Annotated in this window: 56 protein-coding genes and 1 pseudogene (2 of these 57 running past the window's edge); 37 read left to right on the forward strand and 20 right to left on the reverse strand. The window is 63.9% G+C overall.

What is annotated here, in order from left to right:
• The 3 genes from MTR72_RS30215 to MTR72_RS30225 form a co-directional block, all read right to left on the reverse strand.
• A protein-coding gene (locus MTR72_RS30215; protein WP_280966707.1) for a hypothetical protein crosses the window boundary here: on the reverse strand, nt 1–38 show its 5' portion. Its footprint begins 142 nt before the window's first position; 38 of the gene's 180 nt are visible here — the first part of the coding sequence; it begins with the start codon at nt 36–38; its stop codon lies beyond the left edge, outside the window.
• A gap of 177 nt (nt 39–215) precedes the next feature.
• Nucleotides 216–653, reverse strand: a complete 438-nt coding sequence (locus tag MTR72_RS30220; RefSeq protein WP_445819647.1) for a hypothetical protein — start codon at nt 651–653, stop codon at nt 216–218.
• Between the two features lie 111 nt (nt 654–764).
• A complete protein-coding gene (locus tag MTR72_RS30225; protein WP_280966706.1) occupies nt 765–1,553 on the reverse strand; it encodes an SDR family NAD(P)-dependent oxidoreductase in 789 nt (262 codons plus the stop codon).
• Between the two features lie 359 nt (nt 1,554–1,912).
• Between MTR72_RS30225 and MTR72_RS30230 the strand changes: the two are divergent.
• From MTR72_RS30230 to MTR72_RS30245, 4 genes and pseudogenes are all read left to right on the forward strand, one after another.
• Nucleotides 1,913–2,305 (forward strand): annotated as a pseudogene (locus tag MTR72_RS30230) (YciI family protein); the annotation flags it as partial.
• Nucleotides 2,306–2,363: 58 nt separating this feature from the next.
• Nucleotides 2,364–2,726, forward strand: a complete 363-nt coding sequence (locus tag MTR72_RS30235) for a YciI family protein (protein ID WP_341511653.1) — start codon at nt 2,364–2,366, stop codon at nt 2,724–2,726.
• 206 nt (nt 2,727–2,932) lie between these two features.
• Nucleotides 2,933–3,664, forward strand: coding sequence for a TetR/AcrR family transcriptional regulator (locus tag MTR72_RS30240; RefSeq protein ID WP_280966704.1), 732 nt, complete (start codon nt 2,933–2,935; stop codon nt 3,662–3,664).
• Nucleotides 3,665–3,785: 121 nt separating this feature from the next.
• Entirely contained in the window at nt 3,786–4,274 is a 489-nt protein-coding gene (locus MTR72_RS30245; RefSeq protein ID WP_280966703.1) for a DUF2852 domain-containing protein, read from the forward strand.
• Nucleotides 4,275–4,403: 129 nt separating this feature from the next.
• Here the strand turns inward: MTR72_RS30245 and MTR72_RS30250 are convergent, their stop codons facing one another.
• On the reverse strand, nt 4,404–4,922 hold the full coding sequence (locus MTR72_RS30250; RefSeq protein WP_280966702.1) for a DUF2231 domain-containing protein: 519 nt from the start codon (nt 4,920–4,922) through the stop codon (nt 4,404–4,406).
• A 610-nt stretch (nt 4,923–5,532) separates the two neighbouring features.
• On the opposite strand from MTR72_RS30250, the gene tolQ reads away from it, so the two are divergent.
• The 13 genes from tolQ to MTR72_RS30315 all read left to right on the forward strand — a co-directional run bounded on the left by tolQ (nt 5,533) and on the right by MTR72_RS30315 (nt 21,959).
• Nucleotides 5,533–6,249, forward strand: coding sequence for a protein TolQ (gene tolQ, locus MTR72_RS30255; RefSeq protein ID WP_027553212.1), 717 nt, complete (start codon nt 5,533–5,535; stop codon nt 6,247–6,249).
• A gap of 39 nt (nt 6,250–6,288) precedes the next feature.
• On the forward strand, nt 6,289–6,741 hold the full coding sequence (gene tolR / locus MTR72_RS30260) for a protein TolR (protein ID WP_279372978.1): 453 nt from the start codon (nt 6,289–6,291) through the stop codon (nt 6,739–6,741).
• 10 nt (nt 6,742–6,751) lie between these two features.
• Entirely contained in the window at nt 6,752–7,702 is a 951-nt protein-coding gene (locus tag MTR72_RS30265) for a protein TolA (RefSeq protein ID WP_280971126.1), read from the forward strand.
• 16 nt (nt 7,703–7,718) lie between these two features.
• On the forward strand, nt 7,719–9,095 hold the full coding sequence (gene tolB / locus MTR72_RS30270; protein WP_280966701.1) for a Tol-Pal system beta propeller repeat protein TolB: 1,377 nt from the start codon (nt 7,719–7,721) through the stop codon (nt 9,093–9,095).
• A gap of 249 nt (nt 9,096–9,344) precedes the next feature.
• Nucleotides 9,345–11,684, forward strand: coding sequence for a putative bifunctional diguanylate cyclase/phosphodiesterase (locus tag MTR72_RS30275; protein ID WP_280966700.1), 2,340 nt, complete (start codon nt 9,345–9,347; stop codon nt 11,682–11,684).
• Between the two features lie 170 nt (nt 11,685–11,854).
• Nucleotides 11,855–12,616: an N-acyl amino acid synthase FeeM domain-containing protein gene (locus MTR72_RS30280; protein WP_280966699.1), complete on the forward strand. Its 762-nt coding sequence runs from the start codon at nt 11,855–11,857 to the stop codon at nt 12,614–12,616.
• A 256-nt stretch (nt 12,617–12,872) separates the two neighbouring features.
• A complete protein-coding gene (gene pal / locus MTR72_RS30285; RefSeq protein ID WP_279372974.1) occupies nt 12,873–13,361 on the forward strand; it encodes a peptidoglycan-associated lipoprotein Pal in 489 nt (162 codons plus the stop codon).
• A gap of 187 nt (nt 13,362–13,548) precedes the next feature.
• Nucleotides 13,549–14,565, forward strand: coding sequence for a tol-pal system protein YbgF (ybgF, locus tag MTR72_RS30290; protein WP_280966698.1), 1,017 nt, complete (start codon nt 13,549–13,551; stop codon nt 14,563–14,565).
• An 84-nt stretch (nt 14,566–14,649) separates the two neighbouring features.
• On the forward strand, nt 14,650–15,726 hold the full coding sequence (gene tilS / locus MTR72_RS30295; protein WP_341511654.1) for a tRNA lysidine(34) synthetase TilS: 1,077 nt from the start codon (nt 14,650–14,652) through the stop codon (nt 15,724–15,726).
• 267 nt (nt 15,727–15,993) lie between these two features.
• Nucleotides 15,994–17,916 (forward strand): ATP-dependent zinc metalloprotease FtsH, encoded by a 1,923-nt coding sequence (gene ftsH / locus MTR72_RS30300; RefSeq protein WP_279372971.1) that lies wholly within the window; start codon nt 15,994–15,996, stop codon nt 17,914–17,916.
• Nucleotides 17,917–18,098: 182 nt separating this feature from the next.
• Nucleotides 18,099–19,319 (forward strand): ABC transporter substrate-binding protein, encoded by a 1,221-nt coding sequence (locus MTR72_RS30305; RefSeq protein ID WP_280966696.1) that lies wholly within the window; start codon nt 18,099–18,101, stop codon nt 19,317–19,319.
• Nucleotides 19,320–19,683: 364 nt separating this feature from the next.
• Entirely contained in the window at nt 19,684–20,595 is a 912-nt protein-coding gene (locus MTR72_RS30310) for an SDR family NAD(P)-dependent oxidoreductase (RefSeq protein ID WP_280966695.1), read from the forward strand.
• 350 nt (nt 20,596–20,945) lie between these two features.
• A complete protein-coding gene (locus tag MTR72_RS30315; RefSeq protein WP_280966694.1) occupies nt 20,946–21,959 on the forward strand; it encodes an MBL fold metallo-hydrolase in 1,014 nt (337 codons plus the stop codon).
• Between the two features lie 78 nt (nt 21,960–22,037).
• On the opposite strand, the gene MTR72_RS30320 is transcribed toward MTR72_RS30315, so the two are convergent.
• Nucleotides 22,038–23,081: a methyltransferase gene (locus MTR72_RS30320; protein ID WP_280966693.1), complete on the reverse strand. Its 1,044-nt coding sequence runs from the start codon at nt 23,079–23,081 to the stop codon at nt 22,038–22,040.
• Between MTR72_RS30320 and MTR72_RS30325 the strand changes: the two genes are divergently transcribed.
• Together MTR72_RS30325 and MTR72_RS30330 are read left to right on the forward strand one after the other, a co-directional pair.
• A complete protein-coding gene (locus tag MTR72_RS30325) occupies nt 23,080–24,813 on the forward strand; it encodes a winged helix-turn-helix domain-containing tetratricopeptide repeat protein (protein ID WP_280966692.1) in 1,734 nt (577 codons plus the stop codon). The genes MTR72_RS30320 and MTR72_RS30325 overlap by 2 nt on opposite strands.
• A gap of 256 nt (nt 24,814–25,069) precedes the next feature.
• A complete protein-coding gene (locus MTR72_RS30330; RefSeq protein WP_280966691.1) occupies nt 25,070–25,540 on the forward strand; it encodes a hypothetical protein in 471 nt (156 codons plus the stop codon).
• 233 nt (nt 25,541–25,773) lie between these two features.
• Here MTR72_RS30330 and MTR72_RS30335 read toward each other — a convergent pair whose 3' ends face one another.
• Entirely contained in the window at nt 25,774–27,264 is a 1,491-nt protein-coding gene (locus MTR72_RS30335) for a hypothetical protein (RefSeq protein ID WP_280966690.1), read from the reverse strand.
• Between the two features lie 293 nt (nt 27,265–27,557).
• Between MTR72_RS30335 and MTR72_RS30340 the strand changes: the two genes are divergently transcribed.
• The gene (locus MTR72_RS30340; RefSeq protein WP_280966689.1) at nt 27,558–27,722 is read left to right on the forward strand and encodes a Flp family type IVb pilin; all 165 of its coding nucleotides are present in this window, start codon (nt 27,558–27,560) and stop codon (nt 27,720–27,722) included.
• Nucleotides 27,723–27,833: 111 nt separating this feature from the next.
• Here the strand turns inward: MTR72_RS30340 and MTR72_RS30345 are convergent, their stop codons facing one another.
• On the reverse strand, nt 27,834–28,817 hold the full coding sequence (locus MTR72_RS30345) for a phosphatase PAP2 family protein (RefSeq protein WP_280966688.1): 984 nt from the start codon (nt 28,815–28,817) through the stop codon (nt 27,834–27,836).
• Nucleotides 28,818–29,076: 259 nt separating this feature from the next.
• On the opposite strand from MTR72_RS30345, the gene MTR72_RS30350 reads away from it, so the two are divergent.
• Nucleotides 29,077–29,757 (forward strand): TetR/AcrR family transcriptional regulator, encoded by a 681-nt coding sequence (locus MTR72_RS30350; protein ID WP_280966687.1) that lies wholly within the window; start codon nt 29,077–29,079, stop codon nt 29,755–29,757.
• Between the two features lie 243 nt (nt 29,758–30,000).
• Here the strand turns inward: MTR72_RS30350 and pyk are convergent, their stop codons facing one another.
• Nucleotides 30,001–31,437 carry a pyruvate kinase gene (pyk, locus tag MTR72_RS30355; protein ID WP_280966686.1) on the reverse strand — a complete coding sequence of 479 codons (1,437 nt, stop codon included), beginning with the start codon at nt 31,435–31,437 and terminating at the stop codon, nt 30,001–30,003.
• Nucleotides 31,434–32,030 (reverse strand): DUF1036 domain-containing protein, encoded by a 597-nt coding sequence (locus tag MTR72_RS30360; protein ID WP_280966685.1) that lies wholly within the window; start codon nt 32,028–32,030, stop codon nt 31,434–31,436. Before MTR72_RS30360 ends, pyk begins: the two co-directional genes overlap by 4 nt.
• 173 nt (nt 32,031–32,203) lie before the next feature.
• On the opposite strand from MTR72_RS30360, the gene MTR72_RS30365 reads away from it, so the two are divergent.
• Together MTR72_RS30365 and MTR72_RS30370 are read left to right on the forward strand one after the other, a co-directional pair.
• On the forward strand, nt 32,204–32,506 hold the full coding sequence (locus tag MTR72_RS30365) for a DUF1244 domain-containing protein (protein WP_280966684.1): 303 nt from the start codon (nt 32,204–32,206) through the stop codon (nt 32,504–32,506).
• Between the two features lie 185 nt (nt 32,507–32,691).
• Nucleotides 32,692–32,964, forward strand: a complete 273-nt coding sequence (locus MTR72_RS30370; RefSeq protein WP_280966683.1) for a DUF2312 domain-containing protein — start codon at nt 32,692–32,694, stop codon at nt 32,962–32,964.
• 105 nt (nt 32,965–33,069) lie between these two features.
• Here the strand turns inward: MTR72_RS30370 and MTR72_RS30375 are convergent, their stop codons facing one another.
• The 3 genes from MTR72_RS30375 to MTR72_RS30385 form a co-directional block, all read right to left on the reverse strand.
• On the reverse strand, nt 33,070–34,689 hold the full coding sequence (locus MTR72_RS30375) for a DUF882 domain-containing protein (protein WP_341511655.1): 1,620 nt from the start codon (nt 34,687–34,689) through the stop codon (nt 33,070–33,072).
• A gap of 273 nt (nt 34,690–34,962) precedes the next feature.
• Nucleotides 34,963–37,218, reverse strand: coding sequence for a L,D-transpeptidase family protein (locus tag MTR72_RS30380; protein WP_341511656.1), 2,256 nt, complete (start codon nt 37,216–37,218; stop codon nt 34,963–34,965).
• A 345-nt stretch (nt 37,219–37,563) separates the two neighbouring features.
• Nucleotides 37,564–39,060, reverse strand: a complete 1,497-nt coding sequence (locus MTR72_RS30385; protein ID WP_280966680.1) for a sigma-54-dependent transcriptional regulator — start codon at nt 39,058–39,060, stop codon at nt 37,564–37,566.
• A gap of 118 nt (nt 39,061–39,178) precedes the next feature.
• On the opposite strand from MTR72_RS30385, the gene MTR72_RS30390 reads away from it, so the two are divergent.
• From MTR72_RS30390 to MTR72_RS30440, 11 genes are all read left to right on the forward strand, one after another.
• Nucleotides 39,179–41,074 carry a M3 family oligoendopeptidase gene (locus MTR72_RS30390; protein WP_280966679.1) on the forward strand — a complete coding sequence of 632 codons (1,896 nt, stop codon included), beginning with the start codon at nt 39,179–39,181 and terminating at the stop codon, nt 41,072–41,074.
• Between the two features lie 110 nt (nt 41,075–41,184).
• On the forward strand, nt 41,185–41,409 hold the full coding sequence (locus MTR72_RS30395) for an AbrB/MazE/SpoVT family DNA-binding domain-containing protein (protein ID WP_280966678.1): 225 nt from the start codon (nt 41,185–41,187) through the stop codon (nt 41,407–41,409).
• A gap of 13 nt (nt 41,410–41,422) precedes the next feature.
• Entirely contained in the window at nt 41,423–41,818 is a 396-nt protein-coding gene (locus MTR72_RS30400) for a type II toxin-antitoxin system death-on-curing family toxin (protein ID WP_280966677.1), read from the forward strand.
• Nucleotides 41,819–41,914: 96 nt separating this feature from the next.
• Complete coding sequence (locus MTR72_RS30405; protein WP_280966676.1) at nt 41,915–42,067, forward strand: aa3-type cytochrome c oxidase subunit IV; 153 nt, start codon at nt 41,915–41,917, stop codon at nt 42,065–42,067.
• 143 nt (nt 42,068–42,210) lie between these two features.
• Nucleotides 42,211–43,338 carry a Re/Si-specific NAD(P)(+) transhydrogenase subunit alpha gene (locus MTR72_RS30410; protein ID WP_341511657.1) on the forward strand — a complete coding sequence of 376 codons (1,128 nt, stop codon included), beginning with the start codon at nt 42,211–42,213 and terminating at the stop codon, nt 43,336–43,338.
• A gap of 11 nt (nt 43,339–43,349) precedes the next feature.
• The gene (locus tag MTR72_RS30415; protein WP_280966674.1) at nt 43,350–43,667 is read left to right on the forward strand and encodes a proton-translocating transhydrogenase family protein; all 318 of its coding nucleotides are present in this window, start codon (nt 43,350–43,352) and stop codon (nt 43,665–43,667) included.
• A gap of 38 nt (nt 43,668–43,705) precedes the next feature.
• Entirely contained in the window at nt 43,706–45,103 is a 1,398-nt protein-coding gene (locus MTR72_RS30420; protein ID WP_280966673.1) for an NAD(P)(+) transhydrogenase (Re/Si-specific) subunit beta, read from the forward strand.
• Nucleotides 45,104–45,377: 274 nt separating this feature from the next.
• Nucleotides 45,378–46,178, forward strand: a complete 801-nt coding sequence (locus MTR72_RS30425; RefSeq protein ID WP_280966672.1) for an alpha/beta hydrolase — start codon at nt 45,378–45,380, stop codon at nt 46,176–46,178.
• Nucleotides 46,179–46,240: 62 nt separating this feature from the next.
• Nucleotides 46,241–47,338 carry a calcium:proton antiporter gene (locus MTR72_RS30430; RefSeq protein WP_341511658.1) on the forward strand — a complete coding sequence of 366 codons (1,098 nt, stop codon included), beginning with the start codon at nt 46,241–46,243 and terminating at the stop codon, nt 47,336–47,338.
• Between the two features lie 134 nt (nt 47,339–47,472).
• A complete protein-coding gene (locus MTR72_RS30435; RefSeq protein WP_280966670.1) occupies nt 47,473–47,757 on the forward strand; it encodes a cupin domain-containing protein in 285 nt (94 codons plus the stop codon).
• A gap of 91 nt (nt 47,758–47,848) precedes the next feature.
• On the forward strand, nt 47,849–48,799 hold the full coding sequence (locus MTR72_RS30440) for a hypothetical protein (RefSeq protein ID WP_280966669.1): 951 nt from the start codon (nt 47,849–47,851) through the stop codon (nt 48,797–48,799).
• Between the two features lie 24 nt (nt 48,800–48,823).
• Here MTR72_RS30440 and MTR72_RS30445 read toward each other — a convergent pair whose 3' ends face one another.
• Together MTR72_RS30445 and rpsU are read right to left on the reverse strand one after the other, a co-directional pair.
• A complete protein-coding gene (locus MTR72_RS30445; protein WP_341511659.1) occupies nt 48,824–49,471 on the reverse strand; it encodes a tetratricopeptide repeat protein in 648 nt (215 codons plus the stop codon).
• Between the two features lie 124 nt (nt 49,472–49,595).
• Entirely contained in the window at nt 49,596–49,895 is a 300-nt protein-coding gene (gene rpsU, locus MTR72_RS30450; protein ID WP_279372941.1) for a 30S ribosomal protein S21, read from the reverse strand.
• A gap of 263 nt (nt 49,896–50,158) precedes the next feature.
• On the opposite strand from rpsU, the gene aqpZ reads away from it, so the two are divergent.
• On the forward strand, nt 50,159–50,881 hold the full coding sequence (aqpZ, locus tag MTR72_RS30455; protein WP_280966667.1) for an aquaporin Z: 723 nt from the start codon (nt 50,159–50,161) through the stop codon (nt 50,879–50,881).
• Nucleotides 50,882–50,905: 24 nt separating this feature from the next.
• Here the strand turns inward: aqpZ and MTR72_RS30460 are convergent, their stop codons facing one another.
• Complete coding sequence (locus MTR72_RS30460) at nt 50,906–52,012, reverse strand: 5-(carboxyamino)imidazole ribonucleotide synthase (RefSeq protein ID WP_280966666.1); 1,107 nt, start codon at nt 52,010–52,012, stop codon at nt 50,906–50,908.
• Nucleotides 52,009–52,497, reverse strand: coding sequence for a 5-(carboxyamino)imidazole ribonucleotide mutase (gene purE, locus MTR72_RS30465; protein ID WP_280966665.1), 489 nt, complete (start codon nt 52,495–52,497; stop codon nt 52,009–52,011). The genes MTR72_RS30460 and purE overlap by 4 nt, the downstream gene beginning before the upstream one ends.
• A 142-nt stretch (nt 52,498–52,639) precedes the next feature.
• On the opposite strand from purE, the gene MTR72_RS30470 reads away from it, so the two are divergent.
• The gene (locus tag MTR72_RS30470) at nt 52,640–53,362 is read left to right on the forward strand and encodes a GGDEF domain-containing protein (protein ID WP_341511660.1); all 723 of its coding nucleotides are present in this window, start codon (nt 52,640–52,642) and stop codon (nt 53,360–53,362) included.
• On the opposite strand, the gene MTR72_RS30475 is transcribed toward MTR72_RS30470, so the two are convergent.
• The 3 genes from MTR72_RS30475 to MTR72_RS30485 form a co-directional block, all read right to left on the reverse strand.
• Nucleotides 53,359–53,610, reverse strand: coding sequence for a hypothetical protein (locus MTR72_RS30475; RefSeq protein WP_280966663.1), 252 nt, complete (start codon nt 53,608–53,610; stop codon nt 53,359–53,361). The two genes, MTR72_RS30470 and MTR72_RS30475, sit on opposite strands and share 4 nt — an antisense overlap.
• Nucleotides 53,611–53,632: 22 nt before the next feature.
• The gene (locus tag MTR72_RS30480; RefSeq protein WP_280966662.1) at nt 53,633–53,848 is read right to left on the reverse strand and encodes a hypothetical protein; all 216 of its coding nucleotides are present in this window, start codon (nt 53,846–53,848) and stop codon (nt 53,633–53,635) included.
• 159 nt (nt 53,849–54,007) lie between these two features.
• The gene (locus tag MTR72_RS30485) at nt 54,008–54,214 is read right to left on the reverse strand and encodes a YdcH family protein (protein ID WP_280966661.1); all 207 of its coding nucleotides are present in this window, start codon (nt 54,212–54,214) and stop codon (nt 54,008–54,010) included.
• Nucleotides 54,215–54,544: 330 nt separating this feature from the next.
• Between MTR72_RS30485 and MTR72_RS30490 the strand changes: the two genes are divergently transcribed.
• Complete coding sequence (locus MTR72_RS30490; protein WP_063701369.1) at nt 54,545–54,730, forward strand: YdcH family protein; 186 nt, start codon at nt 54,545–54,547, stop codon at nt 54,728–54,730.
• A 109-nt stretch (nt 54,731–54,839) separates the two neighbouring features.
• Here MTR72_RS30490 and MTR72_RS30495 read toward each other — a convergent pair whose 3' ends face one another.
• Nucleotides 54,840–55,298, reverse strand: partial view of an NAD(P)/FAD-dependent oxidoreductase gene (locus tag MTR72_RS30495; protein WP_280966660.1) — the 3' portion only. The gene runs 645 nt beyond the window's last position; only the last 459 of its 1,104 coding nucleotides appear in the window; its start codon lies beyond the right edge, outside the window; the stop codon is at nt 54,840–54,842.

Consider the following 55,298-nt stretch of genomic DNA (forward strand, 5'->3'; position numbering starts at 1 on the left):
TGTTTACTGGGATGTCCGTCGGTGCTGATGCTGGTCATGACTATCTCCGAAGACATCCGTGTCGTGTGGTTTCAGGTATGCCAATCCAACTTGGCGTTAGTGTGACGCAGTTCACAGTTGTGACGCATTCTGCCGGCGCGGCGCGCTAAAACCTACGCAGAGGTTCCGACAAATAACGAGCGCGATCTGCAGCCGGTGGAGCGGTCGCCAAAACGCTATCGACAGCGCGGATAGATCGCCGCGAGCTCGCGCCCCTTCAACAGCAACAGTCGCGAGCTCAGTCCGCCGTGACGGCTGATCCAGTCGCGCACCGGGCCGGGATAGGCTTGCAGCACGGCTTCTGATGCTTCTGGCTCGGCATAGAAACGCCCGCGCTGATCCACCGAACGCGCCGCATGGAAGCCGAACACCGCGCGGCGGGTGACGCAGATGCGCTCGCCCGGCACGATGCTCAGCACCAGCGTGCAGGCTGACAGGCAGGGGCCGTCGATCACCACGCGGTCGCCGCTTTCGCGTACCTTCTCGAACAGATCGAGGAACGGGCCGACCTGTCCGCCGGGACTTTGCATGATGCGGACTTCTGCCGAGGCAGGCGCGGCGGCGAGCAGGGCTGCAGCGAGCATCGCAGTCCCGACAAAGCCAGCGTGTTGCATGAAGCCTCCACGAGCTCGATTCGTAGGGCGGGTTAGCGAAGCGTAACCCACCACTTTTGCATCCGCGGCGTCAGAACCGGTGGGTTACGCTGCGCTAACCCCCTACAAGTCTCATCCGTTGCGGCGCTGCCCGCGCAACGTCGGCAGACCGATGCCGGCCGCATCGAAGCCGCCATCAACGGCCAAAATTTGGCCGGTGATGTAACTCGCGCGGTCCGAGCAGAGGAAGAAGATCGCTTCGGCGAGTTCCTCCTCCAGGCCGTAACGGTTGAGCGGAATGGCATCGTGATAGTCGGCGCGGATCTCCGCCGTGTGCACCTGCTTGGCCATCGCGGTGTCGACGGGACCCGGCGCCACCGCATTGACGCGGATATTGAGGGAGGCGAGCTCGACGGCGAGCTGCTTCGTCAAATGCGCGAGCCCCGCCTTGCTGGTGCCGTAGGCCGAACGCAGCGTCGAGGCGCGCACCGCCGAGATCGAGGTGATGTTGACGATGGCGCCGCCGTTACCATCGCGCATCAAGGGCACCGCCGCCTTGGTGCAGAGGAAGGGGCCGGTGAGGTTGACCTCGAGCACGCGGCCCCAATCGGCATCCGACGTCTCCATCAAGGGCGAGAACACCGCAATCCCGGCATTGTTGACGAGCGCATCGAGGCGGCCAAAACCCTGCTCGATCGCCTTCATCGCCGCGCTGAGGCCGGCAGCGCTGGAGACGTCGCAGGTCAGCGCCAGTGTCGCATCGTACCTGCCGATCTCGGCCGCGGCGCGGCCGAGCAGCTCGCCCTCGATGTCGAGCAGCGCCACGCGCCAGCCCTCGGCCAGGAATTTCTTCGCGGTCGCAAGCCCGATGCCGCGCGCGGCTCCGGTGACGAGGGCGACTTTTTGTGGGGCTTGCGGCATTTGCTGATCTGTCCTGTGTTCGAAAGGTTGGTCGCGCGCGGGCGCTTGGCCCCTTCTACTTCGCTTTCATCCCGCGGAGAAAGGTTTCAGGGCATGCCGATCGGTCCCGGTGCGGCGCCGATCCTGAAGTCGCTGCCGGAGGGGCGCTATGCGAGTGCTCAGGATGATAGGGACAGACTTTCCGCTGCCGCGCCGATGGCCGGCCATGACCGCCGAAATAATTTTCGTTCCCCTGTCGGTTCGGTAGAACGGCGTTCGTCTTATTGGGGAGCGCGGGTCAGGCCGGCCTGTCGATGAATGGATTTCCGGGCCTGCGCCTTGCGGCGCATCCCGGAATGACCACGCAAAAGGATATCTCCATGCGATTCATGATGCTGATGATCCCTCTCGGCTACGAGACCGCACCGCCGGACGTGCAGCTCGATCCCGAACGCGTCGCCGCGATGATGCGCTACAACGAGGCGCTGAAGGACGCGGGCGTTCTGATCACGCTGGATGGCCTGCATCCACCGTCGATGGGTGCGCGCGTGTCGTTTGCGACCGGCGAGCCGATCGTGACCGACGGCCCGTTCACTGAGGCCAAGGAAGTCCTGGGCGGCTACTGGATGATCGAGGTCGCCTCGCGCGAGGAAGCGATCGCCTGGGCCAAGAAGTGTCCGGCTTCGCCGAACGAGGTTATCGAGATCCGCCAGGTCCAGGAGATGAGCGACTTCCCGCCGGACGTGCAGGAGGCCGCCGCTGGCTTTGACGACCCGCCGCGGCCGACGCCGCGGCTTCCGTCATCATCACCACCCAAGGGAGAAGCAACCGATGAGCACCGACACCTATCTCGCCGTTTTCCTCGGCAGCAAGAACAGCCCGAAATGGGCCGCATGGAATGCGATGTCAGAAGCCGAGCGCAAGGCGAAAGAGCAGGAAGGCATGGCGGCCTGGAAGGCTTGGGTCGAGAAGCACCAGGGCGCAATCCAGGCGATGGGCGGCCCGCTCGGCAAGACCAAGAAGGTCGATGGGACGGGCGTCGCCGACATCGCCAATGAGATGGGCGCTTTTACCGTGGTCCGTGCCGCGTCCCACGAAGCGGCGGCGAAGATGTTCGAAAACCATCCGCACTTCGCGATCTTCCCGGGCGAGCGCGTCGAGATCATGCCGGTGCTGCCGATCCCGGGCGGCTAGCAATCGAAAGTCATTCCGGGGCGGCTCGACAGAGCCGAACCCGGAATCTCGAGATTCCACAATTCGCAATTGCGGATTGGGGTTCGTGCTCTGGGCCGCTTCGCGGGCCCATCGCGTCGGCTCGGAATGACCGTGCAAATACGGGGTTAATCACACCCCGTTCCCGCTAGTGACCTTCGCGCGCGGCTCATGTAAAAGCCGTTCACATGAGCTGGCGCAAGGAGCAGCGCCGCGCCGAGCGCGGCTATCACCACGGCAATCTGAAGGAAGCCTTGTTGCAGGCTGCGCTCGGGCTGATCGCCGAGAAGGGCGCGGCCGGCTTCACCTTCGCCGATGCGGCACGCATGGCCGGCGTCAGTGCGGCCGCCCCATACCGGCATTTTCGCGATCGCGACGAACTGTTGTCCTCGATCGCGCAGCGCGGCTTCGAGCAGTTCGAGGCGCGGCTGTCCGCGGCCTGGGACGACGGACGGCCCGATACGATCACCGCGTTCGAGCGCGTCGGCAAGGCCTATCTCGCCTTTGCGCGCGAGGAGCCGGCCTTCTATGCCGCGATGTTCGAATCAGGCCTTCCCACGGATGCCAATCCGGCGCTGATGGCCGCAGGCGAACGCGCGTTCGGCGTCATCCGTGCCGCCGCCGAGCGCCTCGCTGCACTGACGCCGCCCGGCGCGCCGCGCCCGCCGGCGATGATGATGGCGCTGCATATCTGGTCGATGTCGCATGGCGTTGCTTCGCTGTTCTCGCGCGGCGATGCCGCGCGGCGGAAGCTGCCGATGTCGCCCGATGAACTGCTCGAAGCCGAAGTGCTGATCTATCTGCGCGGTCTCGGCTTCCCGACCGACCGCCGTTCCGCGGCGAAAGGCGCCGAGCCGCCGCCCATTCCACCGGAGGCCCCCTCCGGTACACCCTCGGGTCCCTGGGGCAAGCCGAAATAAAGTTGCTCAAATAAATCGGCGTGCCTATCGGGCGGCCGGCTTGACAAAAACGCGGGATGGTCTAGCTATGTAAATGTTATTTACATTCACAACGGCGCTGGTGCCGTGATGGAGATGGGAAATGGCCTACACCGCTGATGTCAATCGATGGCGCGGCCCCTCGGAACAACCCTACGACCGCCCCCACATGCTCGACACGCCCTGGCATCCCGGCTGGATCGCCGTGACCATCCTGGGCTTCATCATCTGGTGGCCGATCGGCCTTGCCCTTCTCTTTTTCACACTCGGGAGCAGAAGAATGTCGTGCTGGAGCCACCAAGATCGCTGGCAGAACAAGATGGAGCGGATGCAGTACAAGATGGATCGCATGCGCGACCGCATGGAGCGCCGCGGCTTTGGCTTCGGCTTCGGCCCGCCGTCCTCCGGCAACCGCGCCTTCGACGAGTACCGCGCCGAAACGCTGCAGCGGCTCGAGGAGGAGCAGCGCGAGTTCAAGGATTTCCTGACCCGTCTGCGTCACGCCAAGGACAAGGAAGAGTTCGACCAGTTCATGGCGCAGCACCGGACCCGTCCGACGCCGCCACCGACGGATCAGCCGCCGCAGGGCTGATCCGACCTCTCAAAGCCTTCAGGCGCATGCCCCCAAAGTCCTGATGGCCCCAAGCCGCCCGCCTGCATGTCGCAGGCGGGCGGTTTGGTTTTCATGAGACGCTCGTTGCGTGCGTCCGAGCCGTCCCATTCAGGCGGCGTGCCGGTGGCTCTCGCCACCATGCTGCGGCGTGACCGGTTCTGAACTCGTCTGGCCCGGCGCGTCGACCACCGCGACGTGGTGACGGTACACCATCCCCCAGCCCTTCCATCCCGTGAACAGGAGGATGCCGACGACGATCAGGGACAGCACCACGCCCCACGGCTTGATCGCGGCTTCGGCGCCTTGCGCATAGCGGAGATAGAAGTTGATCAGCGCCAGCACGACCGCCGCAAGGTTGCCGACCATGTGGTACCAGGCATCGTTCAGGCTGCGGATCCGGGACTCGCTCAAGAAGTCCGTAAAGCCGGCTATGGCGGCGACCAGCGCCATGACAATGCCGGCGCCGACCAGCCACATCGCGGCGCGGGCCCAGAAACCGTCGCCGGTTGCAATAAAGACCAGATCGGCGATTGGCGCGCCGACCAGGAACGCCACAGGAAACGGGATGATCATCGGATGGATCGGGTGCTCGCCGATCGCAGCAGTCGTCTTCGGGTTGATGCTCATGGCAAAACCTCATCGAAAATGACTTTCCGGAACAATTTTCGGCCCGAGCGCTGGTTCCTCCGTTTCTGCCGCAAAGAGGCAGCCTGGCTGACCGGCGCGGCCGGTCGGCGGTGCAGCTAAAAGAGCGTGCCGAGGAACATCGCGGCATGCTCCGAGAGGCCGACGATCTTGCTGGTCGCCTGACGATAGAATTTGAAATTGAGCTCGGTCTCCGTGTGGCACCCCTCTCCCTGGCCCTCCCCCGCAAGGGCCCGCAGGGGTAGGGAACCGACCTCGCTCCGCGTCTGGCAGCGCCGCCCCACCTTCCTCGTCCAACCGCTTGCCCGGCCTCTCTTTCCCGCAGCCAAATTCGTCCGCGGTAACCCCGCATTAACCATCGCCGGGGTCTGGTAAAAGTCGGTAGGTCGCGCCCAAAGGCTTAGTCGAGGCCCTTAGTTTTGACATCTTGGCAGGGAAAGCAGACGGCCGGCTTTGGACGGGCCGCTGCAATCCAAAAAGACAAGGCTTTGCGCAGGCTTGTGAGCTGCGCGTGACCCGCGCGGCGTTGGGGAACCGGCAGCCATTTTGCTCCCGGAGGATATGGAACGATCGCCTTGAGAGGATACTGCTTATGAATCCGGCCGACGTGGCTCAGTCAGCCCTTCCGGTTGCCGCTTCCGCCGACGTGTCGCTGATCGCGCTGTTCTGGCAGGCTCACTGGATCGTGAAAGGGGTCATGCTGGGGCTTTTGTCTTGCTCGGTGTGGGTCTGGGCGATCGCCATCGACAAGATATTCCTCTACGCGCGCACCCGCCGCTCGATGGACCGCTTCGAGCAGGCGTTCTGGTCCGGCGAGTCGATCGAGGAGCTCTATCGTACGCTGTCGGCCAAGCCGACGCATTCAATGGCGGCCTGCTTCGTGGCGGCAATGCGCGAGTGGAAGCGCTCGTTCGAGAGCCATGCGCGTTCGGTCGCCGGCCTGCAGATGCGCATCGACAAGGTGATGAACGTCTCGATCGCGCGCGAGGTCGAGCGGCTGGAGCGCAGGCTGCTGGTGCTCGCCACCGTCGGCTCCGCCGGCCCCTTTGTCGGCCTGTTCGGCACGGTCTGGGGCATTATGTCGAGCTTCCAATCGATCGCGGCGTCGAAAAACACCTCGCTGGCGGTGGTGGCACCGGGCATCGCCGAGGCGCTGTTTGCGACCGCAATCGGCCTTATCGCCGCCATTCCTGCCACTATTTTCTACAATAAATTCACCTCCGAAGTGAACCGGCAGGCCCAGCGGCTCGAGGGTTTTGCGGATGAATTCTCGGCCATCCTGTCGCGTCAGATCGACGAGCGAGGCTAGTGGACGGTATAGTGTGGGCCAGAGCGTGAGCACCAGACGATGGGCATGAACGTTGCAAGTTCGTCCGGGGGCGGCGGCCGCCGCAGCCGGCGCAAGCCGGTCATGGCCGAAATCAACGTCACGCCGATGGTCGACGTGATGCTGGTGCTGCTCATCATCTTCATGGTGTCGGCGCCGCTGCTCACGGTCGGCGTGCCGCTCGACCTGCCGCAGACCCAGGCCAAGAGCCTCGAGCAGAACGACCAGAAGCCGATCCAGCTCTCGGTCGACATCAAGGGCAAGGTGTTCATCAATGACGCCGAGATCGACATCAACGAGCTGGTGCCGAAGTTGAAGGCGATCACGGATGCGCGCGGGGGCTTGGACGAGCGCATCTACATGCGGGCCGACAAGAAGGCGGACTACGGAACAGTGGCCAGGGTGATGGGCCTGTTGTCCGGTGCGGGCTTCAAGAAGCTGGCGCTCGTCACCGAGGCGGATCAGGGGTCGTAAGATCGTGAAGGTGAAGGTCGACAAGACACTCGTTGCGTCGATTGCCCTCCATGTCCTCGTGCTTGGGTGGGGGATGGTCACCTTTTCGTCGCGCTCGATGGAAGCGCCGCCGCCGGAATCGCTGCCGGTCGACATCATCTCCGCCGATCAACTGTCCAAGATCACGCAAGGCATCAAGACCGGCGACAAGAACAACCCGAAGCCGATGGTCGAGAAGGTCGCCGAGCCCAAGCCCGTCGAGGATGCCATCGGCAAGGTGACCGAAAAGAAAGAGATCATCACCTCGTCCGCGCCCGAGCCGCCGCCGAAGCCGGTGGAGAAGCCGGTCGAGAAGAAGCCCGATCCGCCGAAGCCCGTCGCCGAGAACAAGCCGAAGGAAGAGCAGAAGCCCGCTGAGAAGAAGCCCGATCAGGCCAAGGAAGATCCGATCGCCGAAGCGATCAAGAAGCAGGAGGCCAAGAAGCCAACGCCGAAGCAGGAGACCAAGCCCGCACAGGCGCAGCCGCAGCCTCCGAAGCCGAAGCAGGAGCGAACCTTCGACCAGACCAAGATCGCGGCGCTGCTCGACAAGCGCGATCCGACCCGGCAGTCGATCACAGGCGCGTCGCTGAACGCCTCGGCCTCGCTCGGTACGACGCGCGGCACGGCCGCGACGCTGTCGCAGTCCGAGCTCGACGCGATGCGCGCGCGGCTCGCGAGCCTGTGGAACGTGCAGCCCGGCATCGAGCATCCCGAAGAGCTGTTCGTGACCGTGCGCATTCACCTCGGACCGGATCGACGACTGACGCAGCCGCCGCAGGTGGTCTCGACCGGCTCCTCGCCGCGCTATCAGGCGGCGGCTGACGCTGCCGTTCGCGCCGTGTTGCAGGGCCAGCCCTACACAATGTTGCGCCAGGAAACCTACGATCAGTGGAAATACATGGATATCGATTTCGATCCGAAGACGATGTTCCGCAGCTAATGTCTGAGAGCCCGCAATGTCCGTGAAGTCTTTGCCGTTGTCGCCTTTGCCGATCGATCGCCGTCAGCTTCTCATCGGTGGCGCCGGTGCCGCCGCCGGGCTGCTGCTTCCCTCGCAGTTGGTCGCGCAGACCAAGCTGCAGATCACCGAAGGCAACGTCGCACCGATGCCGATCGCGATCACCAACTTCGTGGCGGGCTCTCCGTCCGATGGTGAGGTCGGCAACGGCGTCACCCAGGTCATCACCAACAATCTGAAGCGCTCGGGGCTGTTCAATCCGATCGACCAGGCCGCCTTCATCGAGCGCATCAGCAATATCGACGTCGCGCCCCAGTTCCAGAACTGGAAGACGATCAACGCGCAGGCCCTCGTCACCGGCCGCATGACGCGTCAGCCGGACGGCCGGCTCAAGGCTGAATTCCGCCTATGGGACGTGGCCTCGGGCCAGCAGCTCACCGGCCAGCAATATTTCACCTCTCCGGAATATTGGCGCCGCATCGCCCACATCATCTCCGACCAGATCTACGAGCGTCTCACCGGCGACAAGGGCTATTTCGACAGCCGCGTGGTGTTCGTGGACGAGACCGGCGCCAAGGAGCGGCGCGTCAAGCGGCTCGCGATCATGGACCAGGACGGCGCCAATGTGCGCTATCTGACCCGCGGCTCGGACCTCGTGCTGACGCCGCGCTTCTCGCCGAACTCGCAAGAGATCACCTACATGGAGTTCGGCCAGGGCGATCCGAGGGTCTATCTCTACAACATCGAGACCGGGCAGCGCGAAATCGTCGGCAACTTCCCCGGCATGACCTTTGCACCGCGCTTCTCGCCGGACGGCCAGCGCGTCATCATGAGCCTGCAACAGGGCGGCAACTCCAACCTGTTCGCGATGGATCTGCGTTCGCGCTCGACCACGCGGCTCACCGATACGCCCGCGATCGACACCTCGCCGTCCTATTCGCCCGACGGCACCCGCATCTGCTTCGAGTCCGACCGCGGCGGCAAGCCGCAGATCTACGTGATGTCGGCGAGCGGCGGACCGGCGCAGCGCATCTCATTCTCGAAAGACGACACCAACGGCAGCTATTCGACGCCGGTGTGGTCGCCGCGCGGCGACTACATCGCGTTTACCAAGCAGGGCGGTGGCCAGTTCGCGATCGGCATCATGAAGCCCGACGGCTCCGGCGAGCGCATCCTCACCTCCGGCTATCACAATGAGGGCCCGACCTTCGCGCCGAACGGCCGAGTCGTGATGTTCTTCCGCGATCCCGGCGGCAACTCCGGCCCGTCGCTGTTCACGGTCGACATTTCCGGCCGCAACGAGCTGAAGGTGCCGACGCCGGGCTTCGCGTCCGATCCGGCGTGGTCGCCGCTGTTGTCTTCGACCTCAGGCTAGCGGTCTGGGCTCCGTCTTGGCGCGCGATTCCGAATGCGCGCCTTTTTCGCAAAGATTTGCGAGATGTTTGCCCGCATCAATCTTTCGTTTAGGCTGTGCTCGGTAAAATTTTCCCAGTTGCTTGATCTGATTGATGTATTTCAATCGCCTGAGGTTCAGAAACACTCGACTTTAACGATGTTCCCTCAGAAAGACTTCACTCCGGCTCAGTAAAACTGCGCTCCAAACAGGACGCGCGTACAGGGCCAGATGCAGCTTGCAGATCAGAGCGGAGAGCCGGACCAGCGGCAGCCCTCGCCGACCATCTCGGCAGCGCTGATCGATTCGTTGTACGAGGCTCCTGGCACGGTGCTGACCGGCATCGTCTTCTCTGCCTTCGCTGCAACCTTGACCGCGCTGAAGACGGGACAGACCTTGATCTGGGGATTCGTCCCTCTCCTCATCCTGGCGGGAGCTGTGCGGGCATTCGATCTACATCGATACCAAGCCCGCGAATCGAACGTTACCGCCGAACAGGCCGCGTACTGGCAGAGGCGCTATCAGGTCGGGGCGCTGATCCAGGCTGCTGCAATCGGCCTGTGGTGCTCCACCACGCTGTTGAGCAGCAGCGACGCCGTCGCCCACATGATCGCTGTTTCCGTGACCACCGGAATCGTCGCGGGCGGCGCGGGCAGGGCCTACGGACGGCAAACGATATTTCGTCTGCAAGCCCTGCTGATATTCGGTCCAGCAGTGGTGGCGTTGGCGCTGCACGGCACACCTTACTACATTGCAATGTCGGTCATATCCGCCGCCTTTCTTCTAGCGGTGGTGCAGCTATCGGCCAATCTGCACAGGATATTCCTGCGAGCGGTGGTGGCGCGCGAGCGCGAGGCGGCGCTTGCCAGCCAGTTCGACACGGCATTGAACAACATGCCGCACGGTCTGTGCATGTTCCGCGCCGACGGGCAGCTCGCGGTGATGAATCATCGGTTCGGTGAAATGACCGATCTGTCCGGCGACCTCGCGCAGAGCGGCGCCGGCGTGGCCGACATCATCACGGCGTGTGTGAACTCTGCCTCGATCTCGGCGGAAAGCGGCAACCTGATCCTCAACGAGATCTCTGATGCGCGGATGAAAGAGATCGTCACCAACGATCCCGATCTCGCGCGGGGGCGGACGCTGTCATGGACGCTCCAGCCGATGGCGGATGGCGGCACGGTCGTGCTGCTCGAGGACATCACCGAGCGCAAGAACGCGGAGGCGAGGATCAGCCATCTCGCCCGCTATGACGAACTCACGGCGCTGCCCAACCGGGTCAGCTTTCGCGACGAGATCGAGCGGCTCCTGGCCATTGCGCACAATGCCGAGTGCCTCTCCGCGCTGCTCTTCGTCGACCTCGACCAGTTCAAGCAGGTCAACGACACGCTCGGCCATCCCTGCGGCGATCAGCTCCTCTGCGCGGTCGCCAACCGTCTGCGCGAGATGCTGCGGCCCGAGGATTTCGTCGCCCGCTTCGGCGGCGACGAATTCGTCGTTTTCCAGCAGAACATCCACTCGGCCGAAGATGCCGCGGCGCTCGCCCGCCGCATCGTCGAGCGGCTGAGCGAGCGCTACCGCATCGACAATCACCTGGTCGAGATCGGCGCCAGCGTCGGCATCGCACTGACCTCGCCGGAAGGCGATGTCAGCGCCGACACATTGCTCAAGAACGCCGACATGGCGCTCTATCGCGCCAAGGCCGACGGCCGCGGCACCTTCTGCTTCTTCCGCGACGAGATGGCGGCGACCGTCGAAGCCCGCCGCATCCTCGAGCTCGACCTGCGCAAGGCGCTCGCCAACGAGGAGTTCGAGCTGTTCTACCAGCCGCTGGTCAATCTGAAGACCGGCAGGATCACCACCTGCGAGGCGCTGCTGCGCTGGAATCATCCGGTGCGAGGCACGGTTTCGCCGGTCGACATCATTCCCGTCGCCGAGGACATGGGCCTGATCGTCGATCTTGGCCGCTGGATCCTGCGCCGGGCCTGCATGGAATGCATGAAGTGGCCCGAAAGCGTCAGCGTCGCGGTCAACTTCTCGCCGCAGCAATTCCACCAGCGCGACGTGCTGAGTGAAATCCGCTACGCGCTCGAGGTCTCGGGCCTGCCGGCCCATCGCCTGGAGATCGAGATCACCGAATCCTCGCTGTTGCGCAATACGCAGCTCACCCACGACATCCTGTCACAGCTACATGCGCTCGGCGTGCGCATTTCGCTCGACGATTTCGGCACCGGCTATTCCAGCCTCAGCTACCTGCACAACTTCCCGATGCAGAAAGTGAAGATCGATCGCTCCTTCCTCGAGGGCATCGACACCGACCGCCCGCTGACGCTGCTGCGCGGCGTGGCGCGACTGTCCGCCGACCTCGGCATGTCGGTCGTGGTCGAGGGCATCGAGACCAACGAGCAACTCGCGCTGATCAACGCCGATGGTACGGTGAGCGAAGGGCAGGGCTATCTGTTCAGCCGACCGATCCCGGCGGTGCGGATCCGCCAATTGCTCAACGCCTCGCACGGTCGCCGTGTTGCCGAGGATCAGATCGCCCTGGTCTCATCGCGATCCATCGCCTGATCTTTCTCCGATAGGACTGGAGCGTCATCAGAGCTCTCGCCTGCGCTCTCTCCGCGATTCTACGGAGCCGCAAAGGTTAACCCTAACACTTCGAAGCCTTTGCAATTCTATTAAGGAACTATTAATGTTCCCGCACTCGCGGAAGTTGCCTGGAGTTGTAGGGGTAAGAGATGAAGTCCGGAGCCGAACCGCATACGGCGCTCCTTCCGCGGGGAGCCGCACTGTTTGACCGCATCGACTACCGGCTCATCGAGACGCCGGAGGACAGAGATCGCCTCTACTTGATGCGCTACCGGGCCTATCTGCGGGCTGGACTGATCTTGCCGGCAGAATCGCAGCGCGTGACCGACCGCTTCGACGATGCGCCCAATGTCTGGAATTTCGGGGTCTATGTTGACGACGAACTCTGCAGCGCCGTCCGCATTCACGTTCTGACGTCCGAATGGCGGATGTCCTACACGACCGAGGTGTTCGGCGATGTCCTGCATCCTCGCCTCGATCGCGGCGAGCTTTTCGTCGATCCGTGCCGGTTTGTTGCCGATCCCGAAATGCAGCAGCGCTTCCCAGAACTGCCTTATCTGACTGTGCGGCTGCCTTTCGTGGCATGCGAACATTTCAACGCCGACGTCGGACTTTCGATGGTGCGTGTCGATCACCAGGCCTTCTATCGCCGCGTCTTCCTGTCGGAGACCCTGACCGAACCGCGTGGGTTTCCGGGCTGGCCTACGAAGAAGGCGGTCTTGATGGCATCGGATTTCCCGAGGACGCGCGAAAGGATTTTGACGCGCTTTCCCATCATGCGCTCCAGCGCCTTCGAACGACGCATGCTGTTCGAGCGCTCCAGCTCGCGCCAGGCTGCGCCCCGGCCCGTGCTGCTGGCCACCTCTCGGAACCCGGACGCAGCAGCGTCATGGGTCGGTTCCGCCCGCTAGGCACGGCACCGGGGTTCCCCGGCCTGTTGCTTAAGGGCCAGACTCCCGGCAAAACCGACGCTTCTGCCGGCCGAGACGCCTTGCCTTCACCCTCGCGCCACATTTACAACTCATTAACCATCGCGGTTGCTTTTCGCCGATTGGGGGCATTTGACCGGCTTTAGCAACGTCCCATCAAGGTTGACGGAACGTTCGCTTAACCAACCCCCTGTAGACCGGACAGCAGTGGACTAAACGCGAGCGTGGAGGCTCCGGAATGAAACATCCTATGCGTATCCTCCAGGGATTGAAGCTGGCTGCAGTGCTTGCGGTCGCGCTGTCGATGGGCGCCTGCGCCAACAAGAACCTTGCTTCGGATGCGATGGCCAACGCCGCGACGCCCGGCAGCCAGCAGGATTTCGTCGTGAACGTGGGCGATCGCGTGTTCTTCGAAAGCGACCAGACCGATCTGACCCCGCAGGCGATCGTGACGCTGGAGAAGCAGGCGCAGTGGCTGCAGACCTATCCGCGCTACACCTTCACCATCGAAGGTCATGCCGACGAGCGCGGCACCCGCGAGTATAACATCGCGCTCGGCGCCCGCCGCGCCCAGTCGGTGCGCTCGTTCCTGGCCTCTCGCGGCATCGATCCGAACCGCATGCGCACCATCTCCTACGGCAAGGAGCGGCCGGTCGCGGTCTGTAACGACATCTCGTGCTGGTCGCAGAACCGCCGCGCCGTCACCGTGCTGAACGCGAGCTCCTGACGGTCAGTCACGCGCTGTTCAGCTTCCGACATGGATTATGCCGGCGCCCCCTCGGGCGCCGGTTTCGTTTCACGGGGCGCATAGAAACCCCTTGGTAGCAGTCACAGTTTTGGCGTACTCCCTCTCTCAATGTGTGGCGCGGCGAGTGATCCGCCGCGCGCCACGTCGCTTTCGTCGTCAGGGCAAGATGTCATCCAGATTTCAGGTCATTACCGGCACCGTGGCGATCGCCGCGCTGCTCTCTTTGTGCTCGCCCGTCCTCGCGCAGTCGGAGGATGCCGACCCCGAGATGCGGATCGAGCGGCTGGAAAACCAGCTTCGCCAGCTCACCGGCCAGAACGAGGAACTGCAATATCGCAACCGCCAGCTCGAAGAGCGCATCCGGCAGCTCGAGGGCGGTGCGCAAGGCGCGCCCGGACATGCGCCGGCCCAGCCCAGCGTGGCGGCCGTGCCGCCCGCTCAGTCCGCGCCGGTCTATCGCCAGCAGCAGGCTGCCCAGCCCGCTTATGAGCCGCAGGGCGCGGCGCCCGCTCCGATCGTTCAGGAGGCGCCGCCCCCGGGAGCACCCGGCGTCCGCCGCCGCGGCGATGCATTTGACCCGAACCAGAACCCGAATGCCCCGGGCGCGCCGCGCGCGCTCGGCGGCGGCCAGCAGCCGATGGCGACGGCTCCAGTCGGCGCGCCCGGCGGCCGCGGCGCGGGCGAGCCTCTCGACCTCGCCAACACCGGCGGCCGCTACCCGCAGCAGGGCTATTCGGCCCCGGCGCAGCAGGGCTATCCGGCACCGGCCGGCGGCGGCCTCACCACGCAGCCGCCCTCACAGTCGCCGCGCGACGAGTTCGACCTCGGCATAGGCTACATGCAGCGCAAGGACTACGCGCTCGCCGAGCAGACCATGAAGAATTTTGCGCAGAAATATCCGAGCGACCCACTGCTCGGGGATGCCCAGTATTGGCTTGGCGAGAGCTATTTCCAGCGTCAGCAATATCGCGACGCGGCGGAATCTTTCCTCGCCGTCACCACCAAATACGAAAAGTCCGGCAAAGCCCCGGATGCGCTGTTGCGGCTCGGTCAGTCGCTTGCCGCGCTGAAGGAGAAGGAGGCCGCCTGCGCCGCCTTCGGCGAGGTCGGTCGCAAATATCCGCGCGCCTCCGCCGGCGTCAAAGCCGCCGTCGACCGCGAACAGAAGCGGGTGAAGTGCTGACGTGCGGCGTTGAAGCGCTGACAAGGCGGATGGTGCTGCGCTAGACAGTCTCTGGCCATCCGCCGACGATTGCTGGGCAGCGTCATGTCAGACGACGACAATTTGCCGATCTCGGCCCGTGCGGCGAAGCTGCTCTTCGCCGATCTGAAGAACGCGCCCGCGCTCGTGCTCGCGGTTTCGGGCGGGCCGGATTCGGTCGCGCTGATGTGGCTTGCGGCGCGCTGGCAACGCAGCCTCGCGCACGGCCCGCGCCTCGTCGCCGTCACTGTCGATCACGGTTTGCGGCCGGAGGCGGCGCGCGAGGCGCGCGAGGTCAAGCGGCTGGCGACGGCGCTTGCATTGACGCACCGGACCATGCGCTGGACCGGCCCGAAACCGAAGACGGGTCTGCCCGCCGCCGCGCGCGAAGCTCGCTATCGCCTGCTTGCGCGGGCCGCGCGTGCGGCCGGCGCAAGCCATGTGCTGACTGCGCACACCCGCGATGATCAGGCGGAGACGCTTCTCATGCGCCTGTTGCGCGGGAGCGGAATCGCCGGACTGTCTGCGATGGGGCGCGTCACCGAGCGCGACGGAATCATCCTGGCGCGCCCGCTGCTCGACGTTCCGAAGTCGCGGCTCGTCGCGACACTGAAGCGGGCCAAGATTAGTTTCGCGGACGATCCCACCAATCGCGACACCACCTTCACACGTCCGCGGCTGCGCGCACTTCTCCCGCAGCTCGCGGCCGAAGGCGGCGATGCCCGAGGTCTGGCGCGGCTCGCAGCGCGGCTGGCCCGGGCCAATGCTGCAGTGGAGGTGTTGACCGATGGTGCCGAGCGTTTCCTCAAGTTACGGGATCGCGGCGTTGCGCCGCATGACCCGGCCGCGCAAAGCTTCGAGGCGTCAGCCTTCGCCGCGCTGCCGGAGGAGGTCCGGCTGCGGCTCTTGCTGCGCGCCATCAACGCGCTCGGGCATGAGGGGCCGGCGGAACTCGGCAAGGTCGAAACCCTCATGGCCGCGCTTGATCAATCGATCGCGGGGGCTGCCCATGCACGCGCCAACGGCCGACCGCTCCTGAAGCAGACGCTTGCGGGAGCCCTGATCAGCCTTGCCTGGGGACGAATCCACATCGTGCCGGCACCCGCCCGGCGCCCAAAGAACGCATCAACGGGCGGATCATGACACCGGTCGATCGAGCCACCATCGTCAGCGCACCTTAACCAGGCAGGAAAAACCCCCGATCTGGTGCCATTATTTCAGCAGGAATCGGGCTAAGATGGGATAAATAGTCCCATCTCGTTCCCTTGGCAGCGACCGGGGCGGCACCTAAATTGTATGCATCTAACCGAGAGGATTCCTTGGGGATTTCCTCGTATTGCCCAAAGTAGCTGGGCCAAGTAACTCCCGAAGGATCAGGGCCGCGATCCGCGCGACCACGAAGGAAGATCGATGAACGCCAATCTGCGCAATTTCGCCCTCTGGGTCATCATTGTTTTGCTGCTGTTGGCGTTGTTCACGCTCTTCCAGAATCCGGGCCAGCGCGCGGCCTCACAGGACATCGCCTTCTCGCAGCTCCTGACCGAAGTCGACCGGGGCAATGTGCGCGACGTCGTGATCCAGGGCCCCGAGATTCACGGCACCTTCACCAACGGCTCGAGCTTCCAGACCTATGCGCCGAACGATCCGACGCTGGTCAAGCGCCTCTATGACAGCAAGGTCCAGATCACGGCGAAGCCGCCGGGCGACAACGTGCCGTGGTTCGTCTCGCTGCTGGTCTCCTGGCTGCCGTTCATCGCCCTGATCGGCGTGTGGATCTTCCTGTCGCGGCAGATGCAGGGCGGCGCCGGCAAGGCGATGGGCTTTGGCAAGTCGCGCGCCAAGATGCTCACCGAGGCGCATGGCCGCGTCACCTTCGAGGACGTCGCCGGCGTCGACGAGGCCAAGCAGGACCTGCAGGAGATCGTCGAATTCCTGCGTGACCCCGGCAAATTCCAGCGGCTCGGCGGCCGGATTCCGCGCGGCGTCCTGCTGGTCGGCCCTCCCGGCACCGGCAAGACGCTGATCGCGCGCGCGGTCGCGGGTGAAGCCAACGTGCCGTTCTTCACCATTTCAGGCTCCGACTTCGTCGAGATGTTCGTCGGCGTCGGCGCATCCCGCGTCCGTGACATGTTCGAGCAGGCGAAGAAGAACGCGCCCTGCATCATCTTCATCGACGAAATCGACGCCGTCGGTCGTCACCGCGGCGCCGGTCTCGGCGGCGGCAATGACGAGCGCGAGCAGACGCTGAACCAGTTGCTGGTCGAGATGGACGGCTTCGAGGCGAACGAAGGCGTGATCCTGATCGCCGCGACCAACCGCCCCGACGTGCTCGATCCCGCGCTGCTGCGTCCGGGCCGCTTCGACCGCCAGGTCGTGGTGCCCAATCCGGACGTCGTCGGCCGCGAGCAGATCCTGAAGGTTCATGTGCGCAAGGTGCCGCTCGCGCCCGATATCAACCTCAAGACCATCGCGCGCGGCACGCCCGGCTTCTCCGGCGCCGACCTGATGAACCTCGTCAACGAGGCGGCGCTGACCGCCGCCCGCCGCAACAAGCGGATGGTGACGCAGGCCGAGTTCGAAGAGGCCAAGGACAAGGTGATGATGGGCGCCGAGCGCAAGTCGCTCGTCATGACCGAGGAAGAGAAGCTGCTCACGGCCTATCACGAAGGCGGCCACGCCATCGTCGGCCTGAACGTGCCGGCGACCGATCCGATCCACAAGGCGACCATCATTCCGCGCGGCCGCGCGCTCGGCATGGTCATGCAGCTACCCGAGCGCGACAAGCTCTCGATGTCGCTGGAGCAGATGACCTCGCGCCTCGCTATCATGATGGGCGGCCGTGTCGCCGAAGAGCTGATCTTCGGCCGCGAGAAGGTGACCTCGGGTGCAGCCTCCGACATCGAGCAGGCGACGCGCCTTGCCCGCATGATGGTGACGCGCTGGGGCCTGTCGGAAGAGCTCGGCACGGTCTCCTATGGCGAGAACCAGGACGAGGTCTTCCTGGGCATGTCGGTGTCGCGGACGCAGAACGCTTCTGAAGCCACCGTCCAGAAGATCGACTCCGAAATCAAGCGCCTGGTCGAGGAAGGCTACAAGGAAGCCACCCGCATCCTCACCGAGAAGCATGCCGACCTCGAGACGCTCGCCAAGGGCTTGCTCGAGTTCGAGACGCTGACCGGCGAGGAGATCGTCGACCTCCTCAAGGGCAAGAAGCCGAATCGTGAGTCCGTGCTCGAGCCGACCACGCCGCGCGCTTCCGCCGTGCCGCCGGCCGGCAAGTCGCGCCCGCGGCCCGATCCGGATCCCGGCCTGGAGCCGCAGCCGCAGGCGTAACCGCGAACGGCCAGAGCAAATGGAAAAACGCGGCGGCAACGCCGCGTTTTTTGTTGTCTCGCGGTGCGTCCTGTCGGCTTGCGGCGCGCGGAATTGGCAATGGCGCCCGAGCGGCCGTCATGGCATGCTTCTCTCCAATAAGGTGCGGCCCGACCGCGCCAGACAAAGGGGAGGGGAAGCCGATGCGCTTTGCGACGGCATGGGGCGCGCTTGGCGCCGTTTCGTTCCTGACATTTTCATTTCCGACATGGACGACCCCGTCGATCGCCGCCGAAATGCGCGGCGTCACCCCAACCGAAATCAGGATAGGCCAGACCATGCCCTATAGCGGGCCGGTCTCGGCGTTCGGTGCGCTCGGCAAGGGCGAGGTCGGCTATTTCAAGATGCTGAACGAGAAGGGCGGCATCAACGGCCGCAAGGTCAATCTCATCTCGCTGGACGACAGCTACGCGCCGCCGAAATCGGTCGAGCAGACGCGCAAGCTGGTGGAGAGCGATGAGGTCGCCTTGATCTTCTCCTCGATCGGCACCGCCCACAACACGGCGATCGCGAAGTATCTCCAGGCCAAGAACGTGCCGCAGCTCTTCATCGGCTCCGGGGCCTCGAAATTCGCCGACGTCAGCCAATATCCGCAGGCGACGATGGGCGTGCAGGCGCCGTTCCGCTACGAGGCGCGCCTCTATGCGCGCTATGCGCTGGCCAAGAATCCCAACGCGAAATTCGCGGTGATCTCGCAGAACGACGACTACGGCCGCGACTATCTCGCCGGTCTCAAGGACGTGCTCGGCGAGAAATACGACGCCATCGTCACCAGCGCCACTTACGAGATCCAGGACCCGACCATCGATTCCCAGATCGTGAAGCTGAAGGCGTCAGGCGCGGACGTGTTCGTGATCGCGGCGACGCCAAAATTCGCAGCGCAAGCGATCCGCAAATCCTTCGAGATCGGCTGGCGGCCGATGACGTTCCTGTCCAATGTCGCGGTATGGGTCTCAACCGTCATGGAGCCTGCGGGACTGGAAGCCGGCACCGGCATTCTATCGACCGCCTATGTGAAGGATCCCGACGATCCCGCCTGGAAGGACGATCCGGGCGTCAAAGGTTGGCGCGAATTCATGACCAGGTACGTGCCGGAGGCCGACCAGCACGACACCAACTATGTCAACTCCTACAACAGCGCGATGGCGCTCGAGGCGGTGTTGAAAGCCTGCGGCGACGATCTGTCGACCGAGAACATCCTGAAGCAGGCGTTCGCGATCCATGACCTCGAACTGCCGATGCTCCTGCCCGGCATCAAGGTCAACACCAGTCCGACCGATCACGTCCCCGTCGACCAGATGCAGTTCATGCGCTTCAACGGCAGGAGCTGGGAGCGCTTCGGCGAATTGCAGACCGGGAATTGATGGCCAATGCGGGATCGGCTTTGGTTGAATCAGTGTACGCCCGGAACTCGGATCGCCTTACTCTCTCATTGGGACGTTGAACTAGACAGCCTGAACTCAGTTCGACGCGCTCGGGCGTGTACTCATAAGTCCGATCGGCCCGCGAACGCATGTCACGTCCGCTGCGGCCCCAGGAGCGAAGCAGGTCAACTCGCCCTCGCGTGTCCAGGGCCATAAGCGGACATCAGCGAACTTCCCGAAAACGGACGCATTGTCGATTGCGGGGGACGTGAATCTGGCTTTGCCAAAGGGACATAGCGCCCCGGCAGTTGGTGTCACGGTTGCGCGCAGACGCATTCAATCTTGCCGGAAGGAGGATAGCGAGATGACAGAACGAATTTCGTTGGAGGGAAAGGTCGCGGTTGTGACTGGCGCAGGTCGCGGGCTTGGGCGGGCATACGTCGAACTTCTCGCCGAGCGCGGCGCCCGGGTGGTTGTGAATGACCTGGGGACCGACGTATCGGGGTTCGGGAAGGATTCCACGATCGCGGAACAGGTGGCCGATTTCATTCGATCCCGTGGAGGCGAGGCAATCGCGAATGACAGCAACGTTTCCACCCCTGAAGGTGGCAGTGACCTGATCGCGACGACCATCGAGCATTTCGGGAGAATAGACCTCCTCGTGAACAACGCTGGTATCTGCAGAAGCCAGCTATTCGAGGCCGCCACCCTTGACGATTTCGATCACTATTGGCGGGTGCACCTCGGCGGGCCGGTTAACACGGTGAAGGCTGCCTGGCCGTATATGGCCGCACAGCGCCACGGGAAGATCATCTTCACGACGTCAGTCAGCGGCCTGTTTGGGTTACGTGGCCAAGCCACCTACGCTGCGGCCAAGTGCGCAGTAGTTGGATTGATGCGCATTCTTGCAATTGAAGGTGCTGAGCATGGGATTCTCGTGAACACCATTTCGCCAGCCGGGTACACGAGGATGCACCCAGCAGCGGTTGCGGATCCCGCTTGGCTGAAGCAGAGCGAAGCCACAATGCCGGTTGCGGCTGTTGCGCCAGCGATCGTCTGGCTCGCGAGCGATAGTTGTTCGGAGACGAACAGGATCTACAACGTGGAAGCTGGAGTAATCCAACGTATCGCTATCGTCATGGGACCTGGCTTCTACGATCCACATCTGACACCCGAGAGCATCGCCGAGAACTACGCAAAGGTCGAATCGATCGAGGGCTTCTTCGAGCCGGGTCCATTCGAGCCCGGTCAGATGCCCGCAACAGCGAAGTCTTGAGGAACGAGGTTACGCCATGGCGACGTTCGACTGTGGCAGACAGCGTTACTCTATGAACTTCTGCGCAAGTCATCAGCGGCCGCGCCGCGGCGGAGCTACACTGGCCGCCGAAAAGCAGACCTGCTGAAGGTCAGCTAATGGTCATTCTCGACTGAGCCAGCCAGTCCTGCCCGCCGTCCGATGTCCGTTTTGACCTGAAAACGACCTAGTTGTGTACGCACGAGAAATGACTGCAGTGCCAAGAGCGGGCGTCAAACAATTGTGCGGTCATCGAACAGTCGATAGCATGCCCCTTCAGCTACATTAGGCGACAGCGGACCATGGACATTGGGAACCGGGAGGACAAGGCCATGCAAGACACACCATCGCTGTCCGCCCTCTCACGTCGCAGCCTCCTGACCGGCCTTTTGGCCGCGCCGGCGCTCGCCGCCACAGTCCAGCCAGGCACCGCGCAAGCCAACGGGGCCCACTGGTCCCCGCAACAAGCGCAAGCCGCCCTGAAGGATAAGGGCACTAAGCTGGTGCTACTCGGCACCGCCGCTGGTCCAGTGCCGGGCCGCTCGCGAGAAATGACTTCACACGTGATGCTGAGCAACGGCGCGGCCTATGAGCTCGATTGCGGGATGGGTGTTACCAACCAGTTTGCCCGCACTGGGATTCCCTTTCACGCGCTGAAATCGATCTTCATCACGCACCATCACCCCGATCATAACATTGAATACGGTCCGCTGCTGATCGTCGGCTGGATACAGGGATTGCCGCTCGACGTGCGCGCTTTTGGTCCGCCACCGCTGAAGCAAATGACCGAGGATTTCATGCGCGCCTATAAGCAAACCGTCGATTTTTGGGCTGAGGATTTTCGGATGAAGCCGCTGACGTCAGTCAACGTCCAGGAGGTCTCCGCCGCTGGTCCGGTAACGCAGGATGACAACGTCAAGGTGTCGGCCATCCTTGTAGAGCACCCGCCAGTGAAGCCAGCGCTGGGCTATCGCTTCGACTTCAAGGACCGCTCGATTGCATTTTCCGGCGACACAGCACCACTCGAAGCCGTGGCGAAAATGGCGAAAGGCGCCGACGTACTGGTTCACGAAATTATGTACGTGCCAGCCGTCGAGACAGCCATAAGGGCACGGATTGCTCAGGGTTGGCCGGTGACGTTCGACGCATTCATGGCGCATATGAAGGCGGACCACACACCCTCCGAAGATGTCGGCCGCATTGCCCAGGACGCAGGTGTCAAAACACTCGTGCTATCGCACCTTACTCCGGCCAGCGACAGCATCGACGATGAGACCTGGCGTGCCCCAGTGGCGAAGTACTTCAAGGGCGAGATCATTGTCGGCAAGGACCTGATGGTGGTGTAACGCGGTGAAGGCGGCATGTCGCCTTCGGGGCCATGAGCTGCCGTGAGCAGTCGCAGCATAAGCCGCCGCAAGTCTCTCTCACTTGACGCCAGTCACCATCGAGTCTGGGCCGCCCAGCGGTTCGACGCGTATCTCTGTAAAGCCTGCCTCCTTGAACCAATCCACGCACTCTGCGCCTGTGAAGTCAAAGCCCTCGCGGGTCTCAATCAGCATGTTCAGGCTCATCAGTAATCCAAAGGCATTGCGCCGACGGTCATCGTCGATGATCGGATCGTAGACGATCAGCGCACCACCGAACGGCAGGGCATCGTAGGCTTTGCGGATCAGCGTCCGTTTTTTCTCGAGGCTCCAGTCGTGCAGGATATGCCCCATGATCAGCACATCCGCAGCGGGCATCGCCTCTGCGAAGAAGTCACCGGCGTGGAACGAAAGCCGAGCCGAGAGACCGTGCTGCGCCGCGTAGGCGTCGAAATGCGGCCTCACCACCGGCAGATCGAAGCCTATGCCAGAGAGATGGGGATGTGCCCGAGCAAGCTCGACTGCAAGGCCGCCCTCTGCGGTGCCGATGTCGGCGAAGCTCTTGTAGTCAGCCCAAGGAAATTTCTCTGCAATGGCGTGCGCGGCGCCGAGGCTCAATCCCGTCATCGCCTTGAGGAAGTCTGAGAGGATCGCTGGGTTGCGGTATATCTCATCGAACAGGTCGCGGCCCTGCTTCGCCTCGTTCTGCGGTTCCCCGGTACGCAACGCATCGGTCAACGCACTCCAGAATGGATAGAGCCGCGCGTTCGCCATTTCGAGGATTCCGCCGACATAGGTTGGTTTGCGTCGATCGAGAAATTGCGCGCCGGCCGGCGTGTTGGAGTAGAGGCCATCGTTACGTTCGAGCTGTCCGAGCGACACCAGCGCATCGAGGAAATCGCGTACGCTGCGTGGATGAAGCTTCAGCCGGGTTGTCAAGGCGTCCGCGCTGAGCGGCCCGTCGGCGAGCAAAGTGAACAGCCCGAGTTCGACTGCGCTCAGCAGCGTCTTTGAACCCCAAAAGGCGAAGCCGAGCTGCATGATAGCGTCCGGCGTTACAGATACCGTCGCGTTGTAGTCCTTCGACTGGATTTGCTGGTTCATGGTGGGGTCTCCCGATGAGGTATGGAGCGCAGCCAGATTAGTTTCGGAGCGGGAGATTGGCCTTGAAGCCGCATTGATTTTTCATGCTCTTTCCATTGATATGCTCACAGCGGCCCGGAGCCGCCTGCCGGAGAGCGATAGCGTGCGCCTCCACTTCGAGAAGTGTGTGTTGGATACCGACCGGCGCGAGCTTCGGCACGGCGAAAGCTCTGTGCCGGTGCAGCCGCAGGTATTCGACCTCCTGGTCTATCTGATCGAGAACCGTCACCGAGTCGTCACCAAGGACGATCTACTGGAGGCCGTCTGGAACGGCCGCCTCGTCTCTGAATCGACGTTGATCAGCCGCATCAATGCAGCGCGCCGTGCTATCGGCGACGACGGCGACCAACAACGACTGATCCGCACCGTCGCGCGAAAGGGGGTTCGGTTCGTTGGCGAGGTGGAGAAGGGCCCTGCTGTCACCGATTCCTTGCCTGTTGAGAGGTCGTCCGACCCCTCAGCCACAACAATGGCACTCCCGGATCGGCCGTCGATAGCGGTCCTACCGTTCACCAACATGTCGGACGACGCCGAACAGGACTTCTTCATCGACGGGATCACGGAGGACCTCATCACGGCGCTCAGCCGCATCCGGCAATTTTTCGTGATCGCGCGCAATGCGACGCTCCGTTACAAGCGCGAGCTCCCTGACGTACGCGAGATCGCGGCGACGCTCGGCGTACGCTATGTCGTCGAAGGCAGTGTCCGCAGGGATGCCGGACGCGTCCGGATTTCTGCCCAACTCCTCGACTGTAGTACCGGCAATCACGTCTGGGCCGAGCGGTTCGACCGCAAGCTCGACGATATCTTTGCTATCCAAGACGAGATAGCTCGGGAAATCGCCGGACAGATCGAGCCGGAACTGGGCCGCGCCGAATACGACCGGACCAAGGCCACGCCGCCGGAAAACCTCGGCGCTTGGGAGCTGTTCCATCGCGGTATGGCGTTGATCGCGCAACGCACGCGGGACGGCAATGCCGAGGCGCGCCGGCTGCTCGAACGTTCGCTCGCGCTCCACCCCAGTTTCGCGCCCGCACACGCCGCAATCGCGTGGAGTCAGGCGGAGGATCTTTTCTTCTGCTACGCGATACATGACCCGAAAGACATTCTCAACCGTGCCCGCCGCGCCGTCTTGCTCGACGACCGGGACGCTCTATCGCATCTGGCGTTGGCCTGGGGCCTGACTTTCAGTCGCCAACCAGAATCCGCGATCGATGCGGCGAAGCGAGCGATCGCACTCAATCCGAGCTTTGCGCACGCCTATGCGATCCTTGGCCGGCTCCTGATCCAATCTGGCCGCTGCGACGAAGGTATTCGACAGGCCGAACGGGCGCTCCGGTTGAGTCCATTCGCGCCGAGCGCACGTCAGTACCTCAACGTCCTCGCCGTCGGTTATCTCTATCTAGGCAATGATGCTAAAGCGGTTGAACTCGCCCGTGAATCCATCCACTCATTCGACACGTGGGCGCCGCACATGATCATCACGTCGGCACTCGGCCATCTCGGCGACCACACAGGCGCGGAGCAGGAGAGTCGCGAGACGCGAAGACACCGGCCAGATTTTTCAATCGCGCAGGTGCGGCGGGATTACATCGTTTTCGACGCAGCTTGTCTCGATCGGTTGCTGGCCGGGCTTCGCAAAGCGGGCGTTGCAGAAATGTCGAAAGTGGCCTTACCGTTCACCCAAAGCTAGACAACTGTTATTCTCGCGGCGAGAGTTCAGCTCGTCGGCTGTGGGGCGCTAACGGACCTCCTGCCATGACCTGAACCAGATCCGGTCTACTCCCGAAAAACCGACATGGGCAGCGCGCAGTCTCGGTACGTTTGGGAGGCATCGCCGACGTTAACCCTGTCGGCAAATGATCCGTGCGTGGGTAGCTAGCCGCCGACAAGTTGCCTCATTGGAGCGGAGAATTTTAAGCGGCACTAACTCAGGTTAGAGGCGCATCATGCTGAGAATGGTGTTGTTGGGCCTGCTTATCCCGTTGTGTGTAGGCGTGCTGTCGGCAATGGAGTTCAGAACTCCACAGCGCAGCGCAGTCGCGATCGTCCAGCCCCTTGCTGAGCCAGACGCCGGCATTTCCGATTCACATGGCGTATTGGCAAAGGCTGATCGCCTTGAAGTCGTCGCTGTGAGCAGCGAGAGGCCAGCACAGCTTGCTTCGGTCGACCAACGCATTGCTCCGCCGGAAGACGCCAGTATCGGTTCTTCGGAGCCTCCGAGCCCGATCGCCCGTCATCGGCACAATCCGAAGAAGGTCACTACCGCTGCAGGCCCCAAGTCGAAGCCGAAGGCAACCGTTGTCAAGCGAACCGCGATTGTCCAGCCTTCAAAGGCCGCCAGCGATAGCGAACCCTGTCGGCTCAAGGCGTTTGGTGGCTTACGTAAGGCTTTGAATTCAACCGGCTGCGAAATCTGAGGGCTTCGAAGTCGAACAATCTGTGTTCGTGGCCCGCTGAGCGGCGGAAGCGGAAGTCTGGGGCTACTGATAAGTACTTGGTCGCTTCGTCTTTGATAGCAGATATGCCGGGCTTTCGCTGCACGTCGGCTCAGGGCCAACCGGCGACACAGCCGGAGTGCCTTGGTCGAGTCTGCTTCACGCTTTTGAAGCGGGCATCTCATTTTACGTGTGCGTACCCCGGAGCTACGTCCTCACTTCGACGACGTCGCGGTCGCGGCTTCCCCGTTGTCGCGCACATGGATCACGGCGATGTCGTCCGCATAGAGCCGCTTCCAGCCCTTGATGTGATCCAGCACCTGGGCCGCCGGCGCGTCCGCGACCAACAGCGTGGCGTCGATCTTGTACTCGTCGAGCAGCCGGGTCAGGTTGTCGAGCTTCTTGACCTCCACCGCCTTGAAGAAGTCCATCACGAAACGCTCGCCATAGAGCTCGGCGCGCCCGTCGACGAACACCGGGATGTCGCGCGAGATCAAATAGCCGCCGAACTGATAGGCGTTGAAGATGCGCTGCGCCTTGCGCTGCTCCAGCAGGTCGACCGCGGCGACCGGCGTCTGCCTCATGGTGAAGTTGAAGCGATGATGCGACATGTAGATCGAGGTCGAGGTCCAGGCTGCGCCCACGATCATCAGCGCGCCTGTTACGGTCACGTAGCGGGCCGGCCGGGTCTCACCAATCAGTGAATCCGGCCGGGACCGCGGCGACTGCTCACCGAGCGGCTTGGCCAGCACCAGTGGCACCAGGAAGGCAAAGGCCTCGATGTTCCTGACATGGGTCAGCGCCATCCAGGTCAGCAGCAGGATCAATAGAATGCGCGGCAGGGAGAGCGTGAGCCCACAGAACAGACCGAGCCCGATGAGGCCCAGTACGGCGCCTTCGAACGTGCCGAACGAAGCGAAGTTCGGCGGCATCCATTCCGAGATGATCGACAGCAGCTCGCCGAGATCGAGGATATTCGTCGCGCCGAGCAGCGTGCGCCAGCCATAGGGCGTGACGCAAGCCGCGGCCAGCGCGGCGACGCCGAACAGGAACCACCGCAGCAACAGCCGCACCTGCTTGCCGGAATCGAGCGTCCAGATCGCCTCCAGCGCCATCGGGCCGATCAGCGCGAGGCCCAGCACGAAGCCGCCATGCAGGTTGGACCACAGCGACATCAGCGGCAGCCAATACCAGGATGGTGTGCCCTTGCGATCGGCCGCCGTCATCAGCATGCCGGCCCAGGCGATCATGACGGGCAGTGCCAGGATGTGTGGCCGCGCCAGAATGTGATGCAGCGACAGCACGACCGCCAGCATCGCGAACAGTACCGCGCGCGGGATCTCGAGATGCGCATCGAGCAGATACACGAAGATCGCAGCCGACAATGCCACCGCAAGCGTGGTGATGATCACGGGGCCGGCCCATTCCCAGTGCGCGTAGGACAGCGCGAAAAGCACCTGCGACAGCCACGATGTCGAGATCCAGGGCGCGCCAGGGCGCGTGAAGGAATAGAAATCGGTATAGGGCAGCGCCTGATGATCGAGGATCCATTGCCCGATCTTGATCTGCCAGAACGAGTCGGAATCCTGGAGCAGCGTGTTGCCGACGTAGAGGAAGAAGAGGTAGGCGCCGGCGCCGACGCTCAGCGGCAGCAGCGCTCGCGCGCGGCTCTGCACCGCGATGCTGTTGGTGAAGGAGAGGGACATGCCGCCTCGTCGTCCTGCGTGTTCTTGTCCGGTTGGCCGGGCGCAAGGCATTGGACCATGGCGGTCATAACTTCGGGTAAATCGGCGCACCCCGCTCGCGTCGTCGACGATTTAACCGATCGTTTTCAATTTCGATTTACCATCGGCGAATACACGCAAACCGCCCTGTGTTTACGCGGTCGAATTAACTGCGGCGCAATTCTTTGCATTTACAGTCGGTTCCATGGTCGGACGGCGCTGGGAAGCCGAGAGACCAGACTAGTTGTAGCCTTGTGTACTCTTTGGAGCAGTCTATGAAGAACCTCGTTGCGCGCTTCGTGAAGGATGAATCCGGCGCCACCGCCATTGAATACGGCCTGATCGCTGCCGGCATCGCGCTGGCGATCATCACCGTCGTCAATCAGCTTGGCACCACGTTGAACACCAAGTTCGGCGCGATCTCGTCCAGCCTCAAGTAAGGCCAGACGAACTGGAAATCGAAAGAGCCTCGTCCTGGACGGGGCTCTTTTCTTTTGGTCGACGCGTTCGATATGCCGCGGCCGCCGGCAATGGGCCGACCTATGGCCGCACTATTCCGCGAGGCTGGGCCGCCAGACCGGCGATGCAGCAGACGGTGCGGAAGCCTGCGGTGAGCGGCCGAACCGTTCGAGATAGAGTTTCGCGGCTAGAATCGACGCTGCGGCGAGCGCAATGCCGCCGAAGACGTCGATCATGTAGTGCGCGCCGATCACCGGCGTGGCGGCGATCATCAGCAGGTTGAGCGCGGCTGCAATGCCGCCGATGCCGCGCACCGGCCACAGCGCCCACATGTAGAGCACGGCCGATGCGGCGTGAAAGCTCGGGAACGAGACAATACCGGAGAGCTTGAACAGTTCGAGCTCGCGCAGGCTTCCGTCGCGCAAGGCCAGCATGTCGTGCAACTGACCGGCATAGATCGCCGTGTTGACGTCAGGGAAGTGGGCGGCCGCCAATTGCAGTCCGTAATAGGTGCCGATCGCCGGCACGACGGCCGAGATCGCGATGGTGATCGCGAGCGCAAGATTCATGGCGAGCACGAACAGTTGCAGGCGCACATAGCGCGCGGTCAGCGCCAGCACGACGGGAATGCCGAGCAGCGGCCATTTGATCAGTCCGTAGCAGCGCGACAGGCCGTCGGCGAGCCAGGGATGATCGTTGACATAGCGTGCGATCGGTTCGGGATCCATGCCAAGCGCGCGATCGATCGCAAGCAGCGCATGGTCCTGCAGCGGCCAGCCCATCTTGGCCGCGACGTAGCTGAGCGGTCCCACGATGGCGCAGGTGAGGATCACTTGCCCGATCGTGCCGATCGAAAACACCAGCTTCGGATCGGCGAGCTCGCCCTTCGTCATGCGATGACGATAGGCGACCGCAAGCAGCACGGCCGCGATCGCCAATGTCACGCCGAAGGCGATCGGCTCGAGCCGAAGTCCGGTGAAGGCCAGGCCGAGCGCGAGCAGGCTGCCCATGGCTGCGATGGGAAGCCAGTTCACGTGGAAGAGCTGCCAGGCGGTCCGGGCGTCCGTATCGACCATGCTGCACCAGATTTGACGCCGTACAGTCGCGAACGCGCTTTAAGATGACGGTAAGAATCGTGGTTAGCCCTTCGCCAAGAGATCCGCTGCATTTTCGTCGTACAGGCCGTCTTGCGTGGATTGCGGGGGCACGCATTTGGTTCTTGTCATTCGCTCTGAATAGTTGTTCAGTTCTTGGGGGCGATTTGCAGCGAAAATCGGTGACGAAGCGTTCGGGCGCAGGGCGTGCGGCCGGCGTGGGTGGGACAGGAAGCGCGCCATGGTTTATCGGCGGACGCATCAAGTGGTTAAGCGCCTAGCGGCCCGGCGCAGCGCCATTCTCGCGGCGGCGCGCGAGGCGGCGGCGGAAGGCGGGATGGCGGCGGTGCAGATCGCGCCGGTCGCGGTCCGGGCCAGTGTCGCGGCCGGCACCGTCTATCGCTACTTCCCCTCCAAGGCCGACCTGATCTCCGAATTGATCGCCGAGGTCTCCCGCGACGAGCTCGCCGCGATCCGCCGGGCAGCCGACGCCGCGCCGGGCCCGTCGTCGGCGCTGGCGGCGGCCGTCACCACGGTTGCCGTCCATACCCTGTCCCAGCGCCGGCTGGCCTGGGGCATCCTGGCCGAGCCGGTCGACGTCGATGTCAGCGCCTCCCGGCTAGCCAGCCGGCGCGAGATCGCGGGCGAGATCGCCGCCCGGATCGAAGCCGCCGTGCGCGCCGGTCATCTGCCGGCGCAGGACACCGCGCTTGCCGCGACCGCGCTGCTCGGCGCGCTGCATGAGGCCCTGGTCGGGCCGCTCGCCCCCGACAATCTCGAAGATCCCGCAAAGCTGCGCGACGCGGTGCAGACCGTCACGCTGCTCGCGCTGCGCGCGGTCGGCGTGATGGACGCCCGCGCCCGCGGCCTCGTGGTGCAGCAGACGCTGCTGCCGACCACGAAGGCGCTGGTGGGGGCTTGACCAAGGCCAACGCGTGATCGAAGCGGGATGAGACCTCGTTGCGCTTAAGTCATTGTTTAGGCGCTACTTTTCGAAAAGCGGCAGCACGCTCAAGGCCTCACGCCAGCAGCCATCGGCTACTTTGCATGGGGTTGTTTTCGATATTTTTGCTGGGCTCAGGCCAGCGTCGCCGGAGATGGGCCGCAATCTCCAGATTCCGGGTTCGCCCGCGCATTCCGCGCGCGCCCCGGAATCATAGGAGCCTCACATATTCGCCTCGCCCTCGGGGCCAACCGAGGCGATGCGCACCATGTTGGTGGTGCCGGGGATGCCGAGCGGCACGCCGGCGACGATGATCACGCGCTGACCGGCGCGGACGAATCCATCCCGAAACGCGATCTGGCCGGCGCGGCTCACCATGTCGTCCTGGTCGCGCGCATCCTCAGCGACCACGCAATGCACGCCCCAGACAACCGCCAGCCGGCGTCCGGCCGTGATGTTCGGCGTGATTGCCACGATCGGCGGCTTCGGCCGTTCGCGCGCAACGCGCACGGCGGTCGAGCCTGAGCTGGTCCAGCAGATCAGCGCCGGCAGGTCGAGCGTCTCGGCGATCTGCCGTGCAGCATCTGCAATGGCATCGCCTGCGGTCGCCTCGGGCGACGGGCGCTGCGCCGCGACCACCGAAAGATAGGTCGGGTCGCGCTCGACCTCCTCGCCGATGCGGTTCATGGTCGAGACGGCCTCGACCGGGAATTTGCCGGCGGCCGATTCCGCCGACAGCATGATGGCGTCGGCGCCTTCATAGACGGCGGTGGCGACGTCCGAGACTTCGGCGCGGGTCGGCACCGGCGCCTGGATCATCGATTCCAGCATCTGGGTTGCGATCACCACCGGCTTGCCGGCGCGGCGCGCCATGCGCGTCATCTGCTTCTGCAGGCTCGGCACACGCTCCAGCGGCAGCTCGACGCCGAGGTCTCCGCGCGCCACCATCAGCGCGTCGGAGGCCTCGATGATGTCGGCGAGGCGGTCGATGGCCTGCGGCTTCTCGATCTTGGCCATCACGGCGGCGCGGCCGCGGATCATCTTCTTGGCCTCGATCACGTCATCGGCGCGCTGCACGAAGGACAGCGCGATCCAGTCGACGCCGGTGACGAGCGCCGCCTCGAGATCGGCACGGTCCTTCGGCGTCATCGCCGAGACCGCCAGGTCCGTATCGGGCAGGCTGACGCCCTTGCGGTCGGACATCTTGCCGCCGACCACGACACGCGTCACCGCATGCTCTTTGGAGGTTTCCTCCGCGATCAGCCGCACCTTGCCGTCATCGAGCAGGAGCGCATGCCCCGGCCGCAATGCGGCGAGGATCTCCGGATGGGGGAGATGGACGCGCGTGGAATCGCCTGGCGCCTTGTCGGAATCCAGCGTGAAGGTCTGGCCGTTCTGGAGCTGGACCGAGCCGTCGGCGAAGGCGCCGAGCCTGAGCTTCGGGCCCTGGAGGTCGACCAGGATGCCGATCGGCCGGCCGTAGCTGCTCTCGACGTTACGGATGGTCGCCACCAGCTCCCGCATCTTGTCGTGCGGGGTGTGGCTCATGTTGATGCGGAAAAGGTCGGCGCCGGCCTCGAACAGCCGGCGGATCATCGCGAGGTCTGAAGAGGCGGGTCCGAGGGTCGCGAGAATCTTGATACGGCGAAGACGCCTCATGGCTTATTCCCAGGCGGGGGAGGGGCACCTGGCGGAAGACCAGGCGAGCCCGGGGGCGTAGCACCCGGCGGGCTATTGGGCAAACCCGGAACGCCGCCGCCCGGGCCAACTGGTCCGGGCAGACCCGGCACCCGCTGCTGCGAGGGCTGCTCGTTGGCGTCGGTGAGCTGCACCGTCCAGGCCCGCTGCTCGCCGGTGTCGACCTCGAAGAAGCCGGTCCGATCGTAGCCGCGCGCCAGACAATCCTCCGTGCCGCGGATGGTGAATTCCTTGTCGCGCGAGCACATGAAGGCCTGCCCGGACCACTCGCCGCCGCGGTCGTAGTCGATCGCATAGATGTAGTAGTAGCGGGCGACCAGCGTTCCCCGCAGTAGCGTCTCGCAGGAGCGGGACGAGATGTTCCACCAGCCCTCGGTGGTCCAGCCATCGGCGTCCTTGTAGCCGAGTGCGATACCGACCCGGCTTGCGGTGTTGTTGCACAGGCGGAAATCGGCCGATGCCGGGCTGCTCCAGAGGCACAGCAGGGCAACCGCCAGCACCGGGACCAACCGGGCGAGCAGGCGGAGGGGTGAACGGGGAGATTCGGCGATCATTGTCGCGGAAGCTATATCAGATGGTTGACGATTTCGCGTAGAGGGGGCGGAGCTACTGTACTGAACCTCCTCGGCGGCCCGTTTGCGCCGCGATATGGCAAAATCTGTGACAGGACCCCACCTGATCCCGTAAGGATGAGCCAACCACCGGGTCAGAGCCAAGGGATCCAGCTATGGCAATCGACGACAAAACCAGAACGGAGCTCGAGGCCGCCGCCTTCCGGCGCCTGGTCGAGCATCTGCGGACGCGGACCGACGTCCAGAACATCGATCTGATGAATCTGGCGGGCTTCTGCCGCAATTGCCTCTCCAACTGGCTCAAGGATGCGGCCGACGCGCAAGGGGTGGCCCTCAGCAAGGACGAGAGCCGCGAGGCCATCTACGGCATGCCGTACGAGACCTGGAAGTCGAAGTACCAGGGCACGGCCACGCCGGAGCAGCTTGAGGCGATGAAGAAAGTCCATCCCGGGCACTGAGCCCGTGGCCTGAGTCGCGCACAGCACAACAGCTTTCTTTATCCTCCCGCAGGAAGGTGTGGGCGCGCTGTGGACGATTGTGTTGTTGCCTTGAACGCAACGGCCGCCAACCCTAAGGGTCAAGCAGCACGCGCGGTGACGATGCCGGCGTCACCTCGTTTTGCCAGTTCCATTGGGAGTACAAGATGGCCACCTCCGCCGCCGTCCGCGACGACGAGCCCGCGACGAAATTTGCAAAAGACCAGCTCAAATCCATCATCGAGCGCATCGAGCGTCTGGAGGAAGAGAAGAAGGCGATCTCCGACGACATCCGTGACGTCTACGCCGAGAGCAAGGGCAACGGCTTCGACGTGAAGGCACTGCGCACCATCGTGCGCCTGCGCAAGCAGGACCCGAACGAGCGCGCCGAGGCCGAGACGATCCTCGAGACCTACATGCAGGCGCTGGGGATGCTCTGAGGCGTCCGGCCTCCGCCATTGCAAGCAACGTGTAGCCCGGATGGAGCGAAGCGAAATCCGGGCCACCAAACTGAAATTGTGAAAACAGCGAAAGTCGGACGGGCCTTAGCGCAGTGCGGCCGTGCGCATGACGAACGACGTCATCTCGAACTTCGCCGTCGCGCTTCCCGAAAAGCTGTCGCAGGACATGCCCTGCATTGGATCGTCGGTGAAGCCCATCGCGATCACGGCTTGCGGCTTGACGAAGTAGGCGCGCATAGCAGCCATATCGATCTCGCCCATCAGCGTCACCGACATTGCGCGGCTCGCGCTTGGCGACAGCATCACGATCTTGAGCCACAGGCTCTCGCCCTTGGCGGCGGAGAGGCGGGCTGAGGTCGCGATCGCGCCCTGGGACCCCTTGGCCACAACCGTGTTGATTTCAGTGGCCTGGGCGAGGTTGCGGGAGACCGGACGGCCTGGGCGCGGGATCGGTGCCGAGGCGGCGACGACCTTGGCGTGGTCAACCTGGGAGGCGTCGCCCGGCGCATAGGCCAGAGCCTCATAGGCGGATGAGGAGACGCTCGCGGTCGGCTGCGGATCGGTGGCGGCGGCGAGCGCCTGGCGCGCCTTCAGCGCGGCGACCTGGGCTGGCGTCGCCTGCTGCGGCGTTGCCGGCGTATCCCAGAAGCCGCGGGCATTGATGATGTCGGCCGGCGTCTCCGGCTTGTCGGTCGGCTTGGCGTCAGCCGGCTTGTCGGCGACGGGTGCGGGCTTCGGCTTGGCCGGCGCAACGATCTGCGCATCGGCCGAGGCGAGCTGGAGCGTTGCAGCAGCTTGCGGTTTGGCGCGCGGCGTCGGCACTGGATCGGCCGGCTTCGCGGCGGCGACCACGGTCGGGGCCGTCGGCTTCGCGCTCGCGGCGGGGGCGCCTTCGTCATCCTCTTCGCTGCTGGGAGCCGACTTGCTCCTGAACAGGGCAGCGAAGAAGTTCAACTTGCCGCCGGTCGCGGCGTCGTCGCCATTGCCGCGCCGCTCGATGTCCGCCTTGGCAAGCTCATAGCCCTTCAGCGGCGTGCCGTCGGCGGGCACATGGACCGTGCGGCCGTCCGGGAAGACGCGCGCGAGCTGATCATGCGTCATGCGCGGCCAATGCCGGATGCTGCCGGTGTCGAGATGCACGAAGGGCGAGCCGGAGGTCGGATAGAAGCCGACGCCGCCGCGCTGCAGGCGCAGGCCGGCAAAGCGGATCTGCTCCAGCGGCACGCCCGGAATGTAGAAGTCCATTGCATGTCCCAGCATGTGCTGGCTGAAGCGCGCGACGCCCGAAGAGCGGCGGCGGAGCATGGCGTTGGTGGCGGGGGAGCGGTAGGAGGAGATGATCTGGATCGGCTGTTTGGCGTCGACGTCGCGATAGACTTCCCAGAGGATGTCGAAGAGGTGACGGTCCATGACCGTCTCGTCCTGGGTGCGCCAGTCGCGCAGGAAGTGATTGAGCTGCTTCAGCGCAGCCTCGTCATAGCGCCCGTCGCGCTTGAAGGTGACGGTGAGATCTTCACCGGAATGGGTGTGGTGGAAGGAGAGCGTGCGGGTCTCGTTCAGCGCCGCCGCGTCATGAACCGATCCGGCGGCGGCAAGCAGCAGCAGCGCGGCGAGGCCGATCCTGGATCCGGCCTTCACTCCCGCATGGGACAACGACACCGCAGAAATTTTGCGTGCGAAACCAGCCAGCACGTATGAGCCCACCCAGTCGACGAGCGTTCAAATGGACTCTCCCGCCAACCCCGCTAGCGCGCGAAAGAGGATGAACGCTTTCTTAAAGCGAGAAGGTTAATTCGAGGTGTACCTTCCCGCCCCCAAACCAAGTCTGAATACAAACCTAAGCGGTTGACTGTGGCGAAAAAACGCCGGCTGACCGGCCTCGGGTGAGAGAATGGTTAACGTTAAGCGATCCCGACCAGGGGACGGGATCGCCGATTCTGTTGCAAAATTCGAAGGAATAAGCGGCTGAGAATGGCCTCAGCGGGTAAACACCCGCTGCGACCTGCGGCCGACCGGAGCCGGCGGCGGGGTCGGCGCCCCGAACAGGCGCTCGAAGAACGAGGGGCCGGACGAGGAGAAGCCGCCAAAGCCGCCGCCATTGTTGGCGATCGCCACGCCGGACGGCAGCGTCGTCGCCGGGCGCGAATAGCTCGGCTGAGAATGTGCGACGACGCTCTCGAGGTCCTTGCCGCGGCTGTTCTTCAGGATGTTGATCATGGTCGCATCGCGGCCATAGACGTCCCTGCGGAATTGCAGCTTGCCGGCGTCATCCACGAACGCAGTCTGGTAGGTGATGTTGACCGGGATCGGCGTCGGGAATTTCAGATCGATCTCGCTCGAGCCGTACATGCTGCGGATGCGCTCGGGCGTGTAGTGCTCGTTCGGCATCGTGATGTTGAGCAGCACGGAGGCGTACTGATCCGGATTCTGCACGCGCATGCAGCCGTGGCTGAAGGCGCGCTCCTCCTTGGCGAACAGGTACTTGTCCGGCGTGTCGTGCTGATAGACCAGGAATTTGTTCGGGAAGTTGAAGCGGACGCGGCCGAGTGCGTTGGCTTCACCGGGCGGCTGCGAGATATGCACGGAGCCGTCGCGGTTCTGCTCGAGGCGCAGGCCCATGCGCTGGAGCACGGTCGGGTCCTGCTGAAGCGCCGGCAGGTATTCGTTGTAGACGATCGACGGCGGCACGTTCCAGGTCGGGTTGACCGTGATGTACTTCATCGTCTCGCTGAGCAGCGGGGTCGCATGCTGGCCCGGCTTGCCGGTGACGACGCGGGTGGTCCAGACCTGCTGGCCGCGCTGCATCACCTTCAGAGTGTAGTCGGGGATGTTGAGGATGACATAGGCGTCGCCGAGCGACGGGACGCCAAGGTCGCGCGGCAACCAGCGCCAGCGCTCCATGTTCACCAGCACCGTGTCGATCTGCCTGTCGCGCTTCGGGCTGTTCAGCGCCTTGACAGTCCTGTCGTCGAGGATGCCGGTGGCCTTGAGCTCGGCGCCGTCCTGGAATTTGCGCACGGCTTCGGCAACCGTCGCGTCGTAGCGCGCATCGTTGGCGTTCTCGGTAATGCCGAGCTTGGCGCGGAGCTGCGGCACCCGCGGATCTTCCACCACGACCTCGGCCTGCTTCTTGCCGCGGGCCGGGGTGTATTTCAGCGCGGGGCCGTCGCCGATCTCGATCATCGGGCCTTCGCCCTGGCCGCGGAGCTGCGCGAGCTTCGCCTTCAACTCCTTGTAGAGCTTCTGCGGCGGGTTGTAGCTGTCGAGCGCGGCGGACGCGTCGGCCGCGGTCGTGACCTTGGTCAGTACCTCGTTCGGGTCGACCGGGTGCTCGGGATAGAGGATATCGGCGCTGACCTGCGACCAGTGCATCCGGCCGCTCTGCGCCTGACGCGCATAGTCGAGCATGCTGGCGGTGAGCTTCAGCTCGGCTTCGGCGAGCGCATCGGGCGTCGTGGCGGCGGCGAAATCCGGCACAGGGTAATCGGCGGGATTGAGGCCGTCGGAGGCTGCATCCTTCAGCCGCGCAATCACGCCCTTGCCCGCGGCGGTCAAGCTGCCTGCTTGCGTCCAGACCGGCGCGAACTCGCGCGCGCCGTAAAACTTCTCGACGGCGGCACGCTCGTTCTTGCGATCGAAATAACGCGAAGATTTGGTGCCGATCATGTCCTTGAGCTTGTCGGCGACCGGCTGGTCGGCGGCGGGCACGTTGCTCGCGGCCTTCACCGGCTCGGCGGCGGGCTCCTTGGCGATCTCCTTCGGCGGTTCGGCCGGGGCCGCTGCGGCGGCTGCAGGTGCTGCGGGAGCGGTCGGCACTGCCGTCGCGGTGTCAGATTTGGCAGGTTCAGATTTGGTCGGCTCAGATTTGGTCGGCTCGGTCTTGGCCGTCTCGCTCTTCGGCGCGTCGGCTGCCGGCGTGGTGGCGACGTCGGAGGGCTTGGTCTCGACCTTGTCAGGCGCCGGAGCAGCTTCCGCTTTTGTCGGCTCTCTCATTGCGTCCTTGGCGGGGTCCTGAACCGCTGCCGTGGTGTCGAGCTTGATGTCGGCGGCGGTGGGGGGCGGGACGTTTGCCGGTTCGGGGCGCGGGATTGCGGCTTCGATCGCGAGCTCGGCAGCACTGCTGCGCGCCTGATCCTGCGCCAGTGCCGAAGTGGCCGACACCGTGAGGAAGGTTGCCGCGACCGTCATCAGCACGCGGTCAAAGCCTCGACGGTGGTTCGAACAGTCAAGCATTGTGTCACACCCCTCGGGCGAACTGTCCCTCATGGAACAGCTTCGTTATCGTCTTTTCAGCTTCGGCTAACCGCGCCGGCCTCTCGCAAGTTGCACGCCTGCACGCAACGCTTCATACGCCGACGATATACAGGCCCCGATTTTGCAGCCAGCGCTACCCGGGACAACTCACGACAAACTGACTTCAAGGAAGCCTCTTTGCAACGGATTGTGCGCCTCTGCCACGCGCTTTTCCCTTTGTCTGTCACTTCCAAGTCACGGTTCACGCCGCAGTCGAAAATGCCGTAAACCAAAGGGCTTGCGCTCATCTCGGAGCGTCAGGCAAACCGCGGTTCACAGCGCGGCCTAGTGCGTCTCCTCTCCGCTTTTCCCGCCATGTCCGGACACGCCGGCTTCGTCGAGTTTGCGGTAAAGCGTGGAGCGGCCGATTTTGAGGCGGCGGGCCACCTCCGACATCTGTCCGCGATAATGCGAGATCGCGAATCGGATGATCTCGTTCTCCATGTCCTCGAGCGGCCGCACGTCGCCGGTCGAGGTCAACATGGCAAGAGCGCCTGCCGACGGCAGGGGGGCGATCGGTATTTCGCTACCCGATACCATTGTGGGCGCCGCAATCGGCTCGAGCATCAGCGGCGCGGTCGGAATCTCCGTCCCGGGATGCGGATGCGAGCTGAGCAGCGGGAAATCGCCGAGGCCGAGCTGGTCGCCCTCGCTCATCACCACTGCGCGATAGACGGCGTTCTCGAGCTGACGAATGTTGCCGGGCCAATCGAGCTGCGCCAGGTGCGCCACCGCCTCGCCGCTGATGCCGGTAATCGCGCGGTTCTCCTCGGCAGCAAACCGCGCCAGGAAATGACGAAGCAGATGCGGGATGTCCTCGCGCCGCGCGCGCAGCGCCGGGATCGTCAGCGGCAGCACGTGCAGGCGATAGAACAGGTCCTCGCGGAAGTGGCCCTGCTTCACCCGCTCCAGAAGCCTGCGGTTGGTTGCGGAGATGATGCGGACGTCGACCTTGACGGGCTTGCGGCCGCCGACCGCCTCCACCGCACCTTCCTGGAGCGCACGCAGCAGCTTGACCTGCGCGGTCAGCGGCAGCTCGCTGACCTCGTCCAGAAACAGCGTGCCGCCATGGGCCTCGACGAACTTGCCCATGTGCCGTTCGGTCGCGCCGGTGAAGGCGCCCTTCTCGTGACCGAACAGGATCGACTCGACGAGATTGTCAGGGATAGCGCCGCAATTGACCGCGACGAACGGCTTTGCCTTGCGCTCGCCGCTTCCATGGATGGCACGCGCGAACATCTCCTTGCCGACGCCGGACTCGCCTTCGATCAGCACGGGGATCGAGGAGCCCGCCGCCTTCTGCGCGGCGCGCATCACCGGCGTCATCGCCTCGGCACGCGTGACGATGTCGGAGAAGGTCAAGCGTCCCTCGCGGCTGTGGCGGATGCGCTGCAATTCGCCCTTGAGTGCGGAGGCGTTGAGCGCATTGCGCAAGGAAACCTGAAGCCGCTCCATGCCGACCGGCTTGACCACGAAATCGGCCGCGCCTGCGCGCATCGCCGAGATCACGTTGTCGATGCCGCCATGGGCGGTCTGCACGATCACGGGGACGCTGAGCCCCGCCTCGCGGATCTTGGCCAGCACGCCCATGCCGTCGAGGCCGGGCATCACGAGATCGAGGATCACGGCGTCGATGGCCGGCGCGTCGGGCGCGGTGAGGGCGGCGATTGCGGCATCGCCGGAGTCCACGACGACCGTCTCATAGCCGCATTTCTGCACCATGTTCTCGACCAGACGGCGCGCTACGGCGTCGTCGTCGGCGATCAAAATACTGGCAGCCATGGTGTTCCCCGCACGCTACAACTATCTGTCTCGAATCGGGTCACTCTGGCCGAAGCCGATTAACGCACTCTTAAACCTTGATGATCTCTGCGATCGTTGAACACAGGTTTCCAGCACAATGACTTCGCGCTCCAAATCTGCACTTAGCAAGTCTGCTCTTAGCACGTCCGCTCTCCGCAAGCCGAACACCAAAAAAAACGCCGCCAAAGCAAAGTCCTCCAGAAAGCCGGCGAGCAAAACCGGCAAGCTTCCGGAGTGGAACCTCGCCGATCTCTATTCCGGGATCGATGCGCCGGAAGTGGCGCGCGATCTCGAGAAGATGGACGCCGATTGCGTCGCGTTTGAGACGGACTACAAGGGCAAGCTCGCGACAGGGACAGCAAACGAAGATGGCGGAAAATGGCTCGCCGAGGCCGTGCGACGCTATGAGGCGATCGATGATCTCGCCGGCCGTCTCGGCTCCTATGCTGGCCTCGTCCACGCCGGCGACAGCGTTGATCCCAAGATTTCAAAGTTTTACGGCGACGTCTCCGAACGGCTGACAGCGGCGTCCACGCATCTGTTGTTTTTCGCGCTCGAGCTCAACCGCATCGATGACGATCTTTTGACCCGCGCGATGCAAACCGCCGAGCTCGCGCATTACCGTCCGTGGATCGAGGACCTGCGCAAGGAGAAGCCGTACCAGCTCGAGGACAAGCTGGAGCAGCTCTTTCTGGAGAAGGCGCAGACCGGGTATTCCGCCTGGAACAGGCTGTTCGACCAAACCATCTCGGGCCTGCGCTTCAAGGTCGGCTCCAAGGAGCTCGCGATCGAGCCGACGCTGAACCTGTTGCAGGACCGCGACGGCGCCAAGCGCAAGACCGCCGCCGAAGCGCTGGCAAAGACGTTCAAGGCCAATGAGCGCACCTTTGCGCTGATCACCAATACGCTCGCCAAGGACAAGGACATCGCCGACCGCTGGCGCGGCTTCCAGGACGTCGCGGATTCCCGCCATCTGAACAACCGCGTCGAGCGCGAGGTGGTCGATGCGCTGGTCGCTTCTGTGCGCGCGGCCTATCCGAAGCTGTCGCATCGCTACTACGCGCTGAAGGCGCGCTGGTTCAAGAAGAAGCGGCTCGCCTATTGGGACCGCAACGCGCCGCTGCCCTTTGCCGCGACCGACACCATCGCGTGGCCGGACGCGCGGAACATGGTGCTCACTGCCTATCGCGGCTTCTCGCCGACAATGGCCGAGATCGCCGAGCGCTTCTTCGCCGACCGCTGGATCGATGCGCCGGTGCGTCCGGGCAAGGCGCCCGGCGCCTTCTCGCATCCGACCACGCCGTCGGCGCACCCTTACGTGCTGATGAACTACCAGGGCAAGCCGCGCGACGTGATGACGCTCGCCCATGAGCTCGGCCATGGCGTGCACCAGGTGCTGGCGGCCAAGAACGGCGCGCTGATGGCGCCGACGCCGTTGACGCTCGCGGAAACCGCAAGCGTGTTCGGGGAAATGCTGACCTTCAAGCGGCTGCTCGCGCAGACCAAGAGTGCGAAGCAGCGCCAGGCGATGCTCGCCGGCAAGGTCGAGGACATGATCAACACGGTGGTGCGGCAGATCGCGTTCTATTCGTTCGAGCGCGCCGTGCATACCGAACGCAAGAACGGCGAGCTCACCGCGACGCGGCTTGGCGAGATCTGGCTGTCGGTGCAGGGCGAGAGCCTCGGACCGGCGATCGAGATCAAGGCGGGCTATGAGAACTACTGGATGTACATCCCGCATTTCATCCACTCGCCGTTCTACGTCTATGCCTATGCGTTCGGCGATTGCCTCGTGAACTCGCTCTACGCCGTCTACGAGAACGCCGCCGAGGGCTTTGCCGAGCGCTATCTCGACATGCTCGCCGCCGGCGGCACCAAGCATTATTCCGAGCTGCTCCGCCCCTTCGGGCTCGACGCCAAGGACCCGAAATTCTGGGACGGCGGGCTCTCGGTCATTGCCGGCATGATCGACGAGCTGGAGGCGATGGGCTGAGCGCGGAGATGCCTCAATTGTAGGCAGGATGTAGTAAAACACCTGTTGAACTGCTGCCGCGGATGGCGTTATACAGATGTATAACGCCATCTATCTACGGTGAGACGGCCATGAAGATCGAGATCAAGAAGATCGGCAATTCGGATGGGCTGTTGTTGCCGCGCGAGCTGATGCAGCGCCTCGACCTCAAGCGCGGGCAGCAACTGCACATCGTGGAGTTGCCGGGTGGCGGCTTCCAGGCACTGCCCTACGATCCTGACTTCGAGCGGACGATGGAAATCGCCGACGAGATCATGGACAAATATCGCGACACGCTAGCAGCGATTGCAAAATAGTTGGCTCACTCGCATGAGCGAGCCTCAGGAACCGCTTTGGATTGCGTACGAGCAAGCTGTCGCCATTCACAGTCGACAGCTTCGCCGTTTCGGCGGTGCGCCAGGATTGCGCGACGAAGGCATGTTGCGCTCGGCGTTGGAGCGGCCGATCAACAAATGGCGCTATGAGCAGGCGCCACTGGACGAGCTCGCCGCAGCCTATGCATTCGGCCTCGCAAAAAACCCTGCATTCGTCGATGGAAACAAGCGCATCGCTTTTATGGCGATGATGGTGTTCTTGGGTAAGAACAGCGCGGCCTTCAGTCCCGATCCCGCGGAAGCTGCAATCATCATCCTCTCACTCGCCGCAGGCGAAGTCAGCGAGCGGAGCCTCACGCGCTGGATCCGCGACAATTGGGATTCCGAATGAGCCTATTTGCAGGAAAACCGCGCCTCCGCGCCGTTGCCCTGTCCGGTTTATTGCGGTATTGCCAGCGAAGAATTGGACTTTCGACTGGGGACATCCATGGCTGAACATAGCGAAGTGGCGTACACCACCGCCGACGGCAACGACTACGTTGCGCACGAGCAGACCTATGAGGGCTTCATCAAATTGGTGAAGTACGGCACGGCCTCGGTCGCGCTCATCGTGATCCTGATGGCGATCTTCCTCACCTGATCCTTCTTCGGTAGCTGCCTACGCCAGCGGCGGCGGCTGCCCACAATATTTGCATCCAAGCCGGTATCAAAACCGGTATCCAACGTCGCGGGAGTAACGCTACTTTTTTGTGCGTGCGCTGTCCCGCGCCCGCCGGAGGACCTATGAAGATCGCCGTTGCCAAGGAAATCGATCCGTCAGAGCCGCGGGTCGCCGCTTCGCCTGATACGGTGAAGAAGTTCAAGGCGCTGGGCGCCGAGGTTGCCGTCGAGCCGGGCGCCGGCCTCAAATCGGGCCTTCCGGATTCCGAATTCACCGCAGTGGGCGCTACCGTCAGCGCCGATGCGCTGAAGGATGCCGATATCATCATCAAGGTGAAGCGGCCGGAAGCATCGGAGCTCGCCCAGTACAAGCGCGGCGCGCTCGTCATCGCCATCATGGACCCTTACGGCAACGATGCAGCGCTGAAGGCGATGGCCGATGCCGGCATCGCCGCCTTCGCGATGGAATTGATGCCGCGCATCACGCGCGCGCAGGTGATGGACGTGCTGTCCTCGCAGGCGAATCTCGCCGGCTACCGCGCCGTGATCGAGGGCGCTGAAGCCTTCGGCCGCGCCTTCCCGATGATGATGACGGCTGCCGGCACCGTGCCCGCGGCGAAGGTGTTCGTGATGGGCGTCGGCGTTGCCGGCCTCCAGGCGATCGCGACTGCGCGCCGCCTCGGTGCCGTCGTCACCGCCACCGACGTGCGGCCCGCGACCAAGGAGCAGGTCGAATCGCTCGGCGCAAAGTTCCTCGCGGTCGAGGACGAGGAGTTCAAGAACGCGCAGACCGCCGGCGGCTACGCCAAGGAGATGTCGAAGGAGTACCAGGCCAAGCAGGCCGCGCTCACCGCCGAGCACATCAAGAAGCAGGACATCGTCATCACGACGGCGCTGATTCCGGGACGCCCGGCGCCGAAGCTCATCTCAGGCGAGATGGTCAAGTCGATGAAGCCGGGTTCGGTGCTGGTCGATCTCGCGGTCGAGCGCGGCGGCAATGTCGAGGGCGCCAAAGCCGGTGAGGTCGTCGACCTCGATGGCATCAAGATCGTCGGCTACACCAACGTCGCCGGCCGCGTCGCGGCCTCGGCCTCCAGCCTCTATGCGCGCAACCTGTTCTCCTTCATCGAGACTATGGTCGACAAGAAAGAGAAGAAGCTGGCCGTGAACTGGGACGACGAGCTCGTCAAGGCGACCGCGCTGACCAAGGACGGCGCCGTCATCCACCCGAACTTCCAACCGAAAGCCTAAGGAGAGCCGTCATGGAGCATGTTGCACAGGTCGTCGATCCCTTCATCTTCCGGCTGTCGATTTTCGTCCTCGCCGTCTTCGTCGGCTATTTCGTGGTGTGGTCGGTGACCCCCGCGCTGCATACGCCGCTGATGTCGGTCACCAACGCAATCTCCTCGGTGATCGTGGTCGGCGCACTGCTCGCGGGCGGTGTTGCGAATGTATCGAGCGGGTCAGGCTGGGCGCGGGGCTTCGGTTTCATCGCGCTGATCTTCGCCTGCATCAATATCTTCGGCGGCTTCCTTGTCACCCAGCGCATGCTGGCGATGTACAAGAAGAAGTCGAAGTAAGCGGCCACCTCGGGCTGATGGGATAATGGGGACCTGAGATGAACGCTAATCTCTCTGCATTGTTGTATCTCGTGGCGGGTGTGCTGTTCATCCTGTCGCTGCGGGGACTGTCGAGCCCGGCGACATCGCGCCGCGGCAATCTTCTCGGCATGATCGGCATGGCGATCGCGGTCGCCACGACGCTCGCCAACCATCCGCCGGCGGACGGCCTCGCCTGGCTGCTCGTCATCGTCGGCATCGCCATCGGTGCAGCGATCGGCGCGGTGATCGCGCGCCGCGTGCCGATGACCTCGATGCCGGAGCTGGTCGCCGCCTTCCACTCGCTGGTCGGCATGGCCGCGGTGCTGGTCGCTGCCGGCGCGTTCTATGCGCCCGAGGCCTTCGACATCGGCACGCCCGGCAACATCCACACCCAGAGCCTGGTCGAAATGTCGCTCGGCGTCGCCATCGGCGCGCTGACCTTCACCGGCTCGGTGATCGCGTTCCTGAAGCTGTCCGCGCGCATGAGCGGCGCCCCGATCATCCTGCCGGCGCGGCATCTCATCAACATCGCGCTCGCGGTTGCGCTGGTCGCCTGCATCATCGGCCTCGTCGTCACCGGCAGCGTCGTGTTCTTCTGGCTGAACGTCATCCTCGCGCTGGCGCTCGGCGTGCTCATGATCATCCCGATCGGTGGCGCCGACATGCCGGTCGTGATCTCGATGCTGAACTCCTATTCGGGCTGGGCTGCGGCGGGTATCGGCTTCACGCTCGGCAATTCCGCGCTGATCATCACCGGTGCGCTGGTCGGATCGAGTGGTGCGATCCTGTCCTACATCATGTGCCACGCGATGAACCGGTCCTTCATCTCGGTCATCCTCGGCGGCTTCGGCGGCGAGACTGCGGCTGCTGGCGGCGGCACGGGCGAGCAGAAGCCTGCCAAGCTCGGTTCGGCCGACGATGCGGCCTTCATCATGAAGAACGCCTCCAAGGTCATCATCGTGCCCGGCTACGGCATGGCGGTGGCGCAGGCCCAGCACGCGCTGCGCGAAATGGCCGACATGCTGAAGAAGGAAGGCGTCGAGGTGAAGTACGCCATCCATCCGGTCGCGGGCCGCATGCCCGGTCACATGAACGTGCTGCTCGCCGAAGCCAACGTGCCCTATGACGAGGTGTTCGAGCTCGAGGACATCAACTCCGAATTCGCGCAGGCCGACATCGCCTTCGTGATCGGCGCCAACGACGTCACCAACCCCGCGGCCGAGGAGGACAAGACCTCGCCGATCTACGGCATGCCGGTGCTCCAGGTCTGGAAGGCCGGCACGGTGATGTTCATCAAGCGCTCGCTCGCGTCCGGCTATGCCGGCATCGACAATCCGCTGTTCTATCGCGACAACACTATGATGCTGCTCGGCGACGCCAAGAAGGTCACCGAGAACATCGTCAAGGCGATGTAGCACCGAGAGAGGCGGACCGGTGGCCCTGAACAAGGAGTGGCACCGGTCCCATCGCATGCCGCCCAAGGCCACGCGAGAGCAGCGCATCGCGTGGCATGCGGCCCATAAGGCGGCATGCGGCTGCCGCGACATTCCGGCGAGCATCCGGCCGGATGTCCTGAAATTGCTGCGAAGTCGTCGCAAGCCTTGAGGCCTGTGGCGGGCCCTTTCGGACGAGGCTGCGTCGTTCGCGATGTCCCGCCGAAGGATTGGGCCTCAGCCTCGTGTCGCCTGCATGACCTTCATCAAGTGGATCGCCATCCTCGCTGCGGCCGGCTATGTCGCCGGTCTCGTCCTGCTCTATGCGAAGCAGCGCGAGATGCTGTTTCCGATCCCGACCGTCGAACGGACGGCGCCGGCCGCCGCAGGATTTTCACTGGCCGAGGAGCACCTCCTGGCCACGTCGGACGGCGAGAAGGTGATCGTCTGGCACGTGCCTGCCAAGCCCGGCCGTCCCGTGATCCTCTATTTTCACGGCAATGGCGATTATCTCGCCGGTCTTGTCAGTCGCTTCAAGGCCATGACGGCCGACGGCAGTGGTCTCGTCGCGCTGTCCTATCGCGGCTATGCCGGCTCGAGTGGTGCGCCGAGCGAGCAGGGCCTGCTGCGTGACGCGGCGGCCGCTTACGCCTTCGCGACCGCGCGCTACGCCGCGGAGCGGATCGTCGCCTGGGGCTTCTCGCTCGGGACCGGCGTGGCGATTGCGGTCGCATCCGAGCACACGATCGGCAAATTGATCCTGGAGGCGCCTTACACGTCGATGGCCGACGTCGCGGCCTCGCTCTACCGGTTCGTGCCGGCCCGCTTGTTGATGCGCGACCAGTTTCGCTCGGACGAGCGCATCGCCCGCGTTACCGCGCCGCTTCTGATCATGCATGGTACAGACGATCCGACTATCCCGATCGAGTTTGGGGTGCGGCTGTTCGCGCTCGCCCACGAGCCCAAGCGCCTCGTCCGACTTTCCGGTGGCGGACACAACGATCTCGATGCCTTCGGGGCCATGGAGATCGCGCGACAATTCATCAATGGCAGCTAAGGGCTGACGCGCGCGATCTTCTCGCGCATAATCGCACCGGCTCGATTTAAGGATTTGTCTATATGAGCGCTCACGGACCGATGCCGCGGTCGTCATGGATTTTCCCCGCCCTGGCGGTGCTGTTGTTCCTGATCGTCACCGCGACCGGCTACGGCTTCACGCTGTCGGCCGGGGGCTTCGTGTTTGCGATCGTCCTTCTGGTGATCCTGTTCGGCACGGTGTTCGCGGCCGTCCATCATTCCGAGGTGATCGCGGAGCGGATCGGCGAGCCCTTCGGTACGCTGCTGCTCACGCTGTCGGTCACCATCATCGAGGTCGCGCTGATCACGACGATCATGCTGGGCGACAAGCCGGCGCCCGAACTCGCGCGCGATACGGTTTTCGCGGTCGTGATGATCGTCTGCAACGGCCTGGTCGGCCTCTGTGTCTTCATCGGCGGCCTGCGCTACCGCGAGCAGGGCTTTCAGGTCTCCGGCGCCAACGTCTATCTCAGCGGATTGATTGCGCTCGCGACCATCACGCTGATCATGCCCAACTACACGCTGACCACGCCGGGCCCGTTCTACTCGGCGCTTCAGCTCGGCTTCGTCGACCTCGTGACGATCGTACTGTACGGCGTATTCCTCTATACGCAGACCGTCCTGCACCGCGACTATTTCATCAATCAGACCGGGGACGACGATGGTGGCGGGAGCCATCTGTCGGGCAAGATGCTGGCGCTCAGCCTGGTGCTGCTCCTGATCTCGCTCTTGACCGTCGTTCTCCTCGCCAAGAAATTCTCGCTCGTCGTCGATGCCGTCGCCGGCATGATCGGCGCTCCGCCCGCGTTTGCGGGCCTTCTGGTTGCGCTCCTGATCCTGATGCCGGAAGGCGTCTCCGCCATCGCGGCGGCGCGCAAGAACGACCTCCAGAAGAGCATCAATTTGGCGCTCGGCTCCTCGCTTGCGACCATCGGGCTGACCATTCCGGCGGTCGGGCTCGCCACCTATGCCTTCGATCAGCCGCTCGTGCTGGGCCTGAACCCGCAGAACACGGCGTTGCTGTTCCTCACATTTTTGCTGAGCATGCTGACATTCGGGACCGGTCGGACCAACGTCCTGTTCGGACTGGTCCATCTGGTGGTATTTGCCGTCTACGTCTTCATGGTCTTCGTGCCCTGAAGCGCGATGAGATTGGGATAAATCTTCATCGCGCTTCAGTTTGTTGTTTGGGCATGATCTCCGCGCAAACGTGTTCCGCGTTTGTCGCGAAAGCCGCTGCCCACTTTTCCGGATCATGCCACTGGAGAATTCCGATGCTTGCCGCCAAATCCGAGGTCCAGATCGACAACGAGCAGGTCCGGGTGACCGAGTGGCGGCTGGCGCCGGGCAGTGCGACCGGGCACCACGTCCACGGGATGGACTACGTGATCGTTCCCGTCGTCGCCGGCGAAATGACCATCGTCGCGCCCGATGGCGGGCGCTCCAAGGCGCAGCTCGCGGCGGGGAAGTCCTACTTCCGCAAGGCGGGTGTCGAGCACGACGTGCTTAACGAAACCGCAACCGAGATCGTGTTCCTTGAGATCGAGCTGAAGCCGTAAGTCCCGTTCACCAATTGCCATCGATCCGTCGCAGTTGATCCCTTACTATGCCCCAAAGTTCCCGCATCAGATCGCGCGGGGAGTGGCCGGAATGCTGAAATACCTCGCTAAAATTTCGATGGATATTTTCCCCTCGGTGCTCGCGACGATCATCGGGGCGTACATCGTTAATCATTACATCAACGCCAAGCCTGCCCCCGACACCCCCGCGGCGGCCATTGCGCCCGCCCAGCCCGGCAAGGACGGTAAACCTGCCAACGTCGCCAATCTCCCCGCACCGGGCGTCAAGGCCAAGGGCATTTCCGAGAAATCCGTGACGGACAAGCCGGCGGCTGAGAAGCCCGCCGACAAACCCGCCGATCGGCCGGCCGAGACCAAGGCTGCGGATGCCAAGGCCGCAGATGCCAAGCCTGCGGATGTAGCGCCCGCCGAGACCGCCTCCACAAACGTCCGCGGCCGTCCGTCGGCGCGTGAGAAGGCCGTCGCCAAGTCCACCCCCGCCGCTAGCGCTCCCGCTGCGGCCGCGCCGGTCGTCGAGGCCAATTCGGCTCCGGCGGCCGCCTCGACGGCTGCAACCCCGGATGCCAACGATCTTGCGCGCGCCGCCATCGAGCGCCTGCGCAAATCGCCTGAGAGCAGGTCGGCCGAGAACAAGTCGGCTGAGCCCGCGGCGCAGGAGTCGGCCCACGCGATCGAGGCGCCCCGGGCGCAGGAGACGCCGCGGGTAGTCACCGCGGGACCATCGGCCGTGCGGCCGCTGCCGCCGCCGATCACGGTGTCGACGCCATCAGGCGAAACCTATGGCAACGGTCAGTCGTCGGCGAACCCGCCCTACACGGCGTCGGTCGGCAACGACGATCCCAACAGGCTGACCCCGCCGGCTGATATTCCCGTGCCGATGCTTCCGCCGCCGCTCGATTTGCGTGCCGACGCGGGCGGGTCCGCTGGCCCGCGGCCCAAGACCAATGTTGCCGACGACATGCTGTCTGGCATGAAGTCGATGTTCCACGCCGTCCTGCCGAAGGGCGTCACCCCGGATTAAGGCGCCAGCACCGCGCCTGGCCTGTCAGCCACCGACGCGGGCAAGGCCGCTGCGCGCGGCGTCGTCGCGCGGCCGAAGCGCGACCGCCTTGGTGTAGGACGCTGCAGCCTTGGCCTTGTCACCCAGCCGCTCGTAGGCCTGCCCCCTCGTCGTCCAGACCTGGGCATTGTGCGGATCAGCCTCGGACGCCTCATCGAGGTCGGCTGCCGCCTCCTTGACCTTGCCGAGCGCGAGATAGCTGACGGCGCGGCCGAGCAGCGGCTCGGCCTTTTGCGGGTTGAGCCCGCTCGCCGCGCCGAAATCGGCGATCGCGAAATCGTGCTCGTTGTTGCCCTGGTAGATCAGGGCGCGGCCATAGAGCGCCTGCGCGTTATAGGGATCGAGCGCGACCGCCCGATTGAACTCGTCGAGTGCGGCAGCCGTCTCTCCGGACTTCGCCAGAGCCTGGCCTTTCGCGGTGTGGGCCTGAGCCTCGCTGACATTGCCGGCACTGACGGCGCTGTCGGTGGCTGCCGCCTTGGGCGCCTCCTGCGGCTTGTCCTTCTCAGGCATCAGCGATCCCAGATCGAAGGAGCAGCCGGACAGTATGATTCCCACTAAAGCCAGCATGAGCGGCTGCCGCCATACGTGGCGCGACCGCGCCAACAGGCGCTCGGGGAAAGGGGAAGCCATCTACGGTTCGCTCGCGCTGGTGCCGCATCTGTAGTGCCCCGTCCCAGGAAAGGCACCGCTACAAACTAATAACGCGGGCCCGGGGCCCGCGTCATCGAAAACTCAGTCGTGCAGATCAGGAAAATCAGCGCGGTCCGCGACCGGCGCCCGGACCACCACGGCCGCCAGCACCGCGGTCGCCACCGGGACCTGCGCCGAACACCGGCTTCGGCTTCATCGGCAACAGGCCTTCGCGCTGCAGCTTCTTGCGGGCGAGCTTGCGCGCGCGGCGCACGGCTTCAGCCTTTTCGCGGGCCTTCTTCTCGGAGGGCTTTTCGTAATGGCCGCGGAGCTTCATCTCGCGGAAAATACCCTCGCGCTGCATCTTCTTCTTCAGCGCCTTGAGGGCTTGATCAACATTGTTATCGCGAACGAGAACCTGCACGCGGCATCCTCTTCAGTGGATCGGATTTGAATTCTGGTAAGTCAAAGGGGGTGGCAAAACGCCCGGCCCTTAACCTTGAGCGCGCGGATGTATCAGACAAAAGGTGAGATGTCCACCTGCGAACCAGCATTTCGGGCCAAGTTCGGCCACTAAATGAGGCGAAAGTGCCCTTGTGCGGCCCCGATTTGGGAGATTTGGCGCCAAGGACGGGGCGGCAGCCGGAGCTTTGCTCCGGAAATCTTGGAAATCAGGGGAAACGCCACATGGACATGAAAAAATACGCCGCCGAGGCTATCGGCACCTTCTGGCTCACATTCGCAGGTTGCGGGAGTGCAGTGATCGCAGCCGGCTTTCCGCAGGTCGGAATCGGCCTGGTCGGCGTCTCTCTGGCATTCGGACTGAGCGTGGTCACCATGGCCTATGCCATCGGCCACATCTCCGGCTGCCACCTCAACCCGGCCGTCACGGTCGGCCTGGCTGCCGGCGGACGTTTTCCGGCCGGGCAGATCCTTCCTTACGTGATTGCACAGGTGGCGGGCGCAATCGTGGCCGCCGCGCTTCTCTATGTGATCGCGAGCGGCGCTGCCGGATTCGACGTCGGCAAGGGCTTCGCCTCCAACGGCTATGATGCGCACTCGCCCGGTCATTACAGCATGGTCGTATGTTTCATCACCGAGGTGGTGATGACCATGATGTTTCTGTTCATCATCATGGGAGCCACCCACGGCCGCGCGCCCGCGGGCTTCGCGCCGCTCGCGATCGGGCTTGCGCTGGTGATGATCCATCTCGTCAGCATTCCCGTCACCAACACGTCGGTGAACCCGGCGCGCAGCACAGGGCCTGCTCTGTTCGTCGGCGGTTGGGCGATGGCACAGCTCTGGCTGTTCTGGGTCGCTCCACTGATCGGCGGCGCGCTGGGCGGTGTGATCTATCGCTGGCTGAGCGAGGAGCCGACGGGCGTCGTCGCAGGCGTGAAGACGGCGTGATCGCAGGCACGCGCCGCGATCCCGTCACTTGCCTCGTGCCGGTCGAACCTCGGTGACGTGGCCCATCTTGCGGCCGGGGCGCGGCGCGCCCTTGCCGTAGAGGTGGACGGTCGCGCCCGGGACGGTCAGCCACTTCTCGTAATCGCTGATCTCGTCGCCGATCAGATTGGTCATGGTGACGACCTCACCGTGGCGCACCGGCTTGCCGAGCGGCCAGCCGGCAATGGCACGGATGTGCTGCTCGAACTGTGAGACCGAAGCGCCGTCGAGCGTCCAGTGACCGGAATTGTGCACGCGCGGGGCGATCTCGTTGACCAGCACTTTTGGCCCGGTGCCGTTGGCGAGCACGAACATCTCGACCGCGAGAACACCGACATAGTCGAGCGCGCTCGCGATCCTGCTGGCGATGCCGCGTGCCTCATCCGCGAGCGAATCCGGAATCGGCGCCGGCGCGCGGGACACTTTGAGGATGTGATCGCGGTGCTCGTTCTCGGTCACGTCGAAGCATTCGACCTGGCCCGCGGCCGAGCGCGCGGCGATCACGGAAATCTCGCGCTCGAACGGCACGAAGGCCTCCAGGATCGCCTGCTTGGTGCCGAGGCTGGTCCACACCTTGGCGATGTCGTCGCCCTCGCGGATGATGGCCTGGCCCTTGCCGTCGTAGCCGAAGCGGCGGGTCTTCAGCACCGCCGGCAGCCCGATCCTGACGATGGCCTCACGCAGCGAAGTGACCGAGGTGACGTCGGCATAGGGCGCCGTGCCGATCCCGAGCCGCGTCACGAAATCCTTCTCGGCAAGCCGGTCCTGTGTGGTCTCGAGGATCTTGCGGTTCGGCAGCACGGGGCGGCGCGCGTCCAGCACCATTGCGGCGGCGGCCGGCACGTTCTCGAATTCATAAGTGATGACGTCGACGTCGCTGGCGAACAACTCCAGCGCTTCGACATCGGCATATTCGGCGCAAGTCGCGTTCAGCACAACGTCGAAGGCCGGGGAATCGGGATCGGGAGAGAACACTTGGCAGCGCAGGCCCAGCCGCGCCGCGGCCATGGCCAGCATCCGGCCGAGTTGTCCGCCGCCGAGGATTCCGATGGTGTCGCCGGGCTTCAGCTTCACCCGATTGGTGTCAGTCACGCCTTGTCCTCCGGTCGCTCGGCAACCGCCTCGGTCTGCGCCTTGCGCCAGGCGGCCAGGCGGTTCGACAGCGCCGGATCGGACAATGCCAGCACGGCGGCCGCGAGCAGCGCCGCATTGATCGCGCCCGCCTTGCCGATCGCCAGGGTGCCGACCGGGATGCCCGCCGGCATCTGGACGATCGAGTAGAGCGAGTCGAGCCCCTTGAGGGTCCTGGATTCGACGGGGACGCCGAAGACGGGGAGTTCCGTTAGCGCCGCCGCCATGCCGGGCAAATGGGCTGCGCCACCGGCGCCGGCGATGATGACCTTGAAGCCTGCGGCCTTGGCGCCCTTGGCGAAGGCGAACAGCCGATCCGGGGTTCGATGCGCGGAGACGATGTGGCTCTCGCAGGCAACGCCGAGCGCTGCGAGCGTGTCGGCGGCATGCCGCATTGTCTCCCAGTCCGACTGGCTTCCCATGATGATGGCGATCGGCGCGGTCATGACGTCAATTGTGCTCGGGAATACAGAAACATAGGCCAGATTATCGGTTCCGGCCGGCGGCTCGCAAGGCGGTGGCAAGGAGAAGGGAATGCACTATCCTGTCTTGGTGAATCCCCGCAAGCCTTCATTGAGCAGGATGCCCATGAAGAAACCAAAAAGGGCTATCGCTGCGAAGGCCAAAAAGGGCCGAAAGACCAGCGGGAGCCGGTTCAAGACCGCGGCCAAGCGTCCGGCCGGGCTGGCGCGGCGTCGCGTGCCGGCCGGCGACGGCGCCAAGGCGACGATCCGCAGCCTGCGGACCAAGCTCAAGGAGGCCCTGCAGCGGGTGGCGGAACTCGAGGCGGTGGCCGATACGGACTTCCTGCTCGAAATTCCCAATCGGCGCGGCTTCGAGCGCGAGCTCCAGCGCGCCATCGCCTACATGAAGCGCTACCGCGCCAGCGGCGCGCTGATTGTGCTCGATGTCGACCGGCTGAAGCCGATCAACGACTCCTTCGGCCACGCCGCGGGTGACGAGGTCCTCAAGGTGATCGCCGCCACACTGACGCGCCAGGTGCGCGCGTCCGATGCGGTCGGCCGTCTCGGTGGCGACGAATTTGCGCTGCTGCTGTGGAATCTCAGCGAAACCGACGCCAAGGCAAAGGCCGCGACCTTTGAGCAGGCGATCGACGAGCTGTCGTTCGTCTTCCGCGGCCAGCGTGTGAACGCGGGCGCGTCCGCCGGCGTGGCGCTGCTCGGGCCGCAGTCCGATGCCGGCCGTGTGCTGGAAGAGGCCGACGCCGCGATGTATGTACGCAAGGCGCATCGGCGGCACGAGCCAACGTCACCACGAGCCGCGGATCGGGCTGGTCAGCACCTGATCTAAAGGGCGCCGAGGTCTTCCGGCACGCTGCCGAATTTCCGCAGCAGCTTGGGGTCGCCGAACTCGCCGGTCATGGGATCGCCGCTGCGGCTGAACGCGATCGCGCCGATGTGGCCTGCGCTGCGCGCCAGGATTTCGGCGCGCCGCAGGGCGGCCGCCGAATTCTGGCATTCCTCCGCGGTGCCTGCGACCGGCGATCCGCTGGCATCGATCAGGAAGGGCATTGCAACGTAGTAGGTGATATCCGACATGGCGTTGCTCCGGATGGTGGCATCAGGCGGCGCTGCTCTTGCTCCGCATCTCGCCGCGCGAGGTCTCGGGGATGCAGCCGGCCGAAATCGCCGCCTGCAATTCCTCGAGCTCCGCCTCCAGATATTCGTTGGCCATGATCAGCGCCTTGATGGTGCTGCGCAGGTTGCCGTCGCACATCGCGATCGCCTGATCGCAGGCTTGTTCATAGTGACTGTTGTCGAAAAGGGGTGCTGGCATTGGGTGTTTTCCTGGGGCGGTTGGCTCCCAAATGTTCTCTTTTTGTTCCAAGTGAGTCAAGCGGAATCCCGCGCTGCGCGCCAGATGTTCGCAGACCAATTGGTTCGGAGACATGGCCGGCGCTTTTGAAGGCGAGCCGCCACGAAAGGCGCGTCGCGATCAGGCGATAATGTCGGGCGTGATCTGGTCTTCGATGAACGCGATCCGGTCGCGTAACAACAGCTTGCGCTTCTTGAGGCGCTGCAACCGCAATAGGTCGGGGGCGGGCGATTGATGCAGCGCATCGATCGCCGCATCGAGATCTCGGTGTTCCTGCTGCAACCGGGCGAGCTCGGCTTCGAGCTCGCGCTCATTTTCATTGGTCATGATCTGCGGTGGCCGAAAAACCCGATGAGCGCTAAGACAAGGCTGTGGACGTCCTGTGGAAATTATCGTCCTTGCGCGGCGTGATCGCAAGCGATCTCGGTCGTCACGCACCGTTCTCTTGCAACATGGTGCAGTAGATCGCTGCGGCACTGGACGAGCGCATTGATATCACGGGTTTTTCCGGGGCGGTTCCGTACTCACGCTTCATTACATATGAATTTTCAAAAATGACGGTGCGACAACGGATAATCATCGACAGAAGGAATCGCTGATGTACACTTCGCCGTCCGGATCGAATCCTAAGGTTCAACCCTACCGAGGAGGTTTCGAATGACAATTCAGGCACATCTGGTTGAATTGGAGCGGAAACACAAACTTCTCGAAAACGAATTGCACGAAGCACTCGTGCACCTTTCAACAGACGACCTGCAAATTGTTGAGTTGAAGCGCCGGAAGCTGATGGTCAAGGACCAGATCGAGCGGTTGAAGCACAACTCGGACGACACGCTTCACTAGTCATCCCCGTACACAGCGTAGAGTTGACCGTATCCCTTCATGCAGGGATGAGCGCGGTTGCGCTCGTCCCTGCGGTGAGGACCACCGCGCAATCATCATTGCGCGCGATTTAGATTCCTGCGAGTGCGGCGACGTGATCCGCGATCGCAAGCGATGACGTCAATCCCGGCGATTCGATGCCGAACAGATTGATCAGGCCCTCGACGCCATGATCGCGCGGGCCCTGCATCAGGAAATCCTGCGTGGCGACCGCCGGCGGCACGATCTTCGGACGGATGCCTGAATAGCTCGGCATCAACGCGCCGTCAGGCAGCGTCGGCCAGTATTCGCGAATGGCCGGATAGAAGCGCTCGGCGCGCGACGGGTCGACCGCGTAGTCGACCGTCTCGATCCATTCGACGTCCGGACCGAACCGCGCCTGGCCTGCCATGTCCAGCGTCAGATGCACGCCGAGTCCGCCTGGCTCGGGCACCGGATAGATCAGGTGCGAGAACGGCGCCCTGGCGCTGCAGCTAAAGTAATTTCCCTTGGCGAGATAGGCCGGCGGAATCCGTTCCAGCGGCATTCC

This window comes from Bradyrhizobium sp. ISRA442 (genome assembly GCF_038085055.1).
In the GTDB taxonomy this organism is placed as follows: Bacteria; Pseudomonadota; Alphaproteobacteria; order Rhizobiales; family Xanthobacteraceae; genus Bradyrhizobium.

Excerpts from the sequence above, each read along its gene's own strand:
- pyk (WP_280966686.1), bottom strand. The coding sequence starts at position 31,437 with ATGAGGCGTCTTCGCCGTATCAAGATTCTCGCGACCCTCGGACCCGCC.
- MTR72_RS30435 (WP_280966670.1), top strand. The coding sequence starts at position 47,473 with ATGCTTGCCGCCAAATCCGAGGTCCAGATCGACAACGAGCAGGTCCGG.
- MTR72_RS30335 (WP_280966690.1), bottom strand. The coding sequence starts at position 27,264 with ATGTCCCTCTCCTTCACCAACAGCATCGCGGTGCAGAGCCGCGCGCGA.
- MTR72_RS30250 (WP_280966702.1), bottom strand. The coding sequence starts at position 4,922 with ATGAGCATCAACCCGAAGACGACTGCTGCGATCGGCGAGCACCCGATC.
- MTR72_RS30445 (WP_341511659.1), bottom strand. The coding sequence starts at position 49,471 with ATGGCTTCCCCTTTCCCCGAGCGCCTGTTGGCGCGGTCGCGCCACGTA.
- MTR72_RS30470 (WP_341511660.1), top strand. The coding sequence starts at position 52,640 with ATGAAGAAACCAAAAAGGGCTATCGCTGCGAAGGCCAAAAAGGGCCGA.
- MTR72_RS30340 (WP_280966689.1), top strand. The coding sequence starts at position 27,558 with ATGAAGAACCTCGTTGCGCGCTTCGTGAAGGATGAATCCGGCGCCACC.
- MTR72_RS30410 (WP_341511657.1), top strand. The coding sequence starts at position 42,211 with ATGAAGATCGCCGTTGCCAAGGAAATCGATCCGTCAGAGCCGCGGGTC.
- tolR (WP_279372978.1), top strand. The coding sequence starts at position 6,289 with ATGGGCATGAACGTTGCAAGTTCGTCCGGGGGCGGCGGCCGCCGCAGC.
- MTR72_RS30420 (WP_280966673.1), top strand. The coding sequence starts at position 43,706 with ATGAACGCTAATCTCTCTGCATTGTTGTATCTCGTGGCGGGTGTGCTG.
- MTR72_RS30430 (WP_341511658.1), top strand. The coding sequence starts at position 46,241 with ATGAGCGCTCACGGACCGATGCCGCGGTCGTCATGGATTTTCCCCGCC.
- ftsH (WP_279372971.1), top strand. The coding sequence starts at position 15,994 with ATGAACGCCAATCTGCGCAATTTCGCCCTCTGGGTCATCATTGTTTTG.
- MTR72_RS30390 (WP_280966679.1), top strand. The coding sequence starts at position 39,179 with ATGACTTCGCGCTCCAAATCTGCACTTAGCAAGTCTGCTCTTAGCACG.
- MTR72_RS30245 (WP_280966703.1), top strand. The coding sequence starts at position 3,786 with ATGGCCTACACCGCTGATGTCAATCGATGGCGCGGCCCCTCGGAACAA.
- MTR72_RS30425 (WP_280966672.1), top strand. The coding sequence starts at position 45,378 with ATGACCTTCATCAAGTGGATCGCCATCCTCGCTGCGGCCGGCTATGTC.
- MTR72_RS30350 (WP_280966687.1), top strand. The coding sequence starts at position 29,077 with ATGGTTTATCGGCGGACGCATCAAGTGGTTAAGCGCCTAGCGGCCCGG.
- tilS (WP_341511654.1), top strand. The coding sequence starts at position 14,650 with ATGTCAGACGACGACAATTTGCCGATCTCGGCCCGTGCGGCGAAGCTG.
- MTR72_RS30235 (WP_341511653.1), top strand. The coding sequence starts at position 2,364 with ATGAGCACCGACACCTATCTCGCCGTTTTCCTCGGCAGCAAGAACAGC.
- MTR72_RS30400 (WP_280966677.1), top strand. The coding sequence starts at position 41,423 with ATGAGCGAGCCTCAGGAACCGCTTTGGATTGCGTACGAGCAAGCTGTC.
- MTR72_RS30280 (WP_280966699.1), top strand. The coding sequence starts at position 11,855 with ATGAAGTCCGGAGCCGAACCGCATACGGCGCTCCTTCCGCGGGGAGCC.
- MTR72_RS30220 (WP_445819647.1), bottom strand. The coding sequence starts at position 653 with ATGCAACACGCTGGCTTTGTCGGGACTGCGATGCTCGCTGCAGCCCTG.
- MTR72_RS30370 (WP_280966683.1), top strand. The coding sequence starts at position 32,692 with ATGGCCACCTCCGCCGCCGTCCGCGACGACGAGCCCGCGACGAAATTT.
- MTR72_RS30225 (WP_280966706.1), bottom strand. The coding sequence starts at position 1,553 with ATGCCGCAAGCCCCACAAAAAGTCGCCCTCGTCACCGGAGCCGCGCGC.
- MTR72_RS30310 (WP_280966695.1), top strand. The coding sequence starts at position 19,684 with ATGACAGAACGAATTTCGTTGGAGGGAAAGGTCGCGGTTGTGACTGGC.
- MTR72_RS30240 (WP_280966704.1), top strand. The coding sequence starts at position 2,933 with ATGAGCTGGCGCAAGGAGCAGCGCCGCGCCGAGCGCGGCTATCACCAC.
- MTR72_RS30320 (WP_280966693.1), bottom strand. The coding sequence starts at position 23,081 with ATGAACCAGCAAATCCAGTCGAAGGACTACAACGCGACGGTATCTGTA.
- tolQ (WP_027553212.1), top strand. The coding sequence starts at position 5,533 with ATGAATCCGGCCGACGTGGCTCAGTCAGCCCTTCCGGTTGCCGCTTCC.
- MTR72_RS30315 (WP_280966694.1), top strand. The coding sequence starts at position 20,946 with ATGCAAGACACACCATCGCTGTCCGCCCTCTCACGTCGCAGCCTCCTG.
- ybgF (WP_280966698.1), top strand. The coding sequence starts at position 13,549 with ATGTCATCCAGATTTCAGGTCATTACCGGCACCGTGGCGATCGCCGCG.
- MTR72_RS30305 (WP_280966696.1), top strand. The coding sequence starts at position 18,099 with ATGCGCTTTGCGACGGCATGGGGCGCGCTTGGCGCCGTTTCGTTCCTG.
- MTR72_RS30345 (WP_280966688.1), bottom strand. The coding sequence starts at position 28,817 with ATGGTCGATACGGACGCCCGGACCGCCTGGCAGCTCTTCCACGTGAAC.
- purE (WP_280966665.1), bottom strand. The coding sequence starts at position 52,497 with ATGACCGCGCCGATCGCCATCATCATGGGAAGCCAGTCGGACTGGGAG.
- pal (WP_279372974.1), top strand. The coding sequence starts at position 12,873 with ATGAAACATCCTATGCGTATCCTCCAGGGATTGAAGCTGGCTGCAGTG.
- MTR72_RS30490 (WP_063701369.1), top strand. The coding sequence starts at position 54,545 with ATGACAATTCAGGCACATCTGGTTGAATTGGAGCGGAAACACAAACTT.
- aqpZ (WP_280966667.1), top strand. The coding sequence starts at position 50,159 with ATGGACATGAAAAAATACGCCGCCGAGGCTATCGGCACCTTCTGGCTC.
- MTR72_RS30325 (WP_280966692.1), top strand. The coding sequence starts at position 23,080 with ATGGTGGGGTCTCCCGATGAGGTATGGAGCGCAGCCAGATTAGTTTCG.
- MTR72_RS30330 (WP_280966691.1), top strand. The coding sequence starts at position 25,070 with ATGCTGAGAATGGTGTTGTTGGGCCTGCTTATCCCGTTGTGTGTAGGC.
- MTR72_RS30415 (WP_280966674.1), top strand. The coding sequence starts at position 43,350 with ATGGAGCATGTTGCACAGGTCGTCGATCCCTTCATCTTCCGGCTGTCG.
- MTR72_RS30380 (WP_341511656.1), bottom strand. The coding sequence starts at position 37,218 with ATGCTTGACTGTTCGAACCACCGTCGAGGCTTTGACCGCGTGCTGATG.
- MTR72_RS30405 (WP_280966676.1), top strand. The coding sequence starts at position 41,915 with ATGGCTGAACATAGCGAAGTGGCGTACACCACCGCCGACGGCAACGAC.
- tolB (WP_280966701.1), top strand. The coding sequence starts at position 7,719 with ATGTCCGTGAAGTCTTTGCCGTTGTCGCCTTTGCCGATCGATCGCCGT.
- MTR72_RS30485 (WP_280966661.1), bottom strand. The coding sequence starts at position 54,214 with ATGACCAATGAAAATGAGCGCGAGCTCGAAGCCGAGCTCGCCCGGTTG.
- MTR72_RS30480 (WP_280966662.1), bottom strand. The coding sequence starts at position 53,848 with ATGCCAGCACCCCTTTTCGACAACAGTCACTATGAACAAGCCTGCGAT.
- MTR72_RS30475 (WP_280966663.1), bottom strand. The coding sequence starts at position 53,610 with ATGTCGGATATCACCTACTACGTTGCAATGCCCTTCCTGATCGATGCC.
- MTR72_RS30395 (WP_280966678.1), top strand. The coding sequence starts at position 41,185 with ATGAAGATCGAGATCAAGAAGATCGGCAATTCGGATGGGCTGTTGTTG.
- MTR72_RS30275 (WP_280966700.1), top strand. The coding sequence starts at position 9,345 with ATGCAGCTTGCAGATCAGAGCGGAGAGCCGGACCAGCGGCAGCCCTCG.
- MTR72_RS30365 (WP_280966684.1), top strand. The coding sequence starts at position 32,204 with ATGGCAATCGACGACAAAACCAGAACGGAGCTCGAGGCCGCCGCCTTC.
- MTR72_RS30440 (WP_280966669.1), top strand. The coding sequence starts at position 47,849 with ATGCTGAAATACCTCGCTAAAATTTCGATGGATATTTTCCCCTCGGTG.
- MTR72_RS30385 (WP_280966680.1), bottom strand. The coding sequence starts at position 39,060 with ATGGCTGCCAGTATTTTGATCGCCGACGACGACGCCGTAGCGCGCCGT.
- MTR72_RS30360 (WP_280966685.1), bottom strand. The coding sequence starts at position 32,030 with ATGATCGCCGAATCTCCCCGTTCACCCCTCCGCCTGCTCGCCCGGTTG.